The following is a 57,671-nucleotide window of genomic DNA, read 5'->3' as shown; positions in this document are numbered from 1 at the left end:
CAAAGATATACTCCTTAAACTCGGAAGCATCCATCTTACCACGCAGAATGTCTGCTGCTTTAAGAAGATGGTTCTCGAGTTGTGAAATAGTCAGTTTTGCCATGAATTATTCTCCTTCGAACACGACATATCAAAAGTTTCCCTACTCAGAGAGGAAAAGCTCTCGATGCGTGTCATTCCATATTTTTCGATGCAGCGAAGTATTGTCACGCCGTATTTACCGCTTTCTCCTTGTTGTTTCTATGTCAATGATTATCAACATTTCACCATTGGTTTCACCGTCGATATGGCTACTTTTGCCCCGTGTGTACAAAACTCTCAAGAAATCGGATCGAGCATTTTTCTCTGAAAAAACAAAGGATCAGCTTCACGTGTATTCATTTTGAGTTCGACATACGATACCATGTGAATCTCTAGATAGAACTCACCTATCGTGGAAGGGTCTATCTGAAGTTCAGTGACACCGATATGCGCCAGTACTTCATAAGCGTGTTTTACGGCATAAGGAAATCTTGGTCTAATCGGTATTGTTCTTCTTCTTAACATAGTCGAAAAACATCTCTACTTGGTCAACGAGCCGGTCATAATCGACGTCATCCATATCGCCGCTACGTGCCAATCCGTCGATTATTTTTTGGGCGGTTTTTTGTTGCTTCTCCGTCTTAAGGTCAGGAAACACACGCTCTATCATGGGAATATCACCCTCGTCGCTTTTGTATCCGGCAAGGCGAAGCAAATCATCCTTTGGTACTCCGAGGGCTTCCCCAAGTGCATTAAGAACAGGTACGGAAGGATTTACTCGCTCTCCGTTTTCAATGCGGTGAACTTCCGAGTGGCTTATACCTGCTTTCTCAGCCAAAGCCCGTTTAGACCAGCCCTTACTAAGCCGTCTATCTTTTATAAAATCGCCAATAGAGTTCATAGTACACCTCCTAAAATAGGATAGTATATCCGTAACCAAATGGAAACATATTTTTACGTTCTATTTATTAAAGGATACATCAGAACGTGATTTTCCCGTTTCTCTTCGACACCATTTTGTTATTTGTATCGACGAAAGGAACATTTTAGCTGTATAATCCATTTGTACCTCAATGGCAACAATATCTAAAATAATGTGGATCAATGGATCCAATATTAGATTATATCATTAAGCTTGTCAACAACTAGCGATGGTAAGATAGCGAGCTGGCACGGCAAATGGAAATAACTTTTGCTGAAGCAAGCAGATTAATGAAAGGTCAGGCCGGTTTCGATAGTCATAGACACACGAAATCGCCGTGAACCCAGATGTATCAAGGGATTCGGCGATTTGTGGATAACATTGCATATACCTACGGTTTACGAGAGATAGGGGAGAGAATCCCTCCATATTCTCTGGGGCCGGTTTAAGGTTAGTTGCAAAATACAAAATCTCATTTCTATATTATATCTGTGATGCTTAATAAAAAGGAGATGATATAATTCCAGCAAATGTAGAAACAATATTTTATGTACGGGAAGCACCGTGGCACGGGCTTGGGGAAAGAGTTGAGGAGGCTTTAAATTCGTCCGACGCATTGCATCAAGCGGAATTGAAATGGACTGTCATGCAACGTTCCATACTTACAGACACTTTGATGGATATACCCGGCTTTAAAGCAAATATCCGTGACGTGGATATTGGATGAAGCCAAGAAAACACTCCTTCTTGCTGAATATTACATTACATGGATAGTTTTGGGATGGAAGTTGATCGCTTAAACCGTATCAAAATTTCCGATCACAGGATTATATAGTACATCGAGCTTCTGATCCTCATACCTGATAATGCATCGAAGACGCAAGAATAGAATGTGGAGTTTCTAAGATCCGATTTGAAGCTTAACTATTTTGAAGCACCGCTCTTGAACATGTCGGGAAGAATGGTTATCGATTCATCAATGCCGTATCGGATTTCGCAACCCATGCGAAACCGCTGAGAGAAACCCGTCCTTTAAGGAAAATTTATTCATGAGGACGATGGAAGGGAATCCGCTAACTGATCAAGCATATGAACTCGTTCAGGCCGCTGTTTAATCGTTATCGATTAATGCAGAGGCCATTATTACTTAGGGCAACCATTGACGGTTGCCCTTTGCTTTGCCAATAAACATTTCTCTTTTTAAAGGAGACCCACCATGCTGAAGAAAAGTACTCCTACCGATCTTAAATCGTTATTAGCTTATTCGCTCCGTGAAAAACCAGGAAGCGACATCGTCGAGGAAATCTTCCGGAGGTTCCCCACTTTTTCAGATCTTATCGACGTTACTGAGCAGGAACTGCTTGCCATTGAAGGTGTAGGAAGAGCAAAGGCAATGCAGATCGTAGCTACTCTAAAGCTTTCGCAGATCATCTCTTCTCCATCCCCTTTAGTTAGTAAGATCCGCTCCCCGATGGATGTCTATAAGTTGCTGGAGCCCGAATTCCGACATCTGAAACAAGAGCAGTTTATCTGTCTCTTCCTCAATACAAAGAATGGAGTGATGAGTAAAGAGGTCATCTCGATCGGATCTCTCAACGCCTGCATCGTCCATCCACGGGAAGTCTTTCGCATGGCAATAAAACGAAGCTGCGCTTCCATAATATGTGCCCACAACCACCCGAGCGGAAATCCCGATCCAAGCCAAGAAGACATTTCAATCACAAAACGGCTGGTCGAAGCAGGGACAATTATAGGTATCGAAATGCTTGATCACGTGGTGATCGGGAATAACAAATACTCGAGTTTAAAGGAACAAGGCTTAATGTGAGATAGGACGCTATTGTTATTTAGGAGGTAGTTTACATTGGCAACCGTAGTAAAATTTCATGCAGACATTCTCGTAGAAATAGATAATCTGTCCTACTACCAATGGCTTCAGTACCGACGAAATGGGGACGGTCAAATAAAAAAATTGAGTTTGCACGAATGCACTAGCAGCCTTTCTACTATTCGTGATGACATCTACGTTCCCTATGACGCCGGGATTGATTGGGCAATTGGTTCGTACTAGGCCTTTTCAAGAGCGTTGGAAGCTGTAGGTAACCATAGAATTTACAATATTATTCTAGATAATTGCCACCAATTTGCCGCAGGAAGTGTTATTGGAGATTTTGACAATGGCCATACCTTTCTATGGATGCTGAAAGACGTTGTAGTGGATGCTCATGGAGATCAAATCATCTGGAGGAAATGGAACTGGAAGGGCTCTTACACCCTATCGGAATCATTAAACCGTTACTGGTACAATTAGTAGTAGCCAGGCGTCACTTCCACTAATAACAAGCCATTTCAATTGCATTGTGTATGCAATTAGGCTCTCTTTTCTTTCTTGCATTTGAATACCGTAAGGAGTACGCGATTAAGCAAATCGTATCAGTAAAAATTTATGTTATTGACGACCATACCCGTTGCACGATGATGCTTGCAGAAGAATATTAGAGAAACGTTGGTTAAAAGATTTCAAGTATATATTATTCCATAGAGACACTATGCTAGATAGTGGTCCTGATTCAAGGAACATAAAGGAACATAGGCAATCTCCCCCGCCTCTCAATGCATTAACATGCCTCTAATGATTGTTTACCGCAACATAAACCACACATCCTGCTTATATATACGAATTTCATGGTTTTATCATATTGAGGCAAATTGATAGAAAAACTATCCTTTTCATAGTGATAGGAAGAGGTGAACATTTCATATGAATAATGCCCGGCAGATTGGTGAGAACATTCGCTTATTGCGGTCGCAAAAAGGATATAGTCAGGAACAGTTGGCTCTTCACGCTGGTGTCAACACTTCGTACCTTGGTCAAATTGAGCGCGGAGATAAAAATCCGACGATTAACACATTGAATAAAATTGCCGCTGGATTGGATACCACTCTCGAACAACTGATGTTTAACACTGTTACAAACACAAAGGGCCTTATAAACAAAAACGCCATTCTTACTGTGATTTCGCAAGACGATCTTAGACAATTGATTGTAGATACGATGAAAGCGAACGCAACAACATGCCAATCAAAAAACGACGACAACGGAGGTACAGGAAATTGATGTATGCTGCAGGAAAAAAGCAGGAAATTCAGAAAAACAGGCCGATTCGCAAAAAATGGTGGTTGTGGATGCTGACAGCAATTGCTGTTCTTTCGTTAGTTGGTATCATCTTCTCCTCAAATCCAGAGCCACTAGAATTAACAGACTTGTCAGGGGGAAGTAAGAAAAACGTTATTGCCAAGCTCGGCAAACCGGATGAACCATGGGTCATTCGAGACGATGAGGACGATTATTATTACATGTATCCGTTTGGAGTCACACTGCTGGGCAATGATGAATTCGTGTCTGAGATTTCTTTAACCTATGGCGAGGAGGGAGTCCAAAGTAACAAAGTGTATAGCATCCTCGGACTAACGTTGGGTGCGAACTTCAATGACTATATCGCACAAAACCCCGGTGTTTTTCAAGCACCGAATCTGGATCTGATCTCCCAAGAAGGACAGCGCTCCCGAATGTATCATGACAAGCAAGAAGACACCATACTTAACTTGCTCACCGAATCCGATAGCATCATTGGTGTCCGTTATGTCCACTACGCAAATAGCGATGAATCGTATACGTTAGACCTTGCCAACTACATAGGGAATAGCGTGACCGAACAGCAACTGATGAACGAGTTAGGGATCACATCCACGATCTCCGGCGATGCAGAGAACACATATTACTTTGGACAAACAAGCATGGCCAACTGGATTAAAAGCGATACCAAGAACGACAAAATTCAGGAGATTATGATCACAGATGGGCGATTCTTTAATATTGGCGGTCAGCGTATCGGGGATAGCGTAGAACAAGCTACCGCCGCGCTAAGTAATTTGATTTCGACAACAGAAGAAGCGGGTGGAGTGAAGGTCGACACGTTTGAACTTACGGTGCCTAACACATTAAACGATAGTATCGTAGCAGTTCGCAGCTTCAAAGGGAATATCGTATCCATACAGGCAACATCACGATCTACATACGCCGATTCGTTATTACCCCTGGTCGAAGAAGAACCCCCGCTTGTAAAGGAGACTCCACCGAATACGCCTACCGACACTTGGCCGTCACTAAGTTTGGAGCAACAGATTGAATTCAATCAATATTTTAGTGAATTCAGTTCGGTGAACTTCGGCACATCGCCTTATATTAAGGACACTGCGATTAGTTCTTACAGTACGGATGAACTGATTCGATTTGCAATTGAACGAAATCAAAAATTTGGACAAGACAACAGCTATAGCTTCAACCAAGAAAACGACAGTGAGATGATCATGCATCAAGACTTGGTCGCTGAAGTTATCGATTATTTCTTTGGTATTCAAATTAATCACAAGTCCATCTCCGGTTACACATACAAAGACGAATTTTATGGATGGGATGCGTACAGATGGGCATATATGGATTCTAACCTGTTTTCTCAAGTACAGCGGTTATTGGATAATCAGGACGGCACATTGACGGCTGAAGTCGGCGTGTTTCAAGATCTGAATGACTATGGGTATTTCGCTAGCGAAGATCCCGACTATTTGCAAGCGAAGTCCATTCGCTATCAGCCTCAAGCTGCCGGTTCGGAAGCTTCACACTTTTCTTATATCGGCACAGTAAAAGCAATAATTAAAAAGTCAGAAACCAATGACTGGATCATAATTGATTACAAAGTAGAAAGCATGTATTAGTTACAGACAAAACATAGCCCATATCACTAACAACACATTTAATAAGGAGGCATTCCATGCAACTTCAACATCAGGAAACAAATAATGGTATCAACCCACAAGCTCATACTTCCATCCATTTAGAAACTCCGATGAAAGCTTTCAAAAAATTGCACCTCATCTTTATATTAATTGGAGGGATCGCACTTGCTTTCGGAGGTCCGGTCGGCATTCTATTCGGAATTGTAATAGGCTGGGCAGCGGCATACCTTACTCTGCAAGGCATTTCGGGATTCAAGCTTATAAAATTAAATTTTATGGACTATCCTCTTCCCCACCCTGTAACAGATTCTAAGCTTTACGAGCGCTTATCGGCTATATCCCTTCATCCTGATTTCAAGTTGGAACAAGGAGCATGGGGGACACGATTTGTTTTCAAGGACATGACAACTCATAAAATTCTCATTGATCAGAAAAAACAAACCTACTCCATTATTTCGAAACTCACCAAAAAGAACCTCGTAAAAAAGCGGCATAATCCTGGAGTAACTGAGTATTCGTTCGCGTTTACGTCTGTTCCGATTATTAGACAATTGGTCGATGAAGCAACGACGTCATTATCAGAGCCTGACCCAACATCCGCTAAGAGGGCAAATTGAACTTACGAGTATTGGAAATTTAAATATACTACGCTTTTTATAAAATGCCGAGCTTTCCATTTGAAGATATATGTCACTACATGGAGATATTTATGAGTTCCCGTGCTACTTAATTTTAACCTAAATCTCTAACATCTAAATAACCACTCTCAATAGCTGCGTAAAATTCTTATCCATTTCTTCTACCAAATTGGGGATATGATCGTATCCCCAATTTACAGGAATGGTAACGGGGTTTATGCCGCATTTTTTTATTTTTTTAATCAATGTATTGAATTCATTCACTTTTTTCGGTTCCGTAGTATCCTCACTATATGCCAGCTTTGCCTTATGAATGGAACGTTTCTGATTGACTAATAACAACACTTCGATCATTTTGTTAATTGTTTTAGTCCTGTACTGTCCATTGCTCTGAATTAACCGTCTTGCTTCATCCAAAGTGTAATAATCTTCGAATCCAACCGTTTTCTCATAATAGTCATAGATAAGTTTCCTGGACAATTCCTCATTCATAAAATAATGACAATCACGGTATCTCCATCCAAGCTTCTGCTTTAAGCTGTTTGTTTTCCCATTCAGACATTGTATTTCAATACGAATAATTTGGTTCGCATCTTCAAGTCTTTCATAGTCTTCAAACTCTCTTCGCATTTGGTACTCTTTATTATAAATATTGACTCCTACTGAGTGACCCTTTGTCTGAATATAGAAGCTATTCTTATAAGCGACCTGCCTCCCGGACTTTTTATCCAGTTCTGTAACAAGATAAAAGTGGGCTGGGATATCTGCCCTGCTGATTAACTCCATGTAGACTTCATGTAATATGGTACGGATGTTGATACAATAATCAATTCGTTTTACTTGATATTCGTCAATAGCATTTAGCTTGTAAAATAGTTGTAAAGGTGTCAGCTCCAAACACTTTTGAAGTGGCTTTAGAACCGCTTTAAATCGATCGCATATTTGCGGGAATTCACTTGCCTTTGCAACCTTTACATACTCTCTTTCTTGTATAAGTACTTTTGGATTCAGTCTTATTTCAATAGCATGATAGTGGATTCCAGATGTCAGTAGAGTTCGACGGAGTAAAATGGTCATTCCACTGTTACAGTAAAGGGTAAACACATACAAGTCGGGGCACATGTTATCTGGAAAGTGCCTTGAGTTTTGTTCGTTAGACAGTTGTTCCAAAATAGATTTAACGATTGGATAATCGATTGCCTGAATAGGTTGAAACAATAATAAGGTATGGAACATAGTTAAACTCCCCTTTTTTTCTCAATGTACTACCTGCACACTTTTGTAGTTAAATAATTTCTTTTTCTGTCACAGAAAAGTAATGCATAATTCAAAATGTTGTTATTTAATAATCCAATAAAATAAATACATATATATCACCTCTACTCTTTTTTATATTTAATTAAATAACTGTTATGTACTATTTAATAAAATATAAGATCAGATAACAAAGTTAGAGATGATTTAATAAACAATAGATTAATAAAATTTGCATGAGGAGCGTGACAATATGTATGATGATTACAATGAAATCTTGACCGTCTCACAATTGGCCGAATTGCTTCAAATCGGTTTAAATACCGCTTATTATTTGGTCAATTCAGGCGAGATCGAATCATTCAAAGTTAAAAACTCATACCGTGTACAGCGAAGTGCCGTTACTGACTACATAATTAGTAGAAGAAAAAAGAAATTGGAGGAAGATTGAATGTTGCATTCAGAATTCATAATCGAGAGAAAAAAGGCGCTGTTCTCGGATAAAAATAGCAAGAATTTCCCTGAAAAATACCATATTCCAAAAAACGTACTGTATTCCCCGGAGTTCTTTAACAATTTAAACGATGATACGCACCCAACTGAATTCAAACTACTTTCTGTTGTCCACGACTATCTGCATTTGTTTCCCAATACAATCGCCTCTGTTATCGAAAAAGAAGAACTCGAGTTCGATATAATTGATGATCTTATCCGACATCTTGCTTTGATTACGCGGGTAATTACACTGACAAACGAGCAACCTGTGGAAGAATCAATAGCCAATACTTATGTGAAACAACTAATGGAATTCATTGCTAATAAGGAAGAAAACGAGGAATTAAATTTAAAGCTTCGTGACTCTAATGAAGAGACTCTTATTCAAAGCGAAGACTTTTCCTATCTGCCTCGAGAAGATCAAGCAAACAAAATAATCACCGATTTAATCACAAAAACCTCTCATTTACCCCAGCAAGCTCTTCCACTGCGGGCATTCATTGCTATATATAAACAAGTGCACAATGAACTTACACATAGCAAGGGGAAGAGACCTGCTATACATACGTACAAAATCTGCAAGATTAATCTTACTACTGAAAGAAGATTGCATAATCGCTATTGGGATTATTTTTATAATTCATTGCAAATGGTTTCATCATCCAAAAAGAACTTAAATTTGGTACTTTTTGAATGGGAGCATAATATCGTCCTAGCAAGCCACATTAATGTTTCTACAAAGGAATTGCCCATTAAACTTAAGCACTGGTCACGCAAAGTGTTGAGTTTGGCCGCATTATTGCCTACCGTTGAGGTAAGATTATCATTAGTTCAATACTATGCTGAACATCGAACGTCAATTTTGGAAGAATCACTTTGGGGCGCTCCCAGGATCTCTGTAAAAGATACAGACATCACCGATGCTATGCTTAAGCTTGCTTCAGATTTGATTGCAACATCGTTGCTTGTAATTCCCATTCTGGAAATTAACACTCAACGTATCCTGTCTGACGAAGATAAAACTCTTTTGGAAGATCTATCGGTCAGCAGGTCACCTTACTTGAAGTTAAAGGACTCAGAAGACATCGAGGAAACCTTGCTTGAAATTCATCACGTCCAATCCCTCTATAGAAAACACAAACTTTGGGATATCCAGTCTATAGTAAACGAATTTTTCACAACAAACCCTGATAATGATTTCACAATTGATAATCGCACGATTGAAGTTATCAGTACCTTTGTAAGAGAAAAGTATTTTATGGATTTCCTGAAATGAAGCTATAAACACGTTCAAGTGCTCGCTATATTAAAGAAAAGCCATCTTTCCTTGACGGGAGATGGCTTTTCTTTTTGTAAGCAGAATTAGATTGACGTGTCAACTCATCTAATTTATTTCCATTTTTTATTAAATATAATTAGTCGCCAAATCCCTCTAAACTGAAAACAGAATTTCACAAGGAGGGATGAACAGATGTCAGGCAGACGTTCAAGTCCAGTAATAATCCAAAATCCACCTTAGAACACGTCTAATTTTTCATGATCTTTGAAAATCGAATAGTTCAGAAAGGGGAATCCAAGATGATAGCCAACACTGTAAATCTGGTCAGCATCCTGAAAGAAGTGGCCTACTTTGTTAAAAACGACCAGCAATTCGAGACCTCTCTGATTGATCCGCTCAACAAGTTCTTGGCCTCAGAATCGCTACGCACCAATTTTCTGATAACCGAAGACGGCAGCGTGAGCATCATTAGAGGTAAAAAAGAACGAAAGCTATCCAATACTTTTGTGCTTCCAATAGGCGACAAAATTGTTCACTATCCCAATTACGATGAAAGATACCTGAGAGTCATTTGCCTGATGAAGGGCGTCTGGTATCCACCGATTTATCTTTCCCCTAGTCAATTAAGGAACGACCAAGATTGGATGAGAAAATCGCTAGGTTTCAAATCCGTAATTTGGGGAAGTTACAGCTACATCGTGGAGTACGTGAATACTCTATGTGCGCTCGTGCCCACTGTTCATGAATACGCCTATATTGGCTGGTCAAAAACCCATGCCGGTATTTACATCACTGGCGGCGGGGCTATTGGAGATAGCGGTGCGCTCGATATTACTGCTCACCCTTCCATACAGAAATTCGAGCTCCCGAAACCAGAAATCGATAAATACACAGCGGTAAAAACCGTGGTCGAGACATTTCTTGAACTCGGCTCGCACGACTTTACCTTTACTGCACTTTCGTATATGCTGCTCAGTTGCTACAAATCACTTTTGGAACAACTCCCTCATACTCCTGAATTTGTATACTACACTTATGGCACGACTGGAAGCAGGAAAACCGCTTCGAGCAAAGTGTTCTTCAACAGTTTCAGTGACTGGGAGAGGGTTCCGGTAAACTTTACAGCCACTTCACCTGCAATTGAGATGCAAAGAATGATTGCGCGGGATACAGTCCTCCTAGTTGATGATATCCCTCCTAGTGTCAGTCCGCAGGAAAGGAATGTCATTCAATCGAAGCTCGAAGCCATTTTTCGGTCAACCGGCGATTCTACCGGACGCCAGAAAATGGTGAGTTCAAATCAAAGCATGGAAATGAAGGCACAAGGGCTTGTAGCAGTGACGGCTGAGGACATGTATGTGAAAAGCGCATCATCATTAGCCCGAGGCTTCTTTGTCAAGATGGACTCTACCACGATCAAGTTGGACAAATTGTCCATTGCACAACGACTTCACGGTCACTATTCGGCTATGATTTATTACTTTATCGAGTACATCTCGAAAGATGTGAATTCGTTCGTAACCCGTGTAGCCGATCTATTTAAGAAGAACGAAGTTTATTTTGCCCGTCATCATGAAACTGCTCATGGCAGGCAAATTGCCAGCGCTGCGTGGCTTCAGACATCTTTTGAGATTTTTCTTGAGTTTGCTCAGGCTCACGATGTTCTTGACGATGATGAAATGACTGTGTTCCTTCAAGAAAATGAGGACATCTTGGATGACAAAATTGTCGAAATGGTCAAGCATAGTCATGCAAACGGGGAAGTCGAGCTTTTTGTTCGAGCTATCAAGGAATTGATAGCTTCTGGATCATTGCTCTTTGCCGATATTAAACTGAAAGGCCGAAGCAAAATTGCGGGGTTACCGTCAACACATCCCAAAGCACTAGGCTACCGTGATTCGGAATTCATCTACTTGTTGAGCGACTCTGTTTATAACCGAGTATGCGCACATTATGCCAAGCAGAACAAAACGTTCCCCGTTACGCAGGAGATGCTTTGGAGCAGTTTGCACGATAAAAAGCTGCTGGTACCGGATCGAAACAAGGACGGAACCCGGACGGTTCGATTAACCATAAACGGAGACCGCATCCCGGTTATCCGTCTGAACCGCTCGCTATACGAAAGTTGGGGAGAACATCCTTATGACATTAATGCTAGATTTTTGCCGGGTAGCTCGGCAGGAATGCTCAACTACCGTTAACCACTGCTGTCATCCTGCCGAGTTCTAACCGGGCATTACCCAACTTGCCAAAACAAATATGCTGAAGGAGTGCTAACACTATGCGTTCAACACCTCCCATCTTCGAACGATTCATTATGGCGGACTGTCTTTATCATCAAGTATTGCATGATGAAGAGAACTCTGCATTTGATCAATTAAAAGCAGAAGCCCGCGATAAAAACCCTTGGGCTATAACGCGACTGGCACATCTCGCCATTGAAGGCAAAGCTGTCTATCATGATGTTGAAGGACACATTGAATATGGTATTTCAATGCTTCTTCCATTAGCGGAACGCGGGTTCGCTTTTGCACAATACAGATTAGCTGAGGCTTACTTAATGATTGGCCAAAACAAGCAAGCTATTGATATGCTGGAGCAATGTGTGCAAGCCAAAATACCAGATGCCGCCTACAGGCTTTTCAAACTATACGAAAAACAACATCCAAAACGAGCAAAAAAATTCCGCGAACTCGCTGAGAGATGGGGATACAATGAAGCAGATTTCGATGAGTCACTCGCATCCAAGGGGATATCAGCGACGGTTAGTAATACTTCAAGCGCTCTTCCCCCAATCGAAAACAGCGATAACGAAACATTTGATACTGATTTCGCTCAAAGTGAGAAAGATCCGATTTCATGGTTGAAAACAAGCTTTGTACGAAAATCACAATCACAAGTTAAAGTCTATTCGAATAGGTAATCGATTAATAGAGTGTAAGAATTTTGAAGTGTTTTAGCATCCATTTCGAAAACTACACGAGAGTATACGTCAATCAGTCAATCTGGTTTATATATTATAACCTGATATCACTTGTGAAAGAGGTGAATTATCGATGAGTGAAAATTTCACAGACTGCAAAGTTGTGTATTTTTCCAGTGACGCCCACTGGCGAAACTTTCAACGTTGCACAAACAAATTTCCTTATCGCACGAAAGAATACATTTCCTCGTGCTATCTGGCCGCATATCCAGAAGTTTTCAAGTGTTTCGAGCTTGATCAGCAAGAAGATGGGCCATTCGACTGGTACTTCAATTGTTTGGATAACATTTCCCTCCAAGAGGAGCATCGCTCGACAGGCTCATTCGCACCACTAACCGGACAAACCACTGCACTCTTCCATTTAGCTCTTAACCTGTGGAACGGATATTCATTTGATTTGGCAAGAGGACTTTCGATATGGGACTCCAAGCTTTACACAGTCGCTCTTCAAGCGATCAATCTACGACGGGGGAGGTTCGCAATCCATGAATAAAACGGACTATCCACTTATTTTGCAAATGAAAGATGTGAAGGCAATTTTGGGAGTATCCCGATCGACAGCATATGAAATTGCTAAAGCTCCCGATTTTCCATTACTCATTATCAACTGCAGAAAAATCGTTTACCGGGATGATTTCTTCAAATGGCTGGACTCCAAGCGCGCAAATCCCAATGCGATATCAGCATAACAATTCTTCCATGTAGAGATGGCCACGGCCATCTCTACATTTTTCGAAAGGATGATTTCTATGAAAGGCTACTTTAGAAAACGTGGTTGTAAATGCGTCGGTAAACGCTGCACTTGTGATGCGACATGGTCATTTACACTTGATATCGGTCGAGATTCTCTGACAGGTAAACGAATCCAAAGACAAATGGGCGGGTTTAAAACCAAGAAGGAGGCTCAAGCTGCATGTGCAGCGATGCATACGGAGCTTGCAGAAGGAACCTACATAGCAGAAAAGGAGATGTTATTCCCGCTTTAGTTGAAGAATGGCTGAAGCTCTATGAAACCACGGTAAAAATTAGTACCGTACGTGTTCGAAAGCATGAAGCATCTCGACTGCTCGATTACTTTCAAAATCATCAGGTAAAGAGCATCACTCGAAAAGCTTATCAAAATGCCCTTCTAGACTTGTACGAGCGGGGCTTTGCGTTAAATACGATTGCTGGCATTCATTCCACAGGACGAATGCTATTTACCAAGGCAATAGAGTTAGAAATCATCAAAAACGATCCTACACAATATGCAAAGTTACCTCGCCCCCAAAAGACAGTTGAACAAATTGAAGCGGAGGAAAATGAGATGAAATACCTTGAAAAGCATGAGCTAGCTAAGCTTCTTCAAACAGCGAAAGAGAAGGGACTAACGAATGACTATATCATCTTCCTGACTCTTGCATATAGTGGACTTCGAGTCGGTGAGCTCTGTGCATTGAAGTGGAAGGATTTCGATTTTCAGGAACACACGCTGTCAGTAACGAAGACTTATTATAATCCAACTAATCGAGCAACAGAGTATCATTTGCTGACTCCTAAGACAAGCACATCGAAACGAACCATCGAGCTAGACCCACTGGTTTTTAAAGAGGTAGAAAAGCTAAAAGCTCGTCAAAATGAGCTTAAAATGCTCCATAGAGATGTGTATTACGACCAAGATTTTGTATTTGCCAAAACAGAGAAGGATATGGGCTATCCTGAATTCATTAAAACGATCCAGAATCGCATGAGAAGGCTTTTGCGTCTCGCTGGCTTGAACGAATCATTAACCCCTCACTCATTGCGTCACACGCATACATCGTTACTCGCTGAGGCCGGAGTCGGCATTCATGAAATAATGGAGAGATTAGGTCACCAGGACGACGAAATTACAAAGCGCGTTTATCTCCATGTCACCAAAACGATGAAAAAAGAAGCGTCCCAAAAATTCAGTGAGTTGATGAAAGGTGTATAATATAAATACTGTCCTGAGCCTGCTAGGACAGTATTTATATTTCTACAATGAAGTACCTCCTATCATCCAATAATCTCCAATCAATTCGATGCACTCCAGCAACATCAATAAAATCGCTATTCTTTAGTAATCCTGTTGGTTTATAAATCCTCCCCTGAACTACCTTGTTTCCTCTAAAGTAATCATATATGCCCAAATTGTCCTTACCTTCATAAAATGGGCGATCCTTTACTAGAGCTACAGTAAACGTTTTTGAAAATCCCTGTTCCTTTAGTTGCTCCATAAATTTAATATCCTTAACGAATGAATACAACTGCTCAGGATACTGGCCATTCGTCGGATATTTTAACTCGACAGCGAATCTTTCCTTGCCACTTACGATACTTATATCAATTTCCTTCTTTACTGTATGACTAATCCCAAAATACGAAACATTCCGTTCAAACTGTACTTTATATTGCGGAAAGGTCGTCCGTAAAAAAACACCTAATTCGTGCTGAAGGCTAAACTCATTATACACCTCAATATTCCGAGCAGCTATGTAATCAAAAAATTGCTCAAGATGCTTACTCTCCAAAGCAAGACCTCCTCCCCTTCTTAAAAACAGAAGACACCGTAGAGCAATTTTCACCACTCTACGGTGTCTTCATTTTACATAATGTGGGCAAAATGTGGGCGATCAGTGTCGCCCTGAGGAGAAACCCTTGCTACGCAAGGGCTCAGCCCTCAGTTTACATCATGCCGCCCATTCCACCCATGCCGCCCATGTCAGGCATGCCGCCGCCAGCACCTTTTGGTTCTGGCTTGTCAGCAACAACCGCTTCAGTTGTCAGGAACATAGCTGCAACGGAAGCTGCGTTTTGCAATGCAGAGCGTGTAACTTTGGCAGGGTCAACGATACCTGCTTCGAACATGTTAACCCATGTTCCAGTAGCAGCGTTGTAGCCTACGCCGATTTCTTCATTTTTCAAGCGCTCAACGATAACCGAACCTTCTTGACCAGCGTTCGCAGCAATTGTGCGAAGCGGCTCTTCAAGGGAACGAAGAACGATGTTAACGCCTGTTTGCTCGTCGCCTTCTGCATTAACAGCAGCAACAGCTTTATATACGTTAATTAGAGCAGTACCACCACCGGATACGATACCTTCTTCAACCGCTGCGCGAGTCGAGTTCAGGGCATCTTCGATGCGGAGCTTGCGCTCTTTCAATTCTGTTTCAGTAGCAGCGCCGACTTTGATGACTGCTACGCCGCCGGACAATTTAGCCAGACGCTCTTGCAGCTTCTCACGGTCGAAGTCGGAAGTTGTTTCTTCCAGCTGCGTACGGATTTGGCTTACACGAGCCGCGATGTCAGAAGCGTCGCCGCTGCCGTCAACCACGATTGTGTTTTCTTTTGTTACGCGTACTTGACGAGCGGAACCCAGTTGCTCAACCGTAGTCGATTTCAGCTCAAGGCCCAGTTCCTCAGTGATCACTTGACCACCAGTCAGAGCAGCGATATCTTGCAGCATCGCTTTACGACGGTCGCCGAAGCCTGGTGCTTTAACAGCTACGCAAGTGAATGTGCCGCGCAGTTTGTTCACAACCAGAGTTGCGTTCGCTTCGCCTTCAACATCTTCTGCAATGATCAGAAGCTGTTTGCCGGATTGAACGACTTTCTCAAGCACAGGAAGAATTTCCTGAATGTTTGTAATTTTTTTGTCAGTGATCAGGATATACGGGTTATCCAGAACAGCTTCCATTTTGTCCGTGTCAGTAACCATGTAGTGGGAGATGTATCCACGGTCGAATTGCATACCTTCAACCACTTCAAGCTCCGTTACAAAGCCTTTCGACTCTTCAACGGTAATAACGCCGTCGTTGCCCACTTTTTCCATAGCTTCTGCAATCAGTTGGCCCACTTCATCGTCAGCGGAAGAAATAGCCGCAACTTGGGCGATGGATTGTTTGCCTTCGATTGGTTTAGCGATGTTTTGCAGCTCTTCAACTGCAGCTTTAACCGCTTTTTCGATACCTTTGCGGATAACCATTGGGTTAGCGCCAGCTGTTACGTTTTTCAGACCTTCGCGAATCATCGCTTGAGCCAAAACAGTAGCTGTAGTTGTACCGTCACCGGCAACATCATTTGTTTTTGTTGCTACTTCTTTAACAAGCTGTGCACCCATGTTCTCGAATGCATCTTCCAGCTCGATTTCTTTCGCGATGGATACACCATCGTTCGTGATCAACGGGCTGCCGAATTTCTTCTCCAGCACGACGTTGCGGCCTTTAGGTCCGAGTGTAACTTTTACAGCATTTGCAAGTGCATCAACACCACGCAGCATTGCGCGGCGAGCGTCTTCGCTAAATTTAATATCCTTTGCCATTATCATTTACCTCCCGAAAATATATTCATATAAGTATGCTTAACGGCCTGCGCCGTTTCGTTTAAGTCCAGTCAAGCTGTATGTGAGCAGCCTATTCAAAGATCGCGTGAATGTCGCTTTCTTTCATAATCAAATACTCTTTGCCGTCGTATTTAACTTCTGTTCCCGCATATTTGGAGAAAAGGACGCGATCGCCTTCTTTAACTTCAAGCGCTACGCGAACTCCGTCTTTCAGCGCGCCGCTGCCAACAGCCACCACTTTACCTTCTTGCGGTTTTTCCTTAGCCGAATCTGGCAAAACGATACCGCTTGCAGTCGTTTCTTCTTTCGCGATCGCTTCTACTAATACACGTTCACCCAAAGGTCTGATCATTGAAAATAGCCTCCTTTAAAAATTTGTCGCTTATTTTTGTTAGCACTCATGAGCATGAAGTGCTAACAATCATGTTTATCATACTTTTTTTCGTTATTAATTTCAAGTGCTTGAGGACGATTTTTGCAGGAAATTTACATACCACTGGAAAAAGACCGCTTTATGAGACCGTCTGCTTTAACTCATGCAGCGCTAGCAAAGCCCCTCATCCATTGTTACCGAGCTTATGCCAAGGTAAACGATCTTCTGTAAAAGTTTGAGGCGCGGCTGAAGCTTCGCATTTATAAAGTGCGCAGGCCACAGATAGCTGCAAAAATAAGAGAAAGCGCACCTGTACGAAAATGGCTGCGCCTCTTCACTTACTCTCGCTGCTGGTAGCTGGTAATCATACTCTTGCTCATAATCTTGTTCATAATCTCGCTGCCTATTATGACTGCTACCCCTTCAGTGCATGATCAATTGAAAAAAAGGACCCTGACCATGCTTTGCGCGCTGTCCAATCCTCAGGCTCGCCGCTCCAAAAGGGATGCTCCGCGGCAAGGCCAAGCGGGAGAAACACAGCCGCGCATAAATACAGGCTTCCTGTGGAAATATAATGCTCGCCAATGTCTGGCTGGCTTCCACAAAAGCCGATGGTCAGCCAGCCGTCCTCTGTAAATGTGCCGGGAACAGACAAGCTGCGGCGGATAACCGCTGTTAATGCGCAGCGCGCCTGCGCCGGAGTTACGCTGCTTGGCAGCTCGCCAAGCAGCGCACTTTGCGCCAAGCTTTGCATGGCGCCGCAGCGGTAAGCAAGCGAGCGGCCCAGCGGCGGAAATGTGCCCTCCGGCGAAATGAGCCGCTCCTGCACCTCCGCCCAGCGCTTCGCTCTCTCCGTGATGCTCGCCTGCATTGCATCCCAATCTTCATAGCAGCCTTGAACGGCTGCTACGATGTCAACGAGCATAGGCTGGATTACAAAGCTGTTGTAATAGTCGAAGTGGAACGACGGGCCATCTCCGTACGCTCCGTCTCCGACATACCATTGCTCATGCTGCTTAAGGGCATAATCAATGCGCATCGGGTCCCAGTCGCTTTCTCCCATGCGGTACAAGGCCGCTTCAATAATCGCGGAGAAAAGCAGCCAGTTCATGGCGAATGGCTTGCGCGAACGGGTTAGTTTGAAAGCTTGGACAACGTGCTTCTGCACCTTGGCATCCAGCTTGTCCCAAAGCTCCGTCGGCGCACGCAAAATCGCCTGCGCCAGAAACGCCGTATCAACGATCGGCTGAAAGCCTTCTGCAAAATTCATATAATCCGGTGACTGCGGATCACAGCCAGCAGCAATCGCAGCCCGTGACAGCTCCGCATATTGCTGGCGCAGCCGCTCTTCCGCTTCGTCTGCCCCGCCTCTGCTTTCAAGCCAGGGCGCTATTCCACATAATAGGCGGCCTAGCGCCTCCAGATGGGTCACATCAGAGCGATCCTGTCCCGCAGCAGATTGCACGGGCATCGTTTTTTTTAACTCACGAGCCGCAAGCAGGCGCAGCACAGGCTCAGCAACCCGGCATAGCTCGCTCACCCAATACTCGCGTTCCTCCAGTAACCGTACTCTCTCGCCTGAATCTGTACCTTTTTCCCCAATCAATGGCCGTTCGCCCCTTTCTGTTCCCTATCTATGCAAATTGGATAACGATCAGATGACACTTGATGTTCGCCTTACGACCAGAAGCTATCGTAGCCTCGCAGCTTGGACAAGCCCTCCGTAAAGAAATAATCGCCGTAGATGAGCGGGACGTCGAGATTTTTGCGTTCCGGGTAGTGGCTCGTGCCATGCAAAACCAGCCCTTCCTCCTGTGCATCGTCCGCCCATGCGCCATAGTTCTCGTACAGCGATTTCAAAATCCGCTCGCCCGCTCGGCGATACAACTCACGCTCGACCTCTGGCACTACATCCGCAATTGCCAGCAAACCGCAGGCCGCGCAAGCGCCCGCCGATGAATCGCGGTATGTCTCCACGCCATCCGGTAACCGGAAATCCCAATGCGGTACGGAATCCTCTGGCAAATTCGCCAGGAAAAAATGAGCCGTGCGCTTCGCCGCATCCAAATACCGCTGCTCGCCGCTATGGGCGTAACTGAGTGCCATGCCGTAAATCGCCCAGGACGCGCCGCGCGACCATGCCGATTCGGCCGCAAATCCTTGCCCGCCATGCTTTGCAGCTACTTCGCCACTTTGCGGATCAAACTCTACGATATGATAAACCGAGCCATCCGGCCGAATAAAATGCTCCAGCACCGTATCGGCATGCGCCATCGCCAAATGCTTGTAGCGCGGGTCCTCCGTCGTGCGCGAAGCCCAATAGAGCAGCGGCAAATTCATCATGCAGTCGATAATAGCCAGCCCGTCATTGCGCTCGCCTTCCCGCCAAGGGTTCCATGCCCGAATATAGCGCCCTTGAATATTGAAGCGGCCGCATAGCAGGTTTGCTGCAAGCAGTGCCCGCCGCCGGGAATCTTCCTCCCCAAGCAGCTTATAACGTGCCACACTAGTCAGCGTCCACATGAAGCCGATATCATGGTCGAGCCGGTCATAGCCCATGATGACTTCGTCGAGCTTAAGCTCGCAGGCTTCGGCAAGCTCTTTGTAGCGCTCCGTGCGCGAATTCTCATCTTGATAGAGCAGCCATAGCAGCCCCGGCCAAAAACCCGCCGTCCACCAATGCGCCGCCTCCAGCACATAAACCCCGTTCACGCTTGCATGGGGAAATTGCGAGCCTATTCGGCCGCTAGTCCGTCTGATCTTCTGATTCACCTTATCCCAAGCTTCATTCACCCAATTTTGCTGCTCCTGCACCTTCTCCTGCACTGTCATGGCTTCGCTCTCCTTTTCTTTGACGCTTTAATCTCGTGCTTTTAGCTATTCCACCCTATGGCTCAAAGCGAAAAACAAACTCGGAATCCACGGCCGCAGTTCCCGCCTCCAAATGATGAAAATCCAGCGTGTACCATTGACGTTCACGCCCAAAATGATCCATGTCGCTCCGCTGCGTCACCACTTGCCTCCACTGCTTCGCATCGAACGCAATCGTCAGCCTCTTGCGTCCCTGCAGGACCACGACACCGCCGGCCTCCCCGGCCTCCGGCATCTGCCATGCAACGAAGCGCTCGATAATCTCGCGCCCGCCGACTACTTCCTCCCGAAACCGATACCGGTTTCGGATCGTCAGCACAGGCAGCGCGCCCTTCTTGTTCCACTCGAAGCGCCGCCCCAGCAGCGCAAGGCCCGCTTCCTCGCCGTACGCGGCCTGCATTTCCAGCTCCAGCACGTCAAGCTCCGCGCTGGTCGCCGCCTGCACAACCACGGCGCGCGCGTCCGCGCCCTCGCGCTGGCGCGCGCTGCCAATAATCGGCACGGAATGTCCGTGCGAGCCGTTGCACCAAATCGTATACCGCTGCGGGCCAAAATAGTCCGCCGTATACTCCCCGCTGCCCAAATCCGCCAAATAGGCTTCTCCGTCCGCATGCATTACGAACTGCCCGACATCATTATGATTATGCGGCTCAGCGTTATGTCCGCCTTTGGCGGCAAAGCTATAAGTAGCGCCATCCGTTGCGACATAACGGGACAGCAGCCACTGTACATTTTCCAAATAAAACGATTCTGTCGGCCATAGAGCTGCAGCGCTTTCCGAGTCGCTTCGCCCCTCGGCACTTTCACTATTAGTTGCCGCTGTCGTTCTCGTTGCCGTTGCCGTTGCGTTTGCCGACTCCGCCCACCAAAGCAAATTCCGCACCGCAGGCGCCCACCTTGCGCAGTGATCCCCTGTGTAGCTGTCGCGCAGGCTGGCATGCGGCAGAGCCACAGCTGGAAACTCCTGATGCAAATATGAGCTCAGCCCCATGAAGATACCGCTTTCAGAAGGGGCATCGGAAAAATTCACAATGCTGCGTCCACCCGTAAAGCATTTCTGCTGAAACATTGCGATCTCTTGTACTTTTGCGCTGCGGAATAAATCAATGGCTCCATCCGTTGCCGCCTTAAGCAGCTGTGCAATATAAACATAAAAGCCAAAACCATATTGCCAATACGAATACCCTTCCGCACAAGCTCCATCTTCGCCATAGCCGTCCAAAAAGCAATCCATCGCAGCTAATACGCGCGAAAGCACCGCTTCCAGCCGTTCGCGATCATCCATCAAATGCAGCGCCGCTGCGCCAATCGACCCGGCACATACCGCCGCCCAATTATGCTCCGCATTCTCCCAAAAATAAGGCCCCTCGGTCAAAAATGGCTGAAACAGCCGCTTTTCCACTTCTTCACGAATACGCAAGTGCAGCTCCTCTGGCAGCCGGGATCCGAGCAGCACGCTTATTTCGCTGAGCGCGAAGCCCGTCTCCGCAGCGAATAAATCAATCGGCGTCTGCTGCTCCGCCCCGCCCAGATGCGCAGGCAGGCACCACGTCCGCTCCTCGCAGATCGACCAAAGCGCAGCCTGAAGGGCCTCCAAATATGGCGCTTCCTCCGGCTCAATCAAGGACATTAGTGCGAATGAATTCAGCCGCCGCCTTTTTTGAAAATAAACCCGTTCGTACGGCAGCCGCTCCCCCGTCTCCCCGTACATCCGAAACAAGGATTCGCTCAGCTCCGGCTCTTCGCTTACCAATTGGCGCTGTGCCTCGGCGCGAATCTCCTCGACTAACGGACGCTGCACCTCAGATTGGCGCAGCTTGTCATGCCATGCCTCGCCTAGCTGTCCTTCAGACAGCGGCTCTCCATTCAACAACAGCGCCAGTCCTCTCCGGCGCTCTGTCGGCAAATTCTTGCTGTTGTTCTTGCTGTTGTTCTTGCTGTTGTTCTTGCTGTTGTTCTTGCTGTTGTTCTTGCTGTTGTTCTTGCTGTTGTTCTTGCTGTTGCTTCTTCTGCTCCATATATCCCGCTCCTCTCCCCAAACTTCTACAGCCTTTCGTTTGTTCTCCGTTCCCTATCCGTTATTATCTGCTTTCGTTCTGCCCTCTATCTGACCTCGATCTGCTCTTGATCTGCTCTCTATCTGCCCTCGATCTGTTCTCGATCTGCTCTTGATCTGTTCTCTATCTGCTCTTGATCTGCTCTTGATCTATTCTCAATCCATTTCTATCTGCTCTCGATCTCCACTCTATCTGTTACATATCTCCACTCTATCCGTTCCCAATCCGATCCCGACACCTTCAGCAACTATCCATCTCACCTTAAAATAACAGGCTTCCAGCTGCCTTAGCATCTCTTACAATCGCTTTGTCCTTCTTACAATCGCTTTTGCCCTCTCCGATATTCCACAGGCGTCACACCTGTACATGATTTAAACAGCTTTATAAAATAGCTCTGGTTATCGTAGCCAAGAGTCTCGCATATTTTGCCTATGGGGGAGCCGGTTTGATCTAGCAGCTCTTTGGCCCGATGCATTTTCATCCGTATTACATATTCGATAAAGGTCTCGCCCATTTCCTTCTTGAACAGGCGGCTGAAGTAGCTGGGGTTCATAAACAGCTGGTCGGCGACCTCGTCGAGACTGATCTTTTTGTCCAAATGCAGCGAAACGTATTCGCATGCGTCGATGACCTCGGCTCGCTTGCTGCCGCTGACGCCATTTTCGGAGGCGGTTATCGCTGACAGGCAGTGGGCAATCAGCCACGCTTGCAGCTCGGAGAGGCTGCCCAGCTCCCACACCTCATGGTGGCTGACGTCAATCGAGCTTGCTGAGCGGGTATGCTGCATCAATTGAAGCTTGAGCTTTACGTCCAGCAGCAGCTTAAACACCCAATCCTTCACCTGCTCGGGCGGCAGCCTCCGCTGCTCCGCGAGCAACAGCCACTGGCGCACCAGCTCCTCTGCCGCCTCGCGCTTATGGCCCAGCAGCGCCTCCCGCAGCAGCTCGGCCGCCTCGCCAAACCTTTCAAGCAGCGGATTGTCGCTGCCTGGCTTTGCAGGCTGCGCCGCCTGCACGGCGCCTGCCTTCACAATAGAGCCAGGCGCACGATAAAAGCGCGCCTCCGCCCCGGAAAGCAGCTCCGCCAGCGATTCCCGCAAGCGCAAAGGGTCGCTCGCGCTATCGCCGATCAGAAAAGACATCGTTAGCTTCAGCGAGCTTTTGAGCGTACGCTGCACTTCGGCGAGCAGCAGCTTTACCTCGTCGAAGCCGTTTATTTTCAATCCATGCGGGCATACCTGCATGAAGAAGGATTCTTGTGGACTGTACACAAAATGGGCAGCGGGGCTGCCCGTCTCCCTGCTCGCCATCACTTCGCGGGTAACATTATCCACTACAAAACGCAGCACCTCTTCCGAACGAAAACGCTGCAGCGCCCGCGGGTAATCGTCGATGATGCCGAGAACGGGAATGACCCGCTCGGAGGCTCCGAACGGCAGGCCGAATGCTCCCAGCTCCTGCTGCCATTTTTCGGGATCCAGCATCGGCTGATGAAGCGTCGCCCTAATAAACTGCTCCTTCAGCAGCGCCTTGTTACGATCGACCATATGCTCCTTGCGGAGCTGCTCCATATGCAAATCTTTCGTCTCATTCAGCTCCGCCTGAAATTGCAGCAGCAGCTTGCGTATATCCGCAGGATCGAGCGTATCCTTGAGCAAATAATCCTGCACTTGCAGCTTGAGCGCCTGCTGCGCATAACGAAACTCATCGTGGCAGGACAGCACCGCTACGCGCAGCTCTGGTTTGTGCTCCTTCAGCCGGCGTATGAGCTCCAGTCCGTCCATGCGCGGCATCCCGATATCTGTAATCAGAATATCCGGCATTTCCTCCAGCGCCGCTGCCAGCGCGACCTCGCCGTTCTCATGCATACCTAACAGCCGAAAGCCCAGCTCCTCCCACTCAATGGCAAAAGCCAGCAGATCCAGCACGGGATAATCATCATCAACCAGCATCACCTTAACCATCAGAATCCACCACCTGCTTCGGAATGTACAGCGTAATGACTGTGCCTTGCCCGATATCGCTGTCTATCGTCATCTGGAAGCGCTCGCCGTAGGTTATGCCCATCCGCTCATACACATTAACAAGCCCAATGCCCGAAAACTTTCCCGGCAAAGCGCCTGTTTCTCCTTCTTCCTCGCCTGCGGCTCCCTGCTCCAGCTTTTCTAAAGCTCCTGCGCCCAGCTTATATCGCAGCCGTTCAAGCTTTCCCTTCTCAATGCCTTGACCGCTGTCGCTTACCGTTATTTGATAGCCGCCTTCCGCTTCGCTCGCACTAATCGTCATTAAGCCGGCCTGCTGGCTGAAGCCATGAATGAGCGCATTTTCAATAATCGGCTGCAGGCAGAAGCGCGGGACGAGTGCCGTTAAGCTCAGAGGCGACAGGTCGAGCGTCAGCTCCACCTTCTCCTTTTGCCGCATATTCATCAGCCTTACATAATCAATGGCGAGATCGACTTCCTCATGAAGTGGAATGACGCCTTTATCCTGGCTAATGGTCATCCGCAGCAGCTTCGACAGCGAGCTGATCATTTCTGCGCTTTCCGAATCTCCTTTGCGCAGCACCTTCATCCGAATCGAATTCAGCACATTAAACAGAAAATGCGGGTTGATCTGCGCCTGGAGCATCGCAAGCTCCGCCTTGCGCTTTCGCACCTGCGTCTTCGTAATTTCGCCAATCGTCTCCTTCACCTTATCGAGCATTAAATCGAAGGACTGGCCCAAATAGCCGATCTCATCCTCCCCGCGAATGCCCGAGCGCACCTCCAAATTGCCGCGCTGCACCGTCTCCGCTACCCGCCCTAGACGAACGAGCGGCCGTGTAAATTTACCCAGCAAATAAAGCAGCAGCACCATAAATAAGCAGAAAGATACGAGCTGGAACGTAAAGACGCGTTTGAAAATAACATTCAGCTTAAATACAGCGCGGTCATACGGAGTAAGCGACACCAGCTTCCAGCCCGTAAGCGAATTCGTATGCCAGGCCATTAAATAATCCTCGTTTTCAATTTGCAAAATATGCGGGTCCGACTGCTCGCTTGCAAGCGTTGCATAAGGAAAAATCTCGCCCACACGCTTGGCGTCGGGATGCGATAAAATGTGGTCCTCGCTGCCAAGCAGCATCGTCTCCTGCTCCAGCTCGATTTTCCGAAAAATATCGCTCACCTTGGTTTCCAATATCGTCACGATGACGTAGCCGTAGGGATTTACGCTGTCGCCGCGCAATGCCCGGGCAATGGACAGCTGGTAGGGGCTGCGGCCTTTATCACTGTCAAACACCGTCGGCGTAGCTCCCGGCCAAAACGATTGCAGTCCGGACAACCCATTTAACTGCGCGAACCAAGGCTCCTCGCGAAATAAGCTGGGGTCGTATTCATCAAACGAATAATTGGCAAAATTCGTCCCGTCCTTCAGCAAAATCGTCACATACGCCTTATCGCCGACGACGGTCATATTTTCAATTTTATTCATAATCTTCATGCGATCGAGGTAGCGGTCATATTCCGCGCTTGCGCCCTCGTAGGTTTTTCCTGAAGCAATCGCTTTCATAATCCGGTTCATTTCCGAGTCCAGCTGTACGTTATTGGCGATATAAAACATATAATTAAACAAATTCGACACATAGCCATCCACTAGCTCCAGCTTTTGCTGCGATTGCGTGACCGCCTCCTGCTTCATCGCATCCTTCGTCAGCATGTTGTAGACGGCGAGCGTAATTAAAGTGGGGAGGAGCAGACAGACGACAGCCGCTACCATCAACCGATAGCGAAACGACCTCAGCCGCAGCAGCGACAGCCATTGACTAGACATAACCCCACCCCTTTTTTTCGTCGTTCTTTCAAGTGTAACTGAAACGCACCATTTCCGCGTCGTTTTCCCTTAAGATTTTTTCTATATCGATTGGACTAGAGCATATAAGATCGGGAAGCTTCAGTCGATCAGCTTTGCCCCTAAGATGAAGCTGTTTAAATGGAAAATACCTTTTGTCGGACTGTGACGCCGTTATTTGTGAGCAAAACAAGCTTTGGCCGTGCTCGCGGACTCAGAAGCCGCTATATGTGCTGCATAACATGAAATGAGCCTAGTTTGAGGAATATAACCGCCTCACAGTCCGCAGCAACGTGAAAAAGGACGAAAATGGGGCAATAAGGACTTTACAGTCCGCGAGCAACGCAAAGAGCGCAATTGCATAAAGAACGCCACGGTACAAAGCTGTACGAGCCACGTGAATTTCAGCCAGCAGAAAAGATCCGCCCCAGTTGCAGCAACTTGGGCAAGGAAGGAGTAGGGTGGCTGGAATCTTTAGCTCAACCTATACAGCAAAATCATTGATTTTCTGCGGTTTCAGGCAAAAAGAAGTGCAGCAACAGCTCTGCACTTCTTCCTATGCTTTACCCGTGTGGCAAGGTGAAACGGCTGTCGCCATCCTCTGGCGGTAAAGCTAACGTTTCGCGGTGAAATATAAGCTGAGTATAAGGGTGAAACTTATAAATTCTTATATTTTGAAAAAGTTTGCGCAGCAGACTTTCTTCCACCACATACCCTCTTCTACTTTTTGTTCGAATCAATCACCTGCTGCACACGCTCCTGCAAGGCGGCAATCGTTTGATCAATATCCTGCTGATCAAAAATCAGCTTCTCGTACTCCTCATTGATCACTTTATAAATTTCCGCTTGATACGTAACGGGCGGAATGATTTTGGACGATTTGGCGTTTTTCAGCACCGACAGCAGCGACTGCTTGTCGACCTTCTCCGGATTTGCCGTACCACTCAAAATCGTATCAATAATCGATTCCAGCTGGGAATCGTCAATGCCATTCCAGGACGGAACATTTTTACCTTGAGCGATCTGTCCTTCAGTCGTATACCAGCGAACAAACTGGTACGCAGCATCCTTATGCTTGGAAGCAGCTGCAACCGATACATAATCCGTCGTCACCATCGTGTAGCCGCCTTCGTCTGTGGCTGCATTTTTCGGAATAGGAGCGACTGCCACTTCAAAGTTAAGCGGGAATTGCTCGGTTCCGCCAAGCTCCGTGTTCATCCAGCTGCCAATCATGATCATGCTGACTGCTTGGTTGAAAAACTGATTGCGGTAATGCAGCTTCTGCGAAATCATATCGGTGTAAGGGGATGCCGATTTGTCCTGCTTCTCCATTTGCACGCGCAGCTCCAGCGTTTTGCGCATGAGCGGATTGTCCAGATTGGACGTGCCATCCGCCTTCAAAAACTCGGTATTATCCGGCTGATTCGCCAGCGCCAGCTTCAGAAACTCCATCCAGCCGCCATTTTGCGGACCATGGAAATACGTGCCGTAATGCTTCGATGCGCCATCGCCTGTCGTGAGCGTCTTCGCATAGCTCATAAAGTCATCCCAAGTCCATTCGGTTGGCACATCAAGTCCAGCAGCGGTCAGCTGCGTCTTGTTCAGCAGAACATACCAAGGGTTGAACTTGCCTGGCAGCGCATAATATTTGCCGTCCAGCATCGTATCAACCTTGTACTCTTCATTAACCTTAAAGCCCTCTTTAGCAATAAAATCGTCAATCGGAGCAACCATGCCAAGACCAACGCGCTGCGCATAGCCAGCCGGGTCACTGAACATAATGACGTCCATCTGCTCATTGGAGGAAGCGGCAAGATCCAGCTTCTGAATCGCCTCCTGCGTATCGCCCTTCTCGCTCAATACGACGACATCAACCTTGATGTTTGGATTTTTCTCCTCAAATGCCGCAATCGTCTGCTTCCAATTATAGCTCGCTTCGTTTCCGAACGTATGCAGCTTAATCGTAACCTCTTCATCAGGCGCCCCCTGCATCGGGCTTTCCGTGCTGCTGCTCGCTGCTGGCGAAGCCGCTGCCCCGCCGCTCTCTGCATTTCCGCCTGATGAGCAGCCCGCCGCCACCATCATAATCGACATCAGCATAAGCGATAACCATTTCATTTTTCTAAACATGCAAACCCTCCTCATGAAAATAAAAAAATAACGATAGCTGTGTGAAATATGTGTGTATGCGCTTTCTATCTATCGTTATTGTAGCAATGCGGCTGCCCGCTCCTATACTACAATATTGACTACATTTACGACTATTTTGACTTCCCCTAGCAGCCCGCTTGGGGCAGTGTCTGCCGCTGTACATCTTGCAACTGATTAGACTACCCCTTTACTCCGCCCAGTGCAATACCTTCGATGACGCTTTTTTGCCCAATGACAAAAATAATCAGCAGCGGCACGATCGACGATACGGCGGCCGCCATAATGAGCGAATAAAATTCGCCGTTAATGGTCGTAAACTTTTGCATCGCCAATTGAATCGTGTACAAGCTGTCCGTCCGCAGGAAGATCAGCGGATTCTGGTAGTCGTTCCATGTCCAAATGAAGCGCAAAATCGCATACGTCGCAACGGCTGGACGCACAAGCGGAAACGCAATTTGCATAAATATCCGGGCATGTCCCGCCCCGTCGATTTTCGCCGACTCAATATATTCATTATGGACGCCCATAAAAAACTGGCGCAGCATGAAGGTGCCAAGCACGCTGAAGCTGCCGAGCAAAATCAGTCCCACATGACTGTCGAAAAAACCAATCGAGCGATACAAAATAAACTGCGGCACCAAAATCGCCTGCTGCGGGATCATATAAGTGGCGAGTACAATAAGAAACAAATATTTTCCTGCTGCAAACTGAATTTTGGAGAAGCCATAAGCAGCAAGCGCGGATACGATGCACGATAATATCGTCGTGACTACTGTAATTTTAATGGAATTCAAATAGTATTTATAGAATGGAAATTGCCCATTCCACACTTCCTTGTAATTTTCAATGACATGCCACGTTTTCGGTATCCACTGAATCGGATAGGTGAACACATCCGCCTCAATTTTGAAGGAAGTGGACAGCATCCAGACGAAGGGCAGCAGGAACAAAATGCTCATGCCCATCATAAGCACCGTGAAAATCGATTTGCGAACCGTATTTATCGTTTTTTGGTTCATTCTCTTCTTGCCTCCCTTATAGAAATGCTATTAATAATTCACCCACTTCTTCTGTCCTACCCATTGCAGAAGGGTAATGAGCAGCACACAAGCGAACAGGACGACTGCCATCGAGGAGGCATAGCCGATTTTCAAATTGACGAATGCCGTATCGTATAAATACCAGACGATCATGCTGGTCGAGGAAAGCGGCCCGCCTTTGGTCAAAATCGCAATTAAATCAAATACCTTGAACGTCGAAATAATGCCTGTTACAAGCAGGAAAAAGGAGGTTGACGACAGCTGCGGGAACGTAATGCTTTTGAATTTTACCCAGGCGTTTGCTCCATCAATATCGGCCGCCTCATACAAATCCCGCGGAATCGATTGCAGTCCTGCAATGTACACGATCATATTAAAACCGATAGCCGTCCAGACGGTAATCATCATGAGCGATGGAAGCGCATATTTGGGATCAGCAATCCATTTCGGCGGATTTTCAATACCGAGCGCCATGAGCAGTTGATTAACTGGTCCCGCTGACGGGTGGAAAAGCACCTGCCAGACGATAGCTACCGCTACTATGCTGGAAATGTACGGCATGAAATACGCAACCTTGAAATAGCCTTTCAAATACACATGCTTGTCGATCATAATCGCGAGAAACATCGAAACCGCCAAATAAGCGGGAACGGTCAGTAGAAAATAAGCATTATTTTTCAGCGATTTTAGGAATGCCGCATCTTTCGCCAGCCGCTCAAAATTATCGAAGCCGACCCATTTCAGGCCATCAAAGCCAGCGATAAAATTCCAGTCCGCCAGCGACAGCCCGAAGGTAGCGAGTATCGGCAGCAGCGTCAGCACCGTCACTCCTATGAGCATCGGGCCTACGAACAGAAAACCTGCGAGCGTTTCTTTTCGCTGGATCGCGCCGCTTGACCGCCTCGCCGCCAGCTGCTGTTTGCCTGAATGCTTCTGCTTGGTCGTTGTTTCTTGTAGCGGATTCATGAGCCTTCACCTCGATCTATAATGGATACCTTTATCATAGAAAAAATGGCGCTCGCGCTGTGACGGTATTTTGCCAACCTATATCATTATTTTGACTTTATCGCGGGCAAGCTTGAGCATCTGGCAAAAAAAAGCGATGACCAGCACCTTATGGCGCCAATCATCGCTCTTACCTTTTTTTGCTTATGCTTGCAGCGGCTTATTCTTTTTGTCGGAGGGGAGAAATACGGTGAACAGCCCCAGCAGCGGCAAATACGAGCAGCATTGAATTACGAACACAATGCTTGTCGCATCAGCAAGATTGCCGAGAATCGCCGATCCCGCACCGCCAAGCCCGAAGGCAAGGCCGAAGAATATGCCGGATACGAGCCCGACCTTGCCTGGCAGCAGCTCGTTCGTATACACCATAATGATCGAGAACGCCGAAGCCAAAATCAGCCCCGCAAAAAAGATCAAAATAACCGAAAGCGCCAAATTCGCATACGGCAGGGCAAGTGAAAAGGGTGCCGTGCCCAAAATCGAAAACCAAATCAGCGCCCTGCGGCTGAATTTATCCGCTAGCATGCCGCCGAACAGCAGCCCAATAACGTTTGCAACCAGAAACACGAATAAGATCAATTGTGCCTGGCTCGTCGATACACCGAATTTTTCTATGGCATAAAAAGAATAATAGCTCGTTATCGCTGAAATATAAACGTATTTAGAAAATACCAAAATCATAATAACCGTAACCGCAACTGCAACTCTTGCCTTAGAGAGGCCGCTTCTCGCGAACGGATGATTTTGCACCGTCCCCTTGCGCTCCTTCTCAGCCTTCAAGTGCTTCGTGTACCAGCGGGCGACGTAGCTTTGCAGCATGAACCCGACAACAAGCAGCAGGGAAAACCAGACGACACCCTTTTGCCCCGTATGTACGAACAGCATCGCTGTCATAATCGGAGCAAGCGCTTGTCCAATATTTCCGCCAAATTGAAAAATCGATTGCGCCAGTCCTTTGCGCGCCCCGCCTGCCACATAAGCTACCCGCGCCGACTCCGGATGGAATATTGCTGACCCGACCCCAATTAGCATAACCGCAGCGAGTATCATCCAATAATACGCCGAGAAGGACAGCACCAGCACACCCGCCAGGGTGAAAAGAATGCCAATCGGCAGCAGCCTTGGAATCGGCCGTTTATCGGTAAAAATACCAATAAGCGGCTGTAAAATCGCTGCCGTCAAATTAATAATTAAAGAAATAAAACCAATTTGCGAGAAGGTTAACGAAAAAGAATCTTTAAGCACCGGATACAGCGCGGGCACAATCGATTGAATCGTATCATTGAGCAAATGCACGGAGCTTGCAGCAAACAAAATCGGAAAAAAAGTGGTGGCCGCGACATTGGCCGGAGCCGGCCGAATAGCAGCTTGATTGGTTGACATTAGGTTCTCCTTTTTCGAAGTAAAAATCGACGTTTGATATGCGATATATTGCATATTATATTCTGATTATGTATGATATAGCAAGATTTATTTTCACGATTGCTTTTTGTTTATATCGAGCTTACTTTAATCCATTTGCGCCCTCTTGCTGCTTCGATATATGATAGGAAGTAGCCAATAACGCCGTTTAAGAGCTGCGGCTCGAATTTTTTTGAAGAAGGTGATGCAATGCCGATACCGACTAATTATTCCTCGCCGCTGCGCATATCTGCGAAGGACCGGGCTTTAGCCCAGCTCCAGAAATGGATTATAGAAGGCACGCTTCAGCCCGGAGAGAAGCTGATCGATGCCGAGCTTGCAGATGCACTTGGCGTCAGCCGGACGCCGATTCGCGAAGCGCTGCAATTGCTTGAAGTACAAGGGCTTGTACAAATGCTGCCCAGCAAGGAAACAAGAGTGACGATGATTGAAGAAGAGGATATGCCTAAGCTTTATGCGCCGCTTGTTGCTCTGAATGCTCTCGCGGCAGAGCTTGCAGTGCCGCATATTCAGCCGGAGCATATAACCCGCCTTAACGAGCTGAACGCCCAGTTTGCGAAATGCATTCAGGAGAATAAGCCTTATGAAGCGATCGAATATGATGAGGAATTCCATAATGTCATTTTGGAGCTGGCGGATAATGCCTATATTCAATCCTTCACCTCCTCGCTGCAAATGCACCTGCGCCGCTATAAGTATTTATTTATTAAACAGCCTGCTTTCATTGCCCAGGTAGGAGTTAGAGAGCATCAGGCGATCATTGACGCGCTGGAAGCCCGTGATGCGGAAGCTGCTTCCCTGATGATGAAGAAAAATGTAAGCATTCATATTTAGGCACTAAGCTGGAATTTGCTCATCTTAGGTGAAAAAAACCAACTTCACTCCCCGCTTGTTAAAACGGAGTTAAAGTTGGTTTTCTCGTATTTATGGATAATGCTATTCGGCTTATTCCGACGGTTTTAACGCTTTTAGAATAAAGGCCGTCGTATCTGCAATCCGCTCTTCCAGCGTGGTCGTATCCTCTCCCATAAGCACCAGCATACGAGTATTACCTTTAGGAAAAAGCAGGGTTGAGCTAACCGCTGTGAAAGCCGTATGAATGGAGTTAAATTCAAACACTCCCTGTTCATGCCCCTTCAACAGCCATTGATGCACCAGCTGCCATAACGGCAGGACACGCTCTTCAATCATTTCAATACGTGGAGTGTTCAGCGCAAACTCGCATTGAATAATGTAAGAGAGCTCAGCATCCTCGTAACGAAAGGTGAGCAGCTCCCGAATAACGAGCTTTATGCCTTCAAGCGGTTCCATATCCTGAGCGATAGAAGCAATGCCTCTGCTAGGAAAAAAAGCTTCAAACAGGGCGAAAAACAAATTATCTTTTCCGCCAAAATAATAAGAGATCAGCGCCACATTCGCGCCCGCTTCCTCACAAATTTGCCGGACGGATGTCCTGTCAAAGCCTTGAGCGGCAAACAGCTTTTTCGCTGCCAGCAAAATTCTCATTTTCACATCGATATCCGCAGCTTTCATCTCAGCCTCCTAACGGCAACCACTTTATTTGACGCAAGCACTCGGGGCTGACCAGAAAGCGCGGAAACGAATTAATTAGACTTCATTGCCATCTGCCCTGGCTTCATCACAGCTTGCTTCTTCAAGCCAACCGCTGCCATGCTGATCACAAATCCGACGATCGCAATAATAGCCAGTGCTGCGACCTCGCTTCCGATGCCCGTGCCACCGAACAGCACATTCATTAGCCCCTCAACTGCATAAGTTGCAGGAAGCGCTTCTCCAAGCTTTACATAGAAATCTGGGAGCAGCTCACGCGGCACAATTGCGCCGGAAGAAACGAGCTGCGCAGACAGCGCAATAATATTAAACAGCATGCCAGCCATGCCGAACACGTACAGGAACATTTGAGAAACAAACATAAAAGCAAGCACGAACATGAGCTGGAACAGCCACAGCTTCAAGAAGCCCTGCTCCATTTGTCCATTGAATGCAGCAAGCAAAGAAGAACCAATCAGAGAAACGAAAATTGCCGATCCTGCCGTAATGATGCTGCGAGCTGCAAAACGCTTCCAGCGGCCTGCCCCAGCACTAACCATCATCGACGATTGCTCCAGGTTCATCCCCATAATCATCGCGCCGACATAAGAAGCTAGTACCATCATCATCGGAACCATCTGATTGTTCATGCCTTTGACTTGGTTGGTCGATTCAATGTTCGCCGTAATACGTTCCGCTAAGCTTTGACCGGCAATTGCCGCCTGCTCCGTCGGAATACCCGCCTTGCCAAGCGTACCGGCAATACCTTGCTCTATCGCCTGTGCATTAGCTTCTTTCGTTACTTCTGCGGCAACGCCGCTCATAATAGATTTAATTAATGCAGGATTGGATTCATTAATAATATAGCCAATATCCGCTTTGCCATCTGCTGCCATCGCCTTTTGCGTAAAATCAGCAGGGAAATAAATGATCATTTGCAGCTCGCGTGCGTTAAGCTGCTGCTTCGCATCCTCAAGACTGGATGGCTGCGACATTTGGAAAGGCAAGCTGCTAACCAAGGAGCCTGCAATTTGCGTGCCGAACTGTTGATCCTCATTGACTACTGCAATATGCAATTTATCAATACGATCGGTCACTCCATTATAACCTGTCATCCATATAACTGAAAATACAATTTGAAACATAAGCGCCGTAATAATACCAACAATTGTTGTTGGACGCTTCATAAAAGCTTGAATCGTGTTTTTCATCGCCAATCCCATCCTGTCTGTGTCTATTTATCCGGTTTAAACAAATGTTTTAAACAATCGATTTAAACAACTGTTTTAATAATATATTTTGCTTCAAAAATTGTCAACATGAAAATTATGATTTCCAGCTAGCTTATTAAGTCGAGCTTCAGCCAAATAAATGATAAAAATCCCTGTGCCCGCTGCCATAAAAGCAACGGATACAGGGATTTTTATCATGCCGATCGCATGAAGCTATGACGCTTCTTCATTCATTTCCTCTTCCCGCAGTTTGTCTGCCGCAAGCTGCTTGCGGTATATTGCAGCGGACAGGAAGACGCTCATTTCATATAAGCCGATTAATGGGATAGCAACGAGCGCATCCGATACAAAATCGGGCGGCGTCACTACAACCCCAATAAAAATCATAATAAAATAAGAGATACGGCGCATTTTGCGCAAACGAATCGGATTCAAAATCCGGATTGCGGTCAAAAACATAATGACCAGCGGAAGCTCAAATAAAAGCGAAATCGGAATCAAAATATTAAACATAAAGGTGAAATATTGAATAATTCCGAACGTCTCCACCAAATTCAAACTGTCCGATACATTTCTGGTAAAATGGAACGCGAGTGGAAAAACGACAAAATAAGAAAACGACAATCCCACCAAAAACATCAATAAAGCGAATGGAATATATTTAAGCGTTGCCCGCTGTTCCTTCACATGCAAAGCCGGCTTAACGAATGCCCATAGCTGATATGCCGTAAACGGAATCGTAATAATAAGCGCAATGACGAGCGCAAATTTCATATAGACGCCGACGCCATCCCACAAGGAAAACGTATGCATCGGCAGAGAGCGCGCTGGCTCAAGGCTCATAATGAAATCGTATGCAGGCTTGGCCACAAACAATCCGGCAATAAGACCGACCAAAATAACAAGCAGCATATAAAAAATCCGTTTGCGAAGCTCTCCGATATGCTCCAGCAGCGGCATCAGGCCTTCCTCACGCAGCCGTTCGCGATTAAAGGGTTGTTCGGTAGCTTTGTCTTGCCTGATTCCCATCTGTCACAATCTCCTTCCAGAAAAAAAGCGGGCCCGATTAATCCGGCAGCCGCTTGTTATTCGACTCAGTATTTTCTGATTTGGAAACGTCGATCCGTTTCTCCTCTTTTTCCTTAGGCTCGTCATCCAATACATCTCTTGCACCCGCTTTAAATTCCTTAAGCGTCCGACCGAAAGCTCTACCCAATTCAGGAAGCTTGTTCGGACCAAACAACAGCAGGGCCACTAGCACCAGCAAAATAATTCCCGTTGCACCAATAGATGGCATAATCGTCTACCTCCTTCTCACTCTTGGTTGTCTGTCCAAACTCAGCATCCGTACAAACCGCCATAACCGAGCTGTGTAATATCTTCCTTCACAATTTGATGCCCAGCAAGTATGCGTGCCAGCAGGACATCGAATGAAGTAAACGGGTCATGCATGACGCATCCCGGTAAGCCAAGAATTGGCACTTCGTTCAAATAACCCATTAACAGCATGGAGCCAGGCAGCATCGGCGTTCCATAACTAACAATGTGTGCACCCGACGCCTTAATTGCGCCTGGTGTGCGGTCGTCAGGATCGACAGACATTCCGCCTGTTACCAATATCATATCATAATCTTGCCTAAGCAAATAGTTAATTTCATTAACGATCACCTGCTTGTCGTCGGGTGCAAAACGCTGCTCGATGACCTCTGAGCCGAAGGCTTCCAGCTTGCTGCGGACAGCGGGACCGAATTTATCCTCGATCCTTCCGCCGTATACTTCTCCACCCGTCGTAAGCAGACCAACTCGCAGCTTGCGAAACGGCTTTACCCGAAGTGGAGCAGCGCCCTTATGTGCCGAGCGATATTCAGCCGCCAGCCGCTCCACTTCTTCTACCTTAGACTCCGGTACGACAAGCGGTATAGCGCGAGTAGCCGCGAGCTGCCCGTCCTTCTTCACTACGCTATTCGTCTTTACCGTTGCAAGTGCAATTTCGCCGAGTGAATTAATCGCGTGCACAAGTGCTTCGTCAACCTCGACGAGCCCCAGCAGCTCGGATTTCATGCTTACTTTGCCTTCATGCGGCTCGCTAAGCCAAATGCCGTCTCCGCTAAGCGCCTTTGCCATCCTGCTTGCAGCATCATCCTCATGAAGCTCTCCAGCGGCAAGCTCCATAATGTAAATATGCTCCTTGCCAATATCGAGCAGATTCGGAATATCGGCTTCGGTTATAATATGGCCTTTTTTGAAAATGCGGCCTTTAAACTCGCCCGGCACAATGCGGGTCAGATCATGAGCCAGCCGCAAACCAATGGCATCATAGACGGACACTTCCTTTAGCACCGACTTGCTTTCCAAACTCAGCTCAGCCGCTGTGACTGCTTGCTTTTGCTGCTTTTGCTGATCTTGCTGCTGCTCTTGCTGTCCGGAGCTGCTCATAATACGTCCTCGCCCTGTGTACCGGAAATAATCTCAAGCGCCTGAGGCAGCTGATCCATAATGGCCATTAAGCTTTCATGGACGCCTTTCGGGCTGCCCGGCAAATTCACAATCAGCGACTTGCCACGGATGCCGCATACGCCTCTGGACAGCATCGCGCTTCTCGTCTTTTGAATAGCGCCAAACCTCATCGCTTCTGCCAGCCCTGGAATGACCCGATCAACCACGCGCAATGTAGCATCAGGCGTCACATCACGGATCGCAAGGCCTGTCCCTCCCGTTGTCAGCAGTAAATCCGCCTGATAATATTCGGTCATCTCAATGATGGCTGCCATAATTTCATCCTGCTCATCCGGAACGATGCGATAATCGACAATAACGCCGCCAAGCTCCTCCTCTACCAGTTCCCTGATAACTTGAGCGCTCGTATCTTCACGTTCACCGCGCGAGCCTTTATCACTAGCCGTCAAAATAGCCACTTTCCACTGCATATACCGTTCCTCCCATCCCTTGTCCGATCATGGGTGATTCCATCGCTGGAAACAGCCGCTCTGCTTTATTTTTCTCTCGAGTCTGCTTCCGCTTGAAACTGGTAATCGCCGTTTTTGCCACCGGTTTTTGAAACAAGATGTGTTGGGCCAATCACCATATCCTTCTGGATTGCTTTGCACATATCGTAAACGGTAAGCGCGGCGATCGAAACCGCCGTCAGCGCCTCCATCTCGACCCCTGTTTTACCTGTTGTTTTCACGGATGCCTGTATGTAGAGCTCATCTGCGCCATTGTCGTCAAAGCGCACATCCACGCCAGTCAATGGAAGCGGATGACACATTGGAATGACGTCCGATGTTTTTTTTGCGGCCATAATAGCTGCAACCTGAGAGACGGCCAGCACATCGCCTTTGCCTATCGTTCCCGCTTTAATCCGTTCCAGCGTCTCGCTGTGCATCGTAACGGTCGTCTGTGCTGTAGCGCTGCGAGACGTAACGTCCTTATCGCTTACATCCACCATTTTGGCTCTGCCCTGCTCGTTAAAATGCGTCAACCCCACAGCACACTCTCCCCCTCACGGCTTTTATATGAAATGAATCCCGGATTCCGTTACGATTCCGTTCATCTTCAAATCGTGCTCCTGCATCGGAACCTTCTCTGCAACCTGCGCCTCAAAAGCTGCGCCAATCCATATCGCGTGCTTCCCTGCTTCGCCTGCTCGCTCGGCGAAGCGATCATAATAGCCTCCGCCATACCCCATTCGTCCGCCCATGCGGTCAAACCGAATGCCGGGGACGATGATGCTGTCTGGCACATGCCCCTGCGGAAGCTCCTCGCATTTTGCCGGGTCAGGCTCACGAATTCCGTATGCGCCCTCCATCAAATCTGCTGGCGATTGCAGCCGGTACAGTGTCATCGAACGATCAAGCGGATGACAACGGGGCACGATTACTTCACGTCCTGTTGACCACAACCAGTCCATTAGCGGCCACAAATCCAGCTCGGAGCGAAACGGAACATAACACATGATTTCGTGCAGCTCTGGGTGCGCTTCCAGCCACTGGCTTAACGCGCCGCAAGCAAGCCCGGACCATAATGCGCGATCCTGTTTCGACAGGCGATCACGGACTTTAGCAGCATCTGCTCGAATACGCTGTTTCTCCGCTTTAATTTGCGATTTTTCATTGTCCGCCATAACCGCTATTCTGCCTTTCCAATTCCTCAATTTCGATTATGTTCAGTTTACCATTGTTATGCAACTTTCGCCAATGGCGGCTTGCATTTGTGGTAATATATAATGAAACAGCAAGCAAGCAAAAGCTAAGCAATTATTCGTTGGAGGTATTTTTCATGCTGCTTCAAGTTTCTAATATAAGTAAAAGCTACGGTGTAGATCCCATATTATCAAATATTACGATGCAGGTGCTTGAACGCGAGCGCATCGGACTCGTTGGCGTCAATGGCGCCGGCAAGTCCACACTGTTAAAAATCATTGCCGGAGAGCTGTCTTTCGACTCCGGCGCCATCCACAAAGCCAAGGAAACGCGGCTTGGCTATTTGGCTCAAAACAGCGGCCTGCAATCCGACCGCACCATTGAAGCCGAAATGCGCGCTGTGTTCGCTCATTTGCTGGAGGCTGAGCAGGAGCTGCGCGATCTGGAGCAGCAAATTGCTGATCCTGCGCTGCATGAACAGCCGAAGCGATATGAAGAGGTGCTCGATCGCTATTCCCGCCGCTCCGACTGGTTCCGCGAGCAAGGCGGCTTTGAAATCAATACGCGCATCAACAGCGTTCTCCACGGCATGGGTTTCGGTACTTTTCCGCCGGATACACCTATCCATACGCTGAGCGGCGGTCAGAAGACGAGGCTGGCACTCGCCCGTATTTTGCTTCAAGCGCCTGATTTACTCATGCTCGATGAGCCGACCAACTATTTGGATATTCCGACGCTCACTTGGCTCGAAGGCTACTTACGCAGCTATTCTGGCGCCATCCTTGTCGTTTCTCATGACCGCTATTTCCTTGATGCGCTTGTGCAGACGATTGTCGAAATCGAACGGCATTCCGCTAAACGGTATACTGGCAACTACAGCCGCTATATTGACCTGAAGGCCGCAGAATACGAAAGCGATTTAAAGCAGTTTGAGAAGCAGCAGGACGAAATCGCCAAGATGGAGCAGTTCATTCAGCGCAACATTGTCCGTGCCTCTACTACGAAACGCGCTCAGAGCCGCCGTAAAGCGCTCGACAAAATGGACGTGCTCGACAAACCGCTGGGCGATTTAAAGAAAGCTAATTTCACGTTCCAAATTGAGCGCCAAACCGGCAAAGATGTGCTGCAGGTGTCCGATTTATCCGTGCTGTTCGACGAGAAAAACAAGCCCTTGTTTCAGCATGTCTCCTTCCGCTTGCAGCGTGGCGAGACGGTAGCTCTTATCGGGCCTAACGGCATTGGCAAATCGACATTGCTCAAGACGATTGTCGGTCAGCGCCAGCCGTCGAGCGGCAGCATCGCCTGGGGCTCCAACGTCAAGCTCGGATATTACGATCAGGAGCATACCGGACTTAATCAGACCAATACTGTACTGGAAGAGGTTTGGGGGCTCTACCCCCATATGGAGGAATCCCGTATTCGGACTGTTCTTGGCAGCTTTCTATTTAGCGGCGAAGATGTGCTCAAACGCATTTCGGCGCTCAGTGGCGGCGAGAAGGCTCGCGTATCACTAGCAAAGCTCATGCTGGCTCAAGCCAATGTGCTCATTTTGGACGAGCCTACCAACCATTTGGATTTATACAGCAAGGAAGTGCTGGAATCCGCTTTGCTCGATTATGAAGGCACGCTGCTCTTTATTTCTCATGACCGATATTTCCTTAATAAAATGGCGGAGCGTATTGTCGAACTGACACCTAAGGGCACCGAACATTTCCTAGGAAATTATGACGAAATGATAGAGAAAAAGCATGAACTCGAAGAAGCGCGGCTGGAGGAAGCGGCTAAGCGGGCTGCATCAAGCAATAAAGCAGCTGCGTCTTCTGACAACGTTAGCGATTACGCGCTGGACAAGCAGGCAAAGCGAGAAGAACGCAGCCGTCAGCGCAAGCTGGAGCAGGTAGAAGCTGATATTGCCGACTTGGAGCAAGCCATTGCGGATTTGGAGCTTCAGCTGACAGACCCTGCTATTTTCAACGATTACATGCGGAACCAGGAAATCCAGTCGCAAATCGACCAGAAGCGCATCGCATTAAGCGAAGCCTATGAGCAATGGGAAACGCTTAGTGAATAATATCCGCTACATCACTTCCTCTTTAGAATAACTTAGCAGAGCATTAACCATTCACAAGCTAGATGAATTGGTTAATGTTCTTTTTTATATTAAAAAAGTGCTGGTGAACGTGGTCATTAAAAAAATATAAAAAGATGCTTGCGCTATAAAAGCGCAAGCATTGAGAGGGAAACCAATTTTAGGGTATTACTGAGGGGATCAAGTGACTGCAGCTTGCAAATATTGCCGCAGCTATCCCAATATAGAAATGTCATTGCCTATCGAATATATAGGCAGCGACGGTAAAACTCAAGGGACAAATTGCTCAAGTCGGATAATACCAAGCCGTTTTGCCTCAGCGATCGCTTCCGATCGGGACCTAACGTTAAGCTTTTCAAATATCCGGGTTAGATGGTACTCTACAGTACGCTGACTCATATGCAGCTTAATGGCAATATCTTTGTTACTATTGCCGTACGCGACCTGCTGCAAAATATCCTGATCGCGTTCTTTGATCGATACTTCTTCAATTACCTTCTCAGCACGCGTAATCTTGACTTCGTTGCGTCGCAGCTGCTTGAGTAGTGAAATCGGAATAACCGCTTCCCCTCGCATAGCGCATCGAATGGCGTTATGCAGCTGTTCTCGCGAGACCGTCTTAGAGATAAAACCGGAAACGCCGCATTCAATCAATAAATTATAGTGCGTACTAATTTCATACCCAGTATATATGAGCACTTTGCGATCTGGATCCTGCTGAATCAAACGTTTTGCAAGCTCCAGACCGCTAATGCCTGGCATGTTCAAGTCACATAAAATAATGTCAAAGCCTTCGTTGCTAATCGCATCCAGCGCTTCCATGGCCGATAATACAACCGTCACCTTCATTTCAGGATCTTGTTCAATCATCGTTTTGGTGCCTTCTCCAACAGATGGATGATCATCAACTAATAAGATACGAATCACGCAGCAAACCCCTTTCCGATCGGCCAGTCGTCATATTTTGCGGCAATATTATAATGACCTCAAGACCTTTTCCACGTTTCGACCGGAATGTTATTTCACCTTCAAGGCTAGCGACTCTTTCTTTAATACCGGATAAACCCATATGCTCGAAAGAAGCCTCCATATAATCGACATCCATGCCGACCCCATCGTCCTTATAGTGAAAATAAACCATGTTTGTTCGCTGCTCTAATTCTAGCGTGACCAGATTGGCACGCGCATGCTTATCAGCATTGCGAAGCAACTCTTGGACAATGCGATAAATCGCTGTAATCTGCTCTTCGTTAAGCAGGTTGTCGAAAGGCTTGGCCCGAAAATCCACCGCAAAATTGTTTCTCATTTGCGTATGCTCAATAATCGACTCCAATGCTTCAACAATGCCCATTTCCTTAAGCAGCGGCGGTCTTAACTCATTGCAGGTTTCCCGAATTTGATGGATGACATCAAGCAGCCCTTCTTTGATTTCGTCAAGCTCGACTTCAAGCTTTTCCGTAATCGGATGGTCCAGCATGAGTGCTTCCAGCCTACGGTACCACAATAACTGGTCTTGAAGCGCAGAGTCATGAAGATCTGCTGCAAGCTTCCGCCGTTCATTTTCCGAGAGGCAAAACAACAATCTTAAAATCCAAGGTGTTGTCGCCTGCTCTTTCTTAACCTCAGATTCCAAATCCTCGATTAAGCTTTCAATCAGATATAAGTTTTCAAACACGATACTTGCATAATTCGCAAGCGTCTTGAGCCAACGCAGCTCATCTGAATTGAAGCGGGTATGGTTGGTTTTGGAGCCAATCCATACGATGTACTGCTTTGACTTCTGGCAGCCAATAACTAGTCCCAGACCATGAGGCAACTCAACGACTTCCCCGACTTGAAGCGAATCAGACACTTGCAGCAGAAAAATAGCTGTACTCTGCTCGTCTTCCTTCTCTCCTACCGGGTTAACCACTGCTTCGATCTGGTCTACAATGAGAAAATCAATTCGGCTAGCCGGAAGCAATGCCCCAATTTCTTCTTTCAGCACCATCTCCAGATCATCCCGTTTCATGACTCGTGCAATTTTGCGTGAGAAACGATCGAGGCTGTCTTGGTAGCTGTACATGGCTTTAAAAAGCTTGGGACGAAATTTATGATCAATCTGCTCCTTGGAATAAAGAAACAGGGTCATAACAACGTAACTAACGATAAAGATTTGAAGCCATCTGACCCAAGAGAATACAACGTCCCCACTTACAATCGCAGCAAACGCCAATGTAACGATAAGCGCTGGCAACAAGGACAGCAATGTATAATACTTAAAGCGGGTCAATATAAAATCAACATCAAACAATTGGTTGGATGTTAATAAATAAAAGTAAACGATCGGCAGCACGAACAAAAACGGTGCTGTGAACGCCGCCGGCAAAATTTGAATGTTTCCTCCCAACAACGGCAATAAATTCATCGTCGTAAATGGAGTAAAAGCAACCAAATGCGAGGTTAGCGTTATTTTGAATAAAGAGTTGAACCTGCTACTCCGATAATAAAAGTACTTCCTAAACAACTGATAGACACAAATGAAATTCCCGACTATCAGTGTGGCATGATATACCATTCTAGCGTTTAGAAATACTTTCTCCGGAATAAAATTCGTCCAAATATAGACGAGGCAAAACAAGGAAACAATACTGAAAGCTACCGACAGATACCATATTAGCTTAGGGCTAATAAAAATCATGCCATATCTTCGCAGGTACATATTCATAAATAGCAGGAACAAAATAGCTACAAATGGAATGACTGCATACATGACGGTAACGCCTACCAAATCATTACGATAGGCTGCGGCTGAAGAAAAGTAACTCAGCCCAATCGCCAAGAAAAACAATATGAGCATAATGGCAGCATTATCATTTTTCCTTTTCCTATACAGGAAGGTGGATAGCCCCAGAAACAACAACAGGGAAGCCCATGGAATATAAAGCTGAATGAGCAGTTCCAAACCTGTATGATCACCGTTCCAACCTCGATTGAAAGTCACTAGCCTTTGTTCGCCAGCTTTTTCACTAACGACAATGCTCTCAACTCTCTCTACGGAAGAAAACTTGATGATATTAACATTTTGTCCAGCTGGCTTTCCATTAACTTCATCAATAACATCCCCAAGTTGAATACCCTTCAAAACAGCTTGTCCTGCTGGCTCAAGCGACTCTACCAAGTATTCACCTTGCGAATTTTTCACAGTCACTATACCAATAAACGGATCGCTAATGATAACGACTGTAAGGTAACCAAGTAAAGCGAATAATCCACTCAGGAAGAGAAAAAGCAATAGATTCCTTGAGCGCAACAGCTTCATCTTTCTCCCCCTAAATTCATGCAGCGCATTACCTTATGTCCAGTAGACCATTTGGTAATTATCTTTCTTATCTGCTTGAATGCTCAGGGTTTCAAAAATCGCTTTTTTCTCCGCTGGAGTTACTCCAGCCATTTGCAAGTTCCCGCTTATTGCTAAATCCATCAATTGCGAGTCTTTGGCTAAAGAACGAATATATTCTTTCAACACTGGAACTCCTCCTTGGAATGTGTAAAGGTCTTTCTGTAGATAACTATAGCAGGAAATGATAGGTAAGCAAACGCAAATCTAGTTCGTATTTACCGCAACTACCATTGCGGTGTTATGGCGAAGCTATTCTTTAGCCAATATGCTTAACAGCATTTCCTTGTGCACGGCCACTTCAGGAACCGATTCCATGAGCTCCATAAAACGGTTATAATGTGTACGCATCACAACTAAGCCGTACAGCATGGCGCCGGATTTTTCATACGCTTCCTCAAACAGTCCGCGCTTATCAGCTACATCAGCCTCATTCAAGCGACCTTCAAAATAATCCCTGATCCAATTATGCTGATCTACAGCATCCTCAAGCATGTACAAAGTAAGAAGCGTCTTCTTCCGCTGCAAAAAGTCATTTTTCTCATCCCAGCGAAGCAGATCACGAATGTCATTTTTAATTTGAGCCGCCATTCCTACCTCAACGGCATACTCCGCAACAATCGGATGCCAGCCTCGACCGGTCAGCATAACGCCTGTCATGCACGCATGAACGATCAAGGCTGCCGACTTTTGCTTAATGGATTGAAAATAAGAGTGTTCATCTGATACAGCGTTCATCAAATCCATCATTTGCCCATTGGCCGCTTGCAGGAGTTGAAGGTTCATCATTTTCATTGTTGTTTGCACATGGGAGCTATCGAATTCAGAATCCATCATCGCTTGCTGCGAAAGGGTCAAAAAAGCGGCTGCAAGATGCAGCGCTATAGGCAGAGGAGCTTCAGACCAGGCCTGCTTTGGCGCATCCTGATCCTGTAAATCATCGAATATATCGGTCGCTAAAATAAGAAATTCAACGGCTGCCGCCGCACGATATACTGCCGCCCCTTCACCGCCGAACATCCGGTAGTGAAGCACGGTCAAACGTCCAAAAGGAAGCTGCTCATTCAGCCGGTCCATTAAAAATAAATAGGCGTACTGAATTAAAGAATCAACTGTAAAATGGCGTTTGACCATCTCTCGCATTTCAAATTCGATTTTAGGTACACAGTCCTCCAACTTTAGACCCCCATCGTTTCAAGATTTTTCTATTTTACACGATGGAGTAAAAACGTACCAACATTTTTCAATATATTAGAAATAATACCCGCCTTCCTCTTTGAATTTAGCCGCTCCTGTTCCATCTCCTCCTCGTTTATTCGGTTCACCAGCACAGCGATCATTTCCATTCGTTTCCTGAGCATGTCGGCACGATTGACAAATGGGCCTGTGGTGTCACGATCCCGGTTCATGAATGTTAAGCCCTCCTTCCAACTGCTGCTGTTACACGGCTCCCGCGTAAGCAAAATGGACATATACGGCTTCCATCGTTAAACCACCGGCTGGAATTTGCGAAATTAATCGCTTTGGGGTATCGCATTTCACTAAATTTCCTTGGCGCAGCACGGCAATGCGATCACAATGATGCTGCATTTCCCCCATATCATGGCAGGACAAAACAATCGTTTTCCCTTGGCGCTTGAGCTCCAATATGATGGACCAATATTCTTCTCTCGCCTGCATGTCCAGCCCGGTAGTCGGTTCGTCCAGAAAAATAATCTTTGGGTTGTTGACGACAGAAATCGCCAGTGCCACACGCTGCCGCCAGCCACCAGATAGACGCCTAACTGGACGATCCAAGTAGCTTTCCAAACCAAAGCGGTCAATAATCTCTTCCATTTCAGTTGAACATTTATAGAAGGAACGGAACATTTCCAGCGCCTCCCTCACACTCAGCTTATCCACCAGCGATATACTTTGCAAATGAAGGCCAATATGCTCCTGAAGCTCAGTTGCTTCTACAGCCGGATTAATGCCAAGCACCTCGATTTGTCCCTTGTCGGGCTGACGCAGTCCCATCAGCATTTCGAGCAGCGTCGTCTTTCCAGCGCCGTTCGTACCAATAATGCCAAATAACTCTCCTTCTTTTATCCGCAAGGAAATATTATCGACTGCCTGATTTGAGCCATAAGCTTTACATACCGAGTCTACCTTAATCATTGTCCTTCTCACCTAATTGTCGCCTCCCTGATTGATAAGACGTTATGGCATAACCCCGTTTCTCTGATCTTCTGCCGGCAACCACTGCTTGTCTTATAACCTTACCCCATATGAACGGTAATTTCACCGTAAAAAAACGCAATTACGACCGCAAGTTTATTGCGGTTCCGCAACTTTTGCTGGGATTTTGACAGATTTATTGGAGTAAAGCTCAACAATGTGACTTGGAATGTAAGGTTTGGACAATTCATTTTCAAAATAGACGATCGTTGATGCCTTTCTTCTATATAAACAGCCAGACAAAGTATAACGAAGCATGACAGAGGAAGTTACTTTTTCAGCTAACGAAAAACTACTCGCATCGGTTTCACTGAAGGGCTGCGCTGGCCACTGTTTTTTCAAAGCTTCGGAAGCCCGGACGTGGATTTGTTCCATTTTCTTGACCCAGATTTCCGCCTGCACCTGCGGATGGTGGACCATTGTGAAAAAGGGGAGCTCGCAGCGAGCCAGATCGGCTAAATACTCAGGATCACCTATCATTTTCTGAAGCTCGTTCCATGCCAGCGGTCTCTCCACTCCTGTGGAATGCCTTCCAGCAGACGGGATTCATCCATTTTGGCGGAAACGAATTGTTTCCGCCTTTCAGCATTTGCCGTAAGCGACTCAACTAGGCTTGATACGTAACCAAGAGATTGCCTAGTATCACCGGAAGCTTTGGTTTCGGTTTCGTGCTGCTTCGCCTGATGCAAAATCGAAAGCATGGCATTCAGCGTATATACCTGGGTTTCCAACGCTTCAATCTGCAAGTCGAGCGCCTGATCCATACCCAATTCCCCACTCATCAGCTTACGGATATCCGGTATTCCGAAATTCAGGAAACGAAGCGTAGAGATTAGCTCCAGCCTCCATAAGTCCTTTGCTATATAAAGGCGATGGCCTCCTTCTGTATGAAGGGATGGCTTAATCAGCCCGATTTCATCGTAATACCGAATCGTTTTAACGGTGGAGCCGACTATTTTAGCCGCTTCACCAATAGAATACGTATCTTTGGATGGCAAAGTTAGATCACCTCAAAGCTATTATACATGCTGCCAATTTAAACGATCATTAATTTCCCCTTCTAGCGCAAATAGTTTAGCAGCTTTAAGCATAGTTTCCAAATCAACGCAATTATTTGCAGAAAAATCTCCTTTCTGTCCTCCTGTTACAAGTTGAATGATTTTATCTTCGGATTTTGATGAATCTAATAGATTAAAAAAAGATACATTGTCGAAAGTCGCATATACATTGTATAAACCCGAATTGCCGCCACCTATCCCCATATGAATATCTTCATCCTTGCTTAGCACGACCTGCGTTTTGTTATCCCCATTAAGCTCCGTTAGTATTTTCTCTATCATTCCCCAATTCAAATCTTGATTTTGATCCTGTATAAATTCCCCTTTGTCTCTGCCATTAACCCAATTATCAAAATGAAGTCCCTTAATAAACATTTGTGCACCTCCATGTTTTTATTTAAATAGATTTATTTTATCAAATGGATTTTTCTTCAACGTACTAATCACATGCTTTATAGAAGACTCTATCTATTACTAAGGTACCAAATGCGTCAATTAAAATAACCGGATCGCCATTCACGTGACCAGAGCGGTTAAAAGTAAGATTTAAGAAAAAAGCCTATTCCTTCTCAAATTGCCAGTCGGAATGGACTTATAAATTATTATTTCAATTTCTCAAAACAGTTTTTAATCGGGCTCAATCTAAAAGTTAGTGCTTGACAGTCCAAGATCATTGTCATTAAATTTTTGGCTGAAAAGAATTATCCGCTTTACAACTACAACGGTAAATTCTTCTTAAGGAATAGATACCATTCTTCAGAATCAGCATTCGGTACTAACTCACCGTATTGGGGACCGAATACATAATTGGCCAGAAAATCACTTACAGATCCTAGGTCTCTCCCTTCAGTATCAGGTTCTTCTTGATTGAAGAGGTATACTTGTCCAGATTCTTTATTAATTACTACCGGTTCATATAAAACCTGTCCAATTTCAATCCATTTTTCTTCTGCTCCAGAGAAATCAGATATACGAAATTGATGCTTTGATAACTCTCCAAATGACCACAGGTCGAACATTCCACATCGTGCACCATCAGCTTCCCTTAAAAAATCATAATAATCTTTAAGATAATCGTTATCTGTAATAATTTTTGTATTACCTTCATTTATTTCAGCATAGATTATACTTTCGGGTTCATCCAGCAAATTTCCTCTCAACTTTCTAATAATAGATAGTAATTTTTCGTCCATTTTTCTTACCCTCCCATATCAATTTTAATTTTAATTTTTGTACCTGTAGGCAAGTCTCGAATCTGCGGTCTAATTTGCTTAACACCTATATGCCAGTTCGTAAATGTATCTAAAAATTTTAAATTCTTAACAGTATCAGGCCCACCTAATTGTAATTCCCAAACATGATCCGGCTGCATATCACTAGTTATTCTTTTAATTAATTTTTTAGCAAAAACAGGATTTCCCTTGCCGTATTGTTTCCATATTCTCTTTATCATGTCTTGTCGATATTGTTTTGTTATATTAGGGTCTCTAGATACTGGATTTTGAGCTTTGTATAATAAACCTTGATCCCCTAGTTCTTTTAATTTTTTTGCCTTTCTTTCAAAATAGTTTTTAGGCATTTTTTATCAAACTTAAGAGTAATTACTACAGCTTTATCTTTAGCCTTCCCCTTGGAGCACTCACTCATTGCCTCTAACCCAAACGGATCAATCAAACTCACCGGATCGCCATTCACATACCCAAACCGGTTAAAGGTCTGCCCTTCTAAAATGCTTCCACGCAGCACATCCCGGTTCAAAAACCGCTTGATGCCGGTATGGNGGATCGCCATTCACATACCCAAACCGGTTAAAGGTCTGCCCTTCTAAAATGCTTCCACGCAGCACATCCCGGTTCAAAAACCGCTTGATGCCGGTATGATAATACCGCGCCCGCATGTAGTAAAGGCCGTTCGGATTGGTCATGACGCCGTCTCGTCCATTATAGCAAAACGGCTGCCGCGTTGTCCCTTCGTGATGCTCCCGCTCTCCGTACAATCCGTACGTATAATGGTCTGTCACGCGTACGTTCTCATCAGTCAGCAGCGTCGTGCTTCCACGCAGATCATAGTGATAGCTCTGGTAGCGGCCCATGCTGTCTTCCCGCCCGATTAGCCCTTCCGCTCCATACACAAAATAAGCCTTCGTCTCGCCGCGNCAGATCATAGTGATAGCTCTGGTAGCGGCCCATGCTGTCTTCCCGCCCGATTAGCCCTTCCGCTCCATACACAAAATAAGCCTTCGTCTCGCCGCGTCATGTCACCGATATGCGCACTTATGGTGTTACCATCCGAAATTTTGTAATAGAACTTACCATTACAAAAAAGACTGCCCTATGCAAACAAGTTAATGTCATAGGGCAATCTTCTTTTCACACTATTTCATTTGCGTTAATAATTAACTCTCATCATCTTCAGGAATTAATAAATCATCTATTCGTTCTCTATCTTCTGCAATTTGTTTAGACATTCCAAAACTATTCATAAAGTGTTTTAAGGGTAGTATCTCAGTATAGCTTCCATTCTGCTCAAAAATTTCAAACTCTTTGTTATGGACGACTAACTCCTCTACTAAATTTTTCATTTTTTGCATTTCATCATTATTCACATAGTTAGCTGTCATCAAAGGCAGCTTATTATTAATACATGATTTTATTTCTGAAAATCCTAAACCTGTATGTTTCTTAATCAAAATCATTAAACTACTGCTTGCTTCAGATTGTAATATTACAGTGATTAAAGTCATATTCCCGTTCCCCCTAATTTAATTTACAAACCCTAGAACTCTTCTGGGAAGGAAGGATTATAAGGTTTTCCAGGCAAGCCTTTCCTATAAGAACCTCCATGCCAACGGTTGAAATGTTCTTTTACTGTTGCAGGATAAATGATTTCCCCTTGATTTGCTAAATGAGGATACTTTGAAACACTATATGCATGATGTCCTGTAATAGTTTTTCCATTATGTGTAGGAACTTTGTTGCTGAGTATATCATCTCTCTGCTGTTGTGACCAATTTCTAGTTGTTGGTTCCCCCTTTTTAATTCTTAGTTTCTCTTGTTGCCAAAACTCTTTAACTCCAACATCTCTCCTAGCAGCAAGACGTTTGTTCCATTCGAGCCGCTTATATTCCTCTTTTGTAATCGTTCTATTATCGACCTTAGCTTCTAGTTTCTTCTTGGTTTTATGTCCTAGTTGCTTATATGGGCTTGGCTTAGGAGATAAATCAAGTCCTGCGTCATTCGCCCTCGTATTTATAACATTATCAGTACAACTACTAATTGCACTCAACCCAAACGGATCAATCAAACTCACCGGATCGCCATTCACATACCCAAACCGGTTAAAGGTCTGCCCTTCTAAAATGCTTCCACGCAGCACATCCCGGTGGATCGCCATTCACATACCCAAACCGGTTAAAGGTCTGCCCTTCTAAAATGCTTCCACGCAGCACATCCCGGTTCAAAAACCGCTTGATGCCGGTATGGTAATACCGTGCTCGCATGTAGTAAAGACCGTTCGGATCGGTCATGACGCCGTCTCGTCCATTATAGCAAAACGGCTGCCGCGTTGTCCCTTCGTGATGCTCCCGCTCCCCATACAATCCGTACGTGTATCGATCTGTCACACGCCCGTTCTCATCCGTCAGAAGCGTCGTACTGCCGCGCAGATCATAGTGATAGCTCTGGTAGCGGCCCATGCTGTCTTCCCGCCCGATTAGCCCTTCCGCTCCATACACAAAATAAGCCTTCGTCTCGCCGCGNCAGATCATAGTGATAGCTCTGGTAGCGGCCCATGCTGTCTTCCCGCCCGATTAGCCCTTCCGCTCCATACACAAAATAAGCCTTCGTCTCGCCGCGTCCATCTTGTTCTAACAGCACTCGGCTTAACTCTTCTACCTGATCCGTCACATAATGTGTCGTCTGTCCGCGCCATGTCACCGACATGCGCACTTGCTCCGCATCGTAGGTGTAGCTGGTTCGTCCAGCCTGCGTCAGACGATTCCGCGCATCGTACCGATATGTCGCTGTCTCTGCTTGAACATCCTTCTCCAGCACCATGGGCAAAACGAGTAAATTCCCGTCCGCATCATATACAACATCCTTGCCGTTCACTGTGGCAAGACGATTGTCCTGCGCATAGCTCATCGCTGTCGCAGCGAGCGGCGTTTCGCCCGCTTCTGTCAGGTTGCCGCCTAGGTCGTAGCTGTACCACAGCTTGCGTCCCGGCATCGCTCCGCTCACAAGGCGGCGCAAATTATCGTAGGTGTACTGCTTTTCTTCCTCTTCTACCAGTTGGCCCAGCTCATTGTATGTCATCCGATACTGCTGTAACATGACGCCCTGACGGTTAATATCCCACAGCCGCACCAACTGGCCCTGTGCATCATAGCTTCGCTGCTCTATACTTCCATTCGGACGTTCGGTGCGAATCAGCCTGCCGTTCATATCATAGCTGTAACGGGTCACCCGTCCACGCCAGTCCTTCACCTGCGTCATCTGGCCTGCAAGATCATACGAATACGTTACTTGTTTCCCGTCGGGATAAGTCATGACGCGCAAATTTCCGGCTTCATCATAGGCGTAGCGAATCGTCTGGCCATTGCTGTCCTGACAGGAGGTGAGACGCCCCAAAATGTCGAATGTGCGTCGCTTCACGCGCCCTTCTTCTTCTACCCGAATAACATTCCCGTCGATATTATAGCTGAGGCCAATTTGCCCCGCCTCATCCTTTATGGATTTTAATTGGCCTGCGGCATCATAGCCATACGCTGCCTGCTGGCCTCGCGCATTCGCCCTTCCCTTCAGCCAGCCGCGATTGTCATACGAGAAGCGCAGGACCTCGCCTGTTCCATTCTCCTCCTGCTCCAGCAGGCCGCTGCGGTCATACGACAGCTTCGTTTCATTGCCATTCGCATCGGTATAGCTCGTAATTTGCCCTTCGCCGTCATAGCTCTGGCGATACGTCGCTTCGTCATGCTCCACGACCTCCGTGATTCGGGCCGCCGCATCGTAAGCAAACGTCGTCTGCTGCCCTTTCGCGTTTTCCTTCGCCGCAATCTGTCCCGCTTTGTTAAAACGGTAACGCGTCGCTTGACCAAGCGCATTGATTTCCGACACCCGATTGCCTGCCGCGTCATAATCGAGCTGCGCGATTTGCACTCCACTGGCATCCCACATAGCGTTTACTCGGCCCAGCCCATCATAGCCATAACGCTCCGTCCTTCCGAGCGCATCCGTAACCGCAACCAAATTGTCCGCTGCATCCCACTCATACTGCGTCTGCCCACCGCGCGCATCCATCCGCGCCACCAGCCGTTCCTCGGCATCATAACGATAGGCGGTCACCTGTCCGAGCGCATCCTTTTCACGCTCCAGCAAGCCATTCGCATTGTATACATAGGCGGTTGCCGCACCCGAAGGCAGCGTCTCCAGCGTCTTTCGATCAAACGCATCATAGCCAAAAGCATATACCCGTTTCAACGGATCGATAACTTTGACTAAATTATCATTCGCATCATACTCGCGTAAAATGGTTCCGCCTGTTGGATAGCCTAAGCTCGCAACCCTTCCCGACAGGTCATATTCCACGACCATCATACGCTCTTCGCCGTCTTTTATTTGCAGGACGCGTCCATCCGGGCCGTAAGCATACGAGGTCGTTACACCGTTAAAATCGACGTAGCTTTCCCGCTGTCCGTTCGCATTGTACGTCATTTTGGCTACTGCGCCATCCGCGCGGAGGATTTCAGCTAATCTTCCCCCGCTATCATAGGCATAAGCGGTCGTCCGCCCTTCCTCATCCGTTTCACTCACGAGCAGTCCCTGCTCGTCGTAAACGTAGCTCGTCTCATGGCCTAGCGCATCCGTCATGCTGACCAGCTGCCCATAGTCATCATAAGCCATCGCAACTGCGCTGCCATCCGCCTGCGTTTCCGATATCAGCTTGCCCTGCTCGTTGTACGCCAGCTGCACGAGGCTGCCGTCCTTCTGAATGATCTCCACCAATTGAAGCTGATCATCATGCACCAGCACTTCAACCGCGCCCAGCCGATCTGTTGCCGTCGTAATCGTGTAGCCAAAGCGGCTTTCCACATCATAGTCCAAATACGCGATGGCGCCGGATGCATCCGACTGGCTCGTAATGCGGCCAAATTCATCGAACGTATTCTCGTATTGAACCGCTCCGCCTACACTCATCCGCGCAAGCTTGCCATTCCAGTGGTAGCCGATGTCCGTCTCATTGCCATTCGCATCGATATAACGCGTCATTTGATGCGAGGCATTATATTGCATTCGAATGATTCGCTTGCCCTCGCTCACGCGGCTGAGCAGCCCCTGCGTATCGTAAGTCAGCTTCAGCGCTTGCCGTGTAATCGCATCCGTTAAGCTGGCAAGCCGTCCCTGCGCATCATAACGCATTTCCAGTGCCTGTCCATGAGCATTCACCCATTTCAATGCCTGGCCTGCCAGGTTAAAATAAATCTGCTCCTGCGTTTCACGCTGCCACAGCACATAGCCTTCCGGCTCCTGCCGCAGCTCCTCGCCCAGCACATCGCTATCCGCACTGCGATAAACCCCGTCTGCCTGTCTTACAAAACGGTTGCGGCGGCTTTTCGTCCGCCAGACCGTAACACCTGGCGGATTAGCATCGGCAATAGGCTGCTTCGCAAGCAGCACCTTATCAAACGCTGCTTCCCCCTCATTGCTTGCCACATAATCTGTTACCACACGATCGGCTGCCACTGCCACATCCGCTTCATCTTCCTCAAACGTAAGAGCCAGCTCAAAGTTATGCGTCCATACCGCGCCCATCGCTCCGCCCGTTTCCAGCAGCGAATGGTAATGCATCTCGAACGTCCAAGTATCCGCGCCATACAGCTTGAGAGCGGGATGAATAATAAATTGCCCGCCTGAGCCCGCATGGATCGGGTCATTTTTACAGCTGCGCTTATCCGCCTTGCTCGGATCTTTCTTGGCAGATTCCTTTTTCGCCTTTTTCTGCTTCTCCTGATTCAGCTTCTTCGATGGTTTGCTTGGGCTGTTATTGCTGCCTTTCCCTTTGCCCTTGCTATGGCTCTTCGCCTTCCCTGAGCTTTTCCCTTTGCCTTTCCCGCGTTTTCCTTTCCTTTTCTTGCCTCCGCCGAGATAGGACAAATACGCCAGATTTTCAAGGCCCGTCTTCTCCAAAACATAATCCATCGCCATATCTCCGGCAAAATCCAGCGCTTGCTCGACGCCCGGCAGCTTCATTACCTTTTTGAGCTTCTGTACCTGCTCCAGCTTGTCCAAATTGCTGCCGACCTTGCGCGCTGCCGTCAGCACCTTGCCGTCTACCGCCTTAATGCCGCTCACCATCTGCTTCGTGAAAGCCGAGGTTGACTTAAACGCCTTTTGCGCCGCACTCAGCGTCTTGCCGGTAGCTTTAGCCGCATTAGCGGCTTTCATCATCGCTTTGCCGGCTTTGGCGGCATTTTTCGCCATTCTCGCTCCCTTGAGCGCCGGCCCTGCTCCTGGCACAATGCAGGATGCCATAGACATCGCCGCGCCCAGATAGTCGCCGCGTCCAACTGAAATCGCCGCATTCGCCACGTTCGCAACTACGCCAAGCCCCGGCACACAGCCGGCAATATCCAGCCCGACCTGCACGACATCAAGCAGCGTGCCGAGCCAGCCGCCTTTTTTCTTCGGCTCCTCCGGCTCTGGAGGCGGCGGCTCGGGCAGCGGTACCGGCAGCACTTCCTCCTCTTCGAGATCCTCTACGACGACGGGAGCAAAATACGTGCCGACCAGCAGCAGCTCATCGGCAAGCACATCTGTGTCGCCATCCATCACAATGCTGCTGTTGCCGCAGACGAGATACAGCCCTTCCTGCGCCGTAATCGCCAGCTTCGTCTCCGAGGAAAGCTCAATCGGCTGCTCCGATTTAATCGCAATCGCCGTATCGCTGCGAATTTCAATGCCGTTCTCCTCATGCAGCTGAATGAACAGCACGCCTTCCTGCGCAATGAGCGACAGCTCCTGCCCGGCGAGCTTCATTTCCTTGCCATATGGGGTCGTCCATGACTTGACGCTGGAATCGGCCATTTTCGGGGAATCCTGCCCACTCTTGCGCACCGAACTGAGCGCCATCGCCTCCCCTTCCTGGCGGCTTGGAAAATACACCTGCACCGCATCGCCCTGCTCCGGCATGCAGTGCATGCCGGTCCCATCCTCCGATGCGTATACCGATGCGTACGGAAGCCAGCTGGCTTCCTCTTTCTTTTGCTCCGCATCCACATCCAACTGAACGCGCACGGCCGCGTTTTTCACCTCAAGAATTCGCCCTTCGAGCGCTGCGCCTACGACCTGCTCATTAAACAGCTCGCTTTGGCGAATGCCGGATGGGGGCAGCAGCTTATAGGTAAAGACGAGCAGCGCCTGCCGCAGCTCCGCCTCCACCTCGGCAACAGCCAGCTCGCGCCCTTTTACCACTACGCGATCACCGATTTGCAGCACCTGCTCGCTGACGACTTCATAGCCGAGAAAATCCTGCTCGCTTAACGACTCTCCCTCGCCTAGAGCAGCCGCCTCCCGATAGGGCGACAATGTTTTGGCAATCGTATAACTATGCAGCGGAAGCTCCACCAGCCGCCCTTCGCCTAAACCGAACCAGAACTTAGGCGATGCCGCGGCAGCCTCCGGCACCAGAACAGCGCCAAAGCGCGAGGCCATACGCTTGAGGAAAGTCCAGTCCGTCTCCTCATACTGCAGCGTCAGCTCGCCCAGCTTTTCCTTGTGCGCCGCCTCATTTATCGTATCGGCCCTCGGATATGCCGCCAGCACCGTCTTCAGCAGCTCGTCATACATCATTTCCCCATGCTGGAAGGAGCGCGTATTGCGCTCCAAATCCATGCTGCTCGTATGCGACAGCACCGTGAGCTCGAACGTATATACGCTGCGGATCGCCCGCACCAGAAAGCTCGCGACGGTTCCGCTGAACAATATCCGCACCATGCCGCCCTGCTCATCCACCTGATGCAGCTCGACCTGGTCCTGCTCGCTGACGAGCTGCAAATCCTGATCCTCCCGCTCCTCCGGCAGGATGCCGCTTACCCATAAAAGGGCATGCTCATTGACGCGTTTCTCGATGCGCAGCCCTTGAATTTGCTGCACGGCATACGGCCATTGCAGGCGCAGCTGCTCGTAGCCGATGGCCTTTTTTTCCGTGGACATTCCATAGCCCCCCTTCCTCTGACAGCCGCATGCCTATACGCCCTGCCCGTCATCTTCAATTGAGATCGTGCCGCAGTACAAGCATGAATTTTTGGAGCAGTTGAGCAGCGCAGGGAGCCCGCCAACCTTTGTTTCTGTTTTGCCATTCGTCCATGGCAGCGCGATGATCGGCGTGCACGGCGCAATGCCGCCAGCCGCGACGACAGCCGGATTCGACTGGCTCATGCACCGTTCAAAAGGCATAATGTTCGTCCCCAGCATATAATCGCCAATATTGAGCTGCGCTTGCTTTTGGATATAAACCCCATGGCTGAGAGGCGTTTTAAGACGCATCCGCTTCGTCCCCCAATTGCAGGAGATGATTGCGCCCGCTACGACGTAGCTTTCTGACGCCCCTTGGCCCGCTATAATCGTTGCCGACTCGTTTCCACCACCGCTCATCCCCATCGCTCCTCTTCGGATAATTGAAGCTGCACCTTCGTAAATCGAATGCCCGCCACTTCCCTGCGCAGCAGACTTTCTGCCACCCCAAGCTGCACGAGCGTCACATCCTCACGCAAGCCGCCAATTTTCAGAAACGGATGCTTGCCTGCTTTAGCGGAATCAACTACCAGCCGTTTGCAGGTCCCATCGGGAAAAAATTCAGTTTGCGCAGCTAGGCAATGGACGAGCGGACGCTCCAGCAGCCAATACGAGGCTTGTATGCCGCTCCCCGGATCGACAAGCACGACCGAACGAAACAACGCGCGCGGCGCATACTTTGCCAACACCTCCTTCACGAGGTCCGAGACGAGCGGGGCAGGCTTTTGGATAAAATCGACCGCAACAACCCGCTTCTGCTGCATCAGCCGCAGCGGTGCTATACTTTGGGAGCCATCCGGTTTGAAAAACAACGCTCCTCCCTTAGGGCCGGCCAGCGCCTCCGCCAGCACCCCTTCGCTGTCCATCGGACGAATGGCATCAGCCACTCGCTGATCCTGCGTCATAATGAATAAGCCCTTCCTCATGCTCCGCCGTCCTCCTCTATCCATATGGCCTGTGCCAGCTGCTCCTCGCTGAATGCAGCCTGGCTGCGGGCACTAGCACTAAACAGCGCCTGCTCTATATTCGCTTGCTCGAATACGGCGCCAGCCAAATTCGCCCCGATGAAGCTTGCTCCTTTCACATTAGCGAGCGTAAAATCCGCTCCGCTCAAATCCGCGCCATTAAATCGCAGCGGCACAAAACCCGGATGCTCCCATACGAAAGGATCTCGCATTCCGCTAGGCCCGCTGCAATAGCTGAAATCCGCTCCCTGCAGCTCGCTGCCGCGAAAATC

56 protein-coding genes and 1 pseudogene (2 of these 57 running past the window's edge) are annotated in these 57,671 nt (G+C 47.2%); 14 read left to right on the top strand and 43 right to left on the bottom strand.

Annotation, left to right across the window (positions count from 1 at the left end):
- Positions 1-103: the beginning of a type I restriction-modification system subunit M gene (locus ASF12_RS32560; RefSeq protein WP_056043641.1), read on the bottom strand. It extends 2,465 nt beyond the left edge of the window; only the first 103 of its 2,568 coding nucleotides appear in the window; it begins with the start codon at positions 101-103; its stop codon lies beyond the left edge, outside the window.
- Positions 104-517: 414 nt separating this feature from the next.
- Positions 518-922, bottom strand: coding sequence for a helix-turn-helix domain-containing protein (locus ASF12_RS32555; protein WP_056043638.1), 405 nt, complete (start codon positions 920-922; stop codon positions 518-520).
- A 1,237-nt stretch (positions 923-2,159) separates the two neighbouring features.
- Between ASF12_RS32555 and radC the strand changes: the two genes are divergently transcribed.
- From radC to ASF12_RS32530, 5 genes are all read left to right on the top strand, one after another.
- A complete protein-coding gene (gene radC / locus ASF12_RS32550) occupies positions 2,160-2,771 on the top strand; it encodes a RadC family protein (RefSeq protein WP_056043635.1) in 612 nt (203 codons plus the stop codon).
- A gap of 36 nt (positions 2,772-2,807) precedes the next feature.
- Complete coding sequence (locus tag ASF12_RS32545) at positions 2,808-3,014, top strand: hypothetical protein (protein ID WP_056043632.1); 207 nt, start codon at positions 2,808-2,810, stop codon at positions 3,012-3,014.
- 690 nt (positions 3,015-3,704) lie between these two features.
- The gene (locus tag ASF12_RS32540; protein ID WP_056043630.1) at positions 3,705-4,061 is read left to right on the top strand and encodes a helix-turn-helix domain-containing protein; all 357 of its coding nucleotides are present in this window, start codon (positions 3,705-3,707) and stop codon (positions 4,059-4,061) included.
- The gene (locus ASF12_RS32535; RefSeq protein WP_155973658.1) at positions 4,058-5,719 is read left to right on the top strand and encodes a hypothetical protein; all 1,662 of its coding nucleotides are present in this window, start codon (positions 4,058-4,060) and stop codon (positions 5,717-5,719) included. The genes ASF12_RS32540 and ASF12_RS32535 overlap by 4 nt, the downstream gene beginning before the upstream one ends.
- Positions 5,720-5,775: 56 nt before the next feature.
- Positions 5,776-6,357 carry a hypothetical protein gene (locus ASF12_RS32530; RefSeq protein ID WP_056043625.1) on the top strand — a complete coding sequence of 194 codons (582 nt, stop codon included), beginning with the start codon at positions 5,776-5,778 and terminating at the stop codon, positions 6,355-6,357.
- Positions 6,358-6,492: 135 nt separating this feature from the next.
- Here ASF12_RS32530 and ASF12_RS32525 read toward each other — a convergent pair whose 3' ends face one another.
- Complete coding sequence (locus ASF12_RS32525; protein ID WP_056043624.1) at positions 6,493-7,614, bottom strand: hypothetical protein; 1,122 nt, start codon at positions 7,612-7,614, stop codon at positions 6,493-6,495.
- Positions 7,615-7,885: 271 nt separating this feature from the next.
- Here ASF12_RS32525 and ASF12_RS32520 point away from each other — a divergent pair, with 271 nt between their 5' ends.
- The 6 genes and pseudogenes from ASF12_RS32520 to ASF12_RS32490 all read left to right on the top strand — a co-directional run bounded on the left by ASF12_RS32520 (position 7,886) and on the right by ASF12_RS32490 (position 14,343).
- Positions 7,886-8,083 (top strand): helix-turn-helix domain-containing protein, encoded by a 198-nt coding sequence (locus tag ASF12_RS32520; protein ID WP_056043621.1) that lies wholly within the window; start codon positions 7,886-7,888, stop codon positions 8,081-8,083.
- A complete protein-coding gene (locus ASF12_RS32515) occupies positions 8,084-9,403 on the top strand; it encodes a hypothetical protein (RefSeq protein WP_056043619.1) in 1,320 nt (439 codons plus the stop codon). It abuts the gene before it with no gap.
- A gap of 302 nt (positions 9,404-9,705) precedes the next feature.
- Complete coding sequence (locus ASF12_RS32510) at positions 9,706-11,607, top strand: hypothetical protein (protein WP_056043615.1); 1,902 nt, start codon at positions 9,706-9,708, stop codon at positions 11,605-11,607.
- Between the two features lie 80 nt (positions 11,608-11,687).
- Entirely contained in the window at positions 11,688-12,329 is a 642-nt protein-coding gene (locus ASF12_RS32505) for a hypothetical protein (protein WP_056043613.1), read from the top strand.
- A 545-nt stretch (positions 12,330-12,874) separates the two neighbouring features.
- A complete protein-coding gene (locus ASF12_RS32495; RefSeq protein ID WP_056043606.1) occupies positions 12,875-13,078 on the top strand; it encodes a helix-turn-helix transcriptional regulator in 204 nt (67 codons plus the stop codon).
- 60 nt (positions 13,079-13,138) lie between these two features.
- Positions 13,139-14,343 (top strand): annotated as a pseudogene (locus ASF12_RS32490) (tyrosine-type recombinase/integrase).
- Positions 14,344-14,377: 34 nt separating this feature from the next.
- Here ASF12_RS32490 and ASF12_RS32485 read toward each other — a convergent pair.
- From ASF12_RS32485 to ASF12_RS32450, 9 genes are all read right to left on the bottom strand, one after another.
- Positions 14,378-14,920, bottom strand: coding sequence for a hypothetical protein (locus tag ASF12_RS32485; protein ID WP_056043603.1), 543 nt, complete (start codon positions 14,918-14,920; stop codon positions 14,378-14,380).
- Between the two features lie 154 nt (positions 14,921-15,074).
- Positions 15,075-16,709, bottom strand: a complete 1,635-nt coding sequence (groL, locus tag ASF12_RS32480) for a chaperonin GroEL (protein ID WP_056043601.1) — start codon at positions 16,707-16,709, stop codon at positions 15,075-15,077.
- A gap of 91 nt (positions 16,710-16,800) precedes the next feature.
- Positions 16,801-17,082, bottom strand: coding sequence for a co-chaperone GroES (gene groES, locus ASF12_RS32475; RefSeq protein ID WP_046229112.1), 282 nt, complete (start codon positions 17,080-17,082; stop codon positions 16,801-16,803).
- Positions 17,083-17,518: 436 nt separating this feature from the next.
- On the bottom strand, positions 17,519-18,709 hold the full coding sequence (locus ASF12_RS32470; RefSeq protein WP_235533353.1) for a DUF2264 domain-containing protein: 1,191 nt from the start codon (positions 18,707-18,709) through the stop codon (positions 17,519-17,521).
- Between the two features lie 71 nt (positions 18,710-18,780).
- Positions 18,781-19,935, bottom strand: a complete 1,155-nt coding sequence (locus ASF12_RS32465) for a glycoside hydrolase family 88 protein (RefSeq protein ID WP_056043598.1) — start codon at positions 19,933-19,935, stop codon at positions 18,781-18,783.
- Positions 19,936-19,990: 55 nt separating this feature from the next.
- The gene (locus ASF12_RS32460) at positions 19,991-21,847 is read right to left on the bottom strand and encodes a heparinase II/III family protein (protein ID WP_056043595.1); all 1,857 of its coding nucleotides are present in this window, start codon (positions 21,845-21,847) and stop codon (positions 19,991-19,993) included.
- Positions 21,822-21,992: a hypothetical protein gene (locus tag ASF12_RS34960; protein WP_155973656.1), complete on the bottom strand. Its 171-nt coding sequence runs from the start codon at positions 21,990-21,992 to the stop codon at positions 21,822-21,824. The genes ASF12_RS32460 and ASF12_RS34960 overlap by 26 nt, the downstream gene beginning before the upstream one ends.
- Positions 21,993-22,347: 355 nt before the next feature.
- Positions 22,348-23,994 carry a response regulator transcription factor gene (locus ASF12_RS32455; protein WP_056043592.1) on the bottom strand — a complete coding sequence of 549 codons (1,647 nt, stop codon included), beginning with the start codon at positions 23,992-23,994 and terminating at the stop codon, positions 22,348-22,350.
- A complete protein-coding gene (locus ASF12_RS32450; protein WP_056043590.1) occupies positions 23,987-25,840 on the bottom strand; it encodes a cache domain-containing sensor histidine kinase in 1,854 nt (617 codons plus the stop codon). The genes ASF12_RS32455 and ASF12_RS32450 overlap by 8 nt, the downstream gene beginning before the upstream one ends.
- Positions 25,841-26,319: 479 nt before the next feature.
- Between ASF12_RS32450 and ASF12_RS34955 the strand changes: the two genes are divergently transcribed.
- Positions 26,320-26,469, top strand: coding sequence for a hypothetical protein (locus tag ASF12_RS34955; protein ID WP_155973654.1), 150 nt, complete (start codon positions 26,320-26,322; stop codon positions 26,467-26,469).
- Between the two features lie 109 nt (positions 26,470-26,578).
- Here the strand turns inward: ASF12_RS34955 and ASF12_RS32445 are convergent, their stop codons facing one another.
- From ASF12_RS32445 to ASF12_RS32430, 4 genes are all read right to left on the bottom strand, one after another.
- A complete protein-coding gene (locus ASF12_RS32445; RefSeq protein WP_056043587.1) occupies positions 26,579-27,988 on the bottom strand; it encodes an ABC transporter substrate-binding protein in 1,410 nt (469 codons plus the stop codon).
- A 200-nt stretch (positions 27,989-28,188) separates the two neighbouring features.
- Entirely contained in the window at positions 28,189-29,028 is an 840-nt protein-coding gene (locus ASF12_RS32440; RefSeq protein ID WP_056043582.1) for a carbohydrate ABC transporter permease, read from the bottom strand.
- 30 nt (positions 29,029-29,058) lie between these two features.
- The gene (locus tag ASF12_RS32435; protein WP_056043578.1) at positions 29,059-30,015 is read right to left on the bottom strand and encodes a carbohydrate ABC transporter permease; all 957 of its coding nucleotides are present in this window, start codon (positions 30,013-30,015) and stop codon (positions 29,059-29,061) included.
- Between the two features lie 183 nt (positions 30,016-30,198).
- Positions 30,199-31,437: an MFS transporter gene (locus ASF12_RS32430; RefSeq protein WP_056043576.1), complete on the bottom strand. Its 1,239-nt coding sequence runs from the start codon at positions 31,435-31,437 to the stop codon at positions 30,199-30,201.
- A 228-nt stretch (positions 31,438-31,665) separates the two neighbouring features.
- On the opposite strand from ASF12_RS32430, the gene ASF12_RS32425 reads away from it, so the two are divergent.
- Entirely contained in the window at positions 31,666-32,310 is a 645-nt protein-coding gene (locus ASF12_RS32425) for a GntR family transcriptional regulator (protein WP_056043572.1), read from the top strand.
- A 111-nt stretch (positions 32,311-32,421) separates the two neighbouring features.
- On the opposite strand, the gene ASF12_RS32420 is transcribed toward ASF12_RS32425, so the two are convergent.
- The 8 genes from ASF12_RS32420 to ASF12_RS32385 form a co-directional block, all read right to left on the bottom strand.
- On the bottom strand, positions 32,422-33,009 hold the full coding sequence (locus ASF12_RS32420; RefSeq protein ID WP_056043569.1) for a TetR family transcriptional regulator: 588 nt from the start codon (positions 33,007-33,009) through the stop codon (positions 32,422-32,424).
- 71 nt (positions 33,010-33,080) lie between these two features.
- Positions 33,081-34,238: a YhgE/Pip domain-containing protein gene (locus ASF12_RS32415; RefSeq protein ID WP_056043566.1), complete on the bottom strand. Its 1,158-nt coding sequence runs from the start codon at positions 34,236-34,238 to the stop codon at positions 33,081-33,083.
- A gap of 234 nt (positions 34,239-34,472) precedes the next feature.
- Complete coding sequence (gene tatC / locus ASF12_RS32410; protein WP_081419174.1) at positions 34,473-35,288, bottom strand: twin-arginine translocase subunit TatC; 816 nt, start codon at positions 35,286-35,288, stop codon at positions 34,473-34,475.
- Positions 35,289-35,325: 37 nt separating this feature from the next.
- Positions 35,326-35,556: a twin-arginine translocase TatA/TatE family subunit gene (tatA, locus tag ASF12_RS32405; protein WP_056043563.1), complete on the bottom strand. Its 231-nt coding sequence runs from the start codon at positions 35,554-35,556 to the stop codon at positions 35,326-35,328.
- Positions 35,557-35,597: 41 nt separating this feature from the next.
- A complete protein-coding gene (locus ASF12_RS32400) occupies positions 35,598-36,614 on the bottom strand; it encodes a molybdopterin-binding protein (RefSeq protein ID WP_056044061.1) in 1,017 nt (338 codons plus the stop codon).
- Positions 36,615-36,691: 77 nt separating this feature from the next.
- Positions 36,692-37,186, bottom strand: coding sequence for a MogA/MoaB family molybdenum cofactor biosynthesis protein (locus ASF12_RS32395; protein ID WP_046229101.1), 495 nt, complete (start codon positions 37,184-37,186; stop codon positions 36,692-36,694).
- A 65-nt stretch (positions 37,187-37,251) separates the two neighbouring features.
- The gene (gene moaC / locus ASF12_RS32390; RefSeq protein ID WP_056043561.1) at positions 37,252-37,746 is read right to left on the bottom strand and encodes a cyclic pyranopterin monophosphate synthase MoaC; all 495 of its coding nucleotides are present in this window, start codon (positions 37,744-37,746) and stop codon (positions 37,252-37,254) included.
- Positions 37,747-37,770: 24 nt separating this feature from the next.
- Positions 37,771-38,382: a 5-formyltetrahydrofolate cyclo-ligase gene (locus ASF12_RS32385; RefSeq protein ID WP_056043559.1), complete on the bottom strand. Its 612-nt coding sequence runs from the start codon at positions 38,380-38,382 to the stop codon at positions 37,771-37,773.
- Between the two features lie 155 nt (positions 38,383-38,537).
- Here ASF12_RS32385 and abc-f point away from each other — a divergent pair, with 155 nt between their 5' ends.
- A complete protein-coding gene (abc-f, locus tag ASF12_RS32380; protein WP_056044060.1) occupies positions 38,538-40,472 on the top strand; it encodes a ribosomal protection-like ABC-F family protein in 1,935 nt (644 codons plus the stop codon).
- A gap of 288 nt (positions 40,473-40,760) precedes the next feature.
- Here the strand turns inward: abc-f and ASF12_RS32375 are convergent, their stop codons facing one another.
- The 19 genes from ASF12_RS32375 to ASF12_RS32290 form a co-directional block, all read right to left on the bottom strand.
- Positions 40,761-41,417 carry a response regulator transcription factor gene (locus ASF12_RS32375; RefSeq protein ID WP_046229099.1) on the bottom strand — a complete coding sequence of 219 codons (657 nt, stop codon included), beginning with the start codon at positions 41,415-41,417 and terminating at the stop codon, positions 40,761-40,763.
- A complete protein-coding gene (locus ASF12_RS32370) occupies positions 41,395-43,791 on the bottom strand; it encodes a sensor histidine kinase (RefSeq protein ID WP_056043556.1) in 2,397 nt (798 codons plus the stop codon). Before ASF12_RS32370 ends, ASF12_RS32375 begins: the two co-directional genes overlap by 23 nt.
- A 33-nt stretch (positions 43,792-43,824) precedes the next feature.
- Positions 43,825-43,998, bottom strand: coding sequence for a competence pheromone ComX (gene comX / locus ASF12_RS34950; protein WP_155973652.1), 174 nt, complete (start codon positions 43,996-43,998; stop codon positions 43,825-43,827).
- Between the two features lie 123 nt (positions 43,999-44,121).
- Positions 44,122-45,045, bottom strand: coding sequence for a polyprenyl synthetase family protein (locus tag ASF12_RS32365; RefSeq protein WP_056043552.1), 924 nt, complete (start codon positions 45,043-45,045; stop codon positions 44,122-44,124).
- A 29-nt stretch (positions 45,046-45,074) separates the two neighbouring features.
- Entirely contained in the window at positions 45,075-45,278 is a 204-nt protein-coding gene (locus tag ASF12_RS32360) for a hypothetical protein (protein ID WP_046229097.1), read from the bottom strand.
- 31 nt (positions 45,279-45,309) lie between these two features.
- The gene (locus ASF12_RS32355; RefSeq protein WP_056043548.1) at positions 45,310-46,026 is read right to left on the bottom strand and encodes an ABC transporter ATP-binding protein; all 717 of its coding nucleotides are present in this window, start codon (positions 46,024-46,026) and stop codon (positions 45,310-45,312) included.
- Between the two features lie 156 nt (positions 46,027-46,182).
- The gene (locus ASF12_RS32350) at positions 46,183-46,566 is read right to left on the bottom strand and encodes a hypothetical protein (protein ID WP_056043546.1); all 384 of its coding nucleotides are present in this window, start codon (positions 46,564-46,566) and stop codon (positions 46,183-46,185) included.
- On the bottom strand, positions 46,563-47,084 hold the full coding sequence (locus tag ASF12_RS32345) for a MerR family transcriptional regulator (RefSeq protein WP_056043543.1): 522 nt from the start codon (positions 47,082-47,084) through the stop codon (positions 46,563-46,565). Before ASF12_RS32345 ends, ASF12_RS32350 begins: the two co-directional genes overlap by 4 nt.
- 21 nt (positions 47,085-47,105) lie before the next feature.
- The gene (locus ASF12_RS32340; RefSeq protein WP_056043539.1) at positions 47,106-47,519 is read right to left on the bottom strand and encodes an Imm1 family immunity protein; all 414 of its coding nucleotides are present in this window, start codon (positions 47,517-47,519) and stop codon (positions 47,106-47,108) included.
- 341 nt (positions 47,520-47,860) lie between these two features.
- A complete protein-coding gene (locus ASF12_RS32335; RefSeq protein ID WP_056043537.1) occupies positions 47,861-48,337 on the bottom strand; it encodes a hypothetical protein in 477 nt (158 codons plus the stop codon).
- A 5-nt stretch (positions 48,338-48,342) separates the two neighbouring features.
- Positions 48,343-48,723: a hypothetical protein gene (locus ASF12_RS32330; protein ID WP_056043532.1), complete on the bottom strand. Its 381-nt coding sequence runs from the start codon at positions 48,721-48,723 to the stop codon at positions 48,343-48,345.
- A gap of 202 nt (positions 48,724-48,925) precedes the next feature.
- Positions 48,926-49,236: RHS repeat-associated core domain-containing protein (locus tag ASF12_RS36745; RefSeq protein ID WP_442952571.1), on the bottom strand; the 311-nt coding region annotated here is incomplete at its 3' end.
- 303 nt (positions 49,237-49,539) lie between these two features.
- Complete coding sequence (locus ASF12_RS32320; RefSeq protein ID WP_056043527.1) at positions 49,540-49,887, bottom strand: hypothetical protein; 348 nt, start codon at positions 49,885-49,887, stop codon at positions 49,540-49,542.
- Positions 49,888-49,919: 32 nt separating this feature from the next.
- Positions 49,920-50,519 carry a hypothetical protein gene (locus tag ASF12_RS32315; RefSeq protein ID WP_162241957.1) on the bottom strand — a complete coding sequence of 200 codons (600 nt, stop codon included), beginning with the start codon at positions 50,517-50,519 and terminating at the stop codon, positions 49,920-49,922.
- A complete protein-coding gene (locus ASF12_RS36740) occupies positions 50,482-50,838 on the bottom strand; it encodes an RHS repeat-associated core domain-containing protein (protein WP_056043521.1) in 357 nt (118 codons plus the stop codon). Before ASF12_RS36740 ends, ASF12_RS32315 begins: the two co-directional genes overlap by 38 nt.
- A gap of 64 nt (positions 50,839-50,902) precedes the next feature.
- A partial coding sequence (locus tag ASF12_RS32305; protein WP_235533352.1) for a contractile injection system protein, VgrG/Pvc8 family occupies positions 50,903-56,353 on the bottom strand: 5,451 nt, incomplete at its 3' end.
- A 33-nt stretch (positions 56,354-56,386) separates the two neighbouring features.
- On the bottom strand, positions 56,387-56,794 hold the full coding sequence (locus tag ASF12_RS32300) for a DUF4280 domain-containing protein (protein ID WP_056043516.1): 408 nt from the start codon (positions 56,792-56,794) through the stop codon (positions 56,387-56,389).
- Complete coding sequence (locus ASF12_RS32295; RefSeq protein WP_056043513.1) at positions 56,791-57,360, bottom strand: hypothetical protein; 570 nt, start codon at positions 57,358-57,360, stop codon at positions 56,791-56,793. Before ASF12_RS32295 ends, ASF12_RS32300 begins: the two co-directional genes overlap by 4 nt.
- A protein-coding gene (locus ASF12_RS32290; RefSeq protein WP_056043509.1) for a pentapeptide repeat-containing protein crosses the window boundary here: on the bottom strand, positions 57,357-57,671 show its 3' end. Its footprint extends 834 nt past the window's final position; the window shows 315 of its 1,149 coding nt (coding positions 835-1,149); the start codon falls outside the window, past its right edge; it ends in the stop codon at positions 57,357-57,359. Before ASF12_RS32290 ends, ASF12_RS32295 begins: the two co-directional genes overlap by 4 nt.

This window comes from Paenibacillus sp. Leaf72, from assembly GCF_001422685.1.
Classification (GTDB): Bacteria; Bacillota; Bacilli; order Paenibacillales; family Paenibacillaceae; genus Pristimantibacillus.
The sequence above is the reverse complement of the archived record's forward strand: the minus strand, read 5'-3'. Positions and strand labels throughout refer to the sequence as shown.

What these genes read in the sequence shown, in the direction of transcription:
- ASF12_RS32355 (WP_056043548.1), bottom strand. Translation starts at nt 46,026, where the DNA reads ATGATTAAGGTAGACTCGGTATGTAAAGCTTATGGCTCAAATCAGGCA.
- ASF12_RS32340 (WP_056043539.1), bottom strand. Translation starts at nt 47,519, where the DNA reads ATGTTTATTAAGGGACTTCATTTTGATAATTGGGTTAATGGCAGAGAC.
- radC (WP_056043635.1), top strand. Translation starts at nt 2,160, where the DNA reads ATGCTGAAGAAAAGTACTCCTACCGATCTTAAATCGTTATTAGCTTAT.
- ASF12_RS32350 (WP_056043546.1), bottom strand. Translation starts at nt 46,566, where the DNA reads ATGATAGGTGATCCTGAGTATTTAGCCGATCTGGCTCGCTGCGAGCTC.
- abc-f (WP_056044060.1), top strand. Translation starts at nt 38,538, where the DNA reads ATGCTGCTTCAAGTTTCTAATATAAGTAAAAGCTACGGTGTAGATCCC.
- ASF12_RS32455 (WP_056043592.1), bottom strand. Translation starts at nt 23,994, where the DNA reads ATGGTTAAGGTGATGCTGGTTGATGATGATTATCCCGTGCTGGATCTG.
- tatA (WP_056043563.1), bottom strand. Translation starts at nt 35,556, where the DNA reads ATGCCATCTATTGGTGCAACGGGAATTATTTTGCTGGTGCTAGTGGCC.
- ASF12_RS32445 (WP_056043587.1), bottom strand. Translation starts at nt 27,988, where the DNA reads ATGTTTAGAAAAATGAAATGGTTATCGCTTATGCTGATGTCGATTATG.
- ASF12_RS36740 (WP_056043521.1), bottom strand. Translation starts at nt 50,838, where the DNA reads ATGGGCCGCTACCAGAGCTATCACTATGATCTGCGCGGCAGTACGACG.
- ASF12_RS32370 (WP_056043556.1), bottom strand. Translation starts at nt 43,791, where the DNA reads ATGAAGCTGTTGCGCTCAAGGAATCTATTGCTTTTTCTCTTCCTGAGT.
- ASF12_RS32420 (WP_056043569.1), bottom strand. Translation starts at nt 33,009, where the DNA reads ATGAAAGCTGCGGATATCGATGTGAAAATGAGAATTTTGCTGGCAGCG.
- ASF12_RS32300 (WP_056043516.1), bottom strand. Translation starts at nt 56,794, where the DNA reads ATGAGCGGTGGTGGAAACGAGTCGGCAACGATTATAGCGGGCCAAGGG.
- ASF12_RS32555 (WP_056043638.1), bottom strand. Translation starts at nt 922, where the DNA reads ATGAACTCTATTGGCGATTTTATAAAAGATAGACGGCTTAGTAAGGGC.
- ASF12_RS32395 (WP_046229101.1), bottom strand. Translation starts at nt 37,186, where the DNA reads ATGCAGTGGAAAGTGGCTATTTTGACGGCTAGTGATAAAGGCTCGCGC.
- ASF12_RS32515 (WP_056043619.1), top strand. Translation starts at nt 8,084, where the DNA reads ATGTTGCATTCAGAATTCATAATCGAGAGAAAAAAGGCGCTGTTCTCG.
- ASF12_RS32335 (WP_056043537.1), bottom strand. Translation starts at nt 48,337, where the DNA reads ATGGACGAAAAATTACTATCTATTATTAGAAAGTTGAGAGGAAATTTG.
- ASF12_RS32295 (WP_056043513.1), bottom strand. Translation starts at nt 57,360, where the DNA reads ATGAGGAAGGGCTTATTCATTATGACGCAGGATCAGCGAGTGGCTGAT.
- ASF12_RS34960 (WP_155973656.1), bottom strand. Translation starts at nt 21,992, where the DNA reads ATGGAGCAGAAGAAGCAACAGCAAGAACAACAGCAAGAACAACAGCAA.
- groES (WP_046229112.1), bottom strand. Translation starts at nt 17,082, where the DNA reads ATGATCAGACCTTTGGGTGAACGTGTATTAGTAGAAGCGATCGCGAAA.
- ASF12_RS32415 (WP_056043566.1), bottom strand. Translation starts at nt 34,238, where the DNA reads ATGAAAAACACGATTCAAGCTTTTATGAAGCGTCCAACAACAATTGTT.
- ASF12_RS32530 (WP_056043625.1), top strand. Translation starts at nt 5,776, where the DNA reads ATGCAACTTCAACATCAGGAAACAAATAATGGTATCAACCCACAAGCT.
- ASF12_RS32320 (WP_056043527.1), bottom strand. Translation starts at nt 49,887, where the DNA reads ATGACTTTAATCACTGTAATATTACAATCTGAAGCAAGCAGTAGTTTA.
- ASF12_RS32430 (WP_056043576.1), bottom strand. Translation starts at nt 31,437, where the DNA reads ATGTCAACCAATCAAGCTGCTATTCGGCCGGCTCCGGCCAATGTCGCG.
- ASF12_RS32495 (WP_056043606.1), top strand. Translation starts at nt 12,875, where the DNA reads ATGAATAAAACGGACTATCCACTTATTTTGCAAATGAAAGATGTGAAG.
- ASF12_RS32510 (WP_056043615.1), top strand. Translation starts at nt 9,706, where the DNA reads ATGATAGCCAACACTGTAAATCTGGTCAGCATCCTGAAAGAAGTGGCC.
- ASF12_RS32525 (WP_056043624.1), bottom strand. Translation starts at nt 7,614, where the DNA reads ATGTTCCATACCTTATTATTGTTTCAACCTATTCAGGCAATCGATTAT.
- ASF12_RS32330 (WP_056043532.1), bottom strand. Translation starts at nt 48,723, where the DNA reads ATGCCTAAAAACTATTTTGAAAGAAAGGCAAAAAAATTAAAAGAACTA.
- ASF12_RS32440 (WP_056043582.1), bottom strand. Translation starts at nt 29,028, where the DNA reads ATGAACCAAAAAACGATAAATACGGTTCGCAAATCGATTTTCACGGTG.
- ASF12_RS32360 (WP_046229097.1), bottom strand. Translation starts at nt 45,278, where the DNA reads ATGAACCGGGATCGTGACACCACAGGCCCATTTGTCAATCGTGCCGAC.
- ASF12_RS32540 (WP_056043630.1), top strand. Translation starts at nt 3,705, where the DNA reads ATGAATAATGCCCGGCAGATTGGTGAGAACATTCGCTTATTGCGGTCG.
- ASF12_RS32505 (WP_056043613.1), top strand. Translation starts at nt 11,688, where the DNA reads ATGCGTTCAACACCTCCCATCTTCGAACGATTCATTATGGCGGACTGT.
- ASF12_RS32435 (WP_056043578.1), bottom strand. Translation starts at nt 30,015, where the DNA reads ATGAATCCGCTACAAGAAACAACGACCAAGCAGAAGCATTCAGGCAAA.
- groL (WP_056043601.1), bottom strand. Translation starts at nt 16,709, where the DNA reads ATGGCAAAGGATATTAAATTTAGCGAAGACGCTCGCCGCGCAATGCTG.
- ASF12_RS32465 (WP_056043598.1), bottom strand. Translation starts at nt 19,935, where the DNA reads ATGACAGTGCAGGAGAAGGTGCAGGAGCAGCAAAATTGGGTGAATGAA.
- ASF12_RS32450 (WP_056043590.1), bottom strand. Translation starts at nt 25,840, where the DNA reads ATGTCTAGTCAATGGCTGTCGCTGCTGCGGCTGAGGTCGTTTCGCTAT.
- ASF12_RS32385 (WP_056043559.1), bottom strand. Translation starts at nt 38,382, where the DNA reads ATGGCGGACAATGAAAAATCGCAAATTAAAGCGGAGAAACAGCGTATT.
- ASF12_RS32520 (WP_056043621.1), top strand. Translation starts at nt 7,886, where the DNA reads ATGTATGATGATTACAATGAAATCTTGACCGTCTCACAATTGGCCGAA.
- tatC (WP_081419174.1), bottom strand. Translation starts at nt 35,288, where the DNA reads ATGGGAATCAGGCAAGACAAAGCTACCGAACAACCCTTTAATCGCGAA.
- ASF12_RS32425 (WP_056043572.1), top strand. Translation starts at nt 31,666, where the DNA reads ATGCCGATACCGACTAATTATTCCTCGCCGCTGCGCATATCTGCGAAG.